60 protein-coding genes (1 of these 60 cut by a window edge) are annotated in these 54,502 nt (G+C 60.9%); 38 read left to right on the forward strand and 22 right to left on the reverse strand.

The annotated features are described in order from the left end of the window. From HCI85_RS16280 to HCI85_RS16315, 8 genes are all read left to right on the forward strand, one after another. Positions 1 to 58, forward strand: partial view of a Re/Si-specific NAD(P)(+) transhydrogenase subunit alpha gene (locus HCI85_RS16280; RefSeq protein WP_090254353.1) — the final stretch only. 1,064 nt of this gene lie to the left of the window's left edge; only the last 58 of its 1,122 coding nucleotides appear in the window; its start codon lies off the left edge, out of view; the stop codon is at positions 56 to 58. 14 nt (positions 59 to 72) lie between these two features. Next, on the forward strand, positions 73 to 387 hold the full coding sequence (locus HCI85_RS16285; RefSeq protein ID WP_090254355.1) for an NAD(P) transhydrogenase subunit alpha: 315 nt from the start codon (positions 73 to 75) through the stop codon (positions 385 to 387). Then, entirely contained in the window at positions 387 to 1,823 is a 1,437-nt protein-coding gene (locus HCI85_RS16290) for an NAD(P)(+) transhydrogenase (Re/Si-specific) subunit beta (protein WP_090254357.1), read from the forward strand. The genes HCI85_RS16285 and HCI85_RS16290 overlap by 1 nt, the downstream gene beginning before the upstream one ends. Positions 1,824 to 2,204: 381 nt before the next feature. Continuing rightward, on the forward strand, positions 2,205 to 2,420 hold the full coding sequence (locus HCI85_RS16295; RefSeq protein WP_090254359.1) for a DUF1127 domain-containing protein: 216 nt from the start codon (positions 2,205 to 2,207) through the stop codon (positions 2,418 to 2,420). Between the two features lie 265 nt (positions 2,421 to 2,685). Then, the gene (locus HCI85_RS16300; RefSeq protein WP_167146065.1) at positions 2,686 to 2,892 is read left to right on the forward strand and encodes a DUF1127 domain-containing protein; all 207 of its coding nucleotides are present in this window, start codon (positions 2,686 to 2,688) and stop codon (positions 2,890 to 2,892) included. Between the two features lie 79 nt (positions 2,893 to 2,971). After that, positions 2,972 to 3,289 carry a DUF2388 domain-containing protein gene (locus HCI85_RS16305; protein WP_090254363.1) on the forward strand — a complete coding sequence of 106 codons (318 nt, stop codon included), beginning with the start codon at positions 2,972 to 2,974 and terminating at the stop codon, positions 3,287 to 3,289. Between the two features lie 104 nt (positions 3,290 to 3,393). Continuing rightward, entirely contained in the window at positions 3,394 to 3,714 is a 321-nt protein-coding gene (locus HCI85_RS16310; RefSeq protein WP_167146067.1) for a DUF2388 domain-containing protein, read from the forward strand. Further along, positions 3,711 to 5,663 carry a DUF7844 domain-containing protein gene (locus HCI85_RS16315; RefSeq protein ID WP_167146069.1) on the forward strand — a complete coding sequence of 651 codons (1,953 nt, stop codon included), beginning with the start codon at positions 3,711 to 3,713 and terminating at the stop codon, positions 5,661 to 5,663. Before HCI85_RS16310 ends, HCI85_RS16315 begins: the two co-directional genes overlap by 4 nt. Here HCI85_RS16315 and HCI85_RS16320 read toward each other — a convergent pair. Continuing rightward, a complete protein-coding gene (locus tag HCI85_RS16320; protein ID WP_167146071.1) occupies positions 5,660 to 6,064 on the reverse strand; it encodes a GFA family protein in 405 nt (134 codons plus the stop codon). The genes HCI85_RS16315 and HCI85_RS16320 overlap by 4 nt on opposite strands. Positions 6,065 to 6,156: 92 nt before the next feature. Here HCI85_RS16320 and HCI85_RS16325 point away from each other — a divergent pair, with 92 nt between their 5' ends. From HCI85_RS16325 to HCI85_RS16335, 3 genes are all read left to right on the forward strand, one after another. Beyond that, positions 6,157 to 7,083, forward strand: a complete 927-nt coding sequence (locus tag HCI85_RS16325; protein ID WP_241693814.1) for an AEC family transporter — start codon at positions 6,157 to 6,159, stop codon at positions 7,081 to 7,083. Between the two features lie 92 nt (positions 7,084 to 7,175). After that, entirely contained in the window at positions 7,176 to 8,234 is a 1,059-nt protein-coding gene (locus tag HCI85_RS16330) for a PA0069 family radical SAM protein (RefSeq protein ID WP_167146076.1), read from the forward strand. 118 nt (positions 8,235 to 8,352) lie between these two features. Continuing rightward, positions 8,353 to 9,081 carry a carbonic anhydrase gene (locus HCI85_RS16335; RefSeq protein ID WP_167146078.1) on the forward strand — a complete coding sequence of 243 codons (729 nt, stop codon included), beginning with the start codon at positions 8,353 to 8,355 and terminating at the stop codon, positions 9,079 to 9,081. 54 nt (positions 9,082 to 9,135) lie between these two features. On the opposite strand, the gene HCI85_RS16340 is transcribed toward HCI85_RS16335, so the two are convergent. Next, positions 9,136 to 9,792 carry a hypothetical protein gene (locus HCI85_RS16340; protein WP_167146080.1) on the reverse strand — a complete coding sequence of 219 codons (657 nt, stop codon included), beginning with the start codon at positions 9,790 to 9,792 and terminating at the stop codon, positions 9,136 to 9,138. Positions 9,793 to 10,154: 362 nt separating this feature from the next. Here HCI85_RS16340 and coxB point away from each other — a divergent pair, with 362 nt between their 5' ends. Genes coxB through HCI85_RS16360 form a run of 4 tightly spaced genes read left to right on the forward strand, consistent with a single transcriptional unit; the run spans position 10,155 to position 14,375 of the window. After that, positions 10,155 to 11,279, forward strand: a complete 1,125-nt coding sequence (gene coxB, locus HCI85_RS16345) for a cytochrome c oxidase subunit II (protein WP_167146082.1) — start codon at positions 10,155 to 10,157, stop codon at positions 11,277 to 11,279. A 4-nt stretch (positions 11,280 to 11,283) separates the two neighbouring features. After that, the gene (ctaD, locus tag HCI85_RS16350; RefSeq protein ID WP_167146084.1) at positions 11,284 to 12,888 is read left to right on the forward strand and encodes a cytochrome c oxidase subunit I; all 1,605 of its coding nucleotides are present in this window, start codon (positions 11,284 to 11,286) and stop codon (positions 12,886 to 12,888) included. 11 nt (positions 12,889 to 12,899) lie between these two features. Continuing rightward, the gene (locus HCI85_RS16355) at positions 12,900 to 13,466 is read left to right on the forward strand and encodes a cytochrome c oxidase assembly protein (RefSeq protein WP_167146086.1); all 567 of its coding nucleotides are present in this window, start codon (positions 12,900 to 12,902) and stop codon (positions 13,464 to 13,466) included. 12 nt (positions 13,467 to 13,478) lie between these two features. Continuing rightward, entirely contained in the window at positions 13,479 to 14,375 is an 897-nt protein-coding gene (locus tag HCI85_RS16360) for a cytochrome c oxidase subunit 3 (RefSeq protein ID WP_090254383.1), read from the forward strand. A 6-nt stretch (positions 14,376 to 14,381) separates the two neighbouring features. Here HCI85_RS16360 and HCI85_RS16365 read toward each other — a convergent pair whose 3' ends face one another. Then, on the reverse strand, positions 14,382 to 14,585 hold the full coding sequence (locus tag HCI85_RS16365) for a twin transmembrane helix small protein (RefSeq protein WP_090254385.1): 204 nt from the start codon (positions 14,583 to 14,585) through the stop codon (positions 14,382 to 14,384). A gap of 88 nt (positions 14,586 to 14,673) precedes the next feature. Between HCI85_RS16365 and HCI85_RS16370 the strand changes: the two genes are divergently transcribed. From HCI85_RS16370 to HCI85_RS16390, 5 genes are read left to right on the forward strand one after another with little or no spacing between them, the layout of a single operon-like run. After that, positions 14,674 to 15,405 (forward strand): SURF1 family protein, encoded by a 732-nt coding sequence (locus HCI85_RS16370; protein WP_167146088.1) that lies wholly within the window; start codon positions 14,674 to 14,676, stop codon positions 15,403 to 15,405. Next, on the forward strand, positions 15,380 to 15,964 hold the full coding sequence (locus HCI85_RS16375) for a hypothetical protein (protein WP_167146090.1): 585 nt from the start codon (positions 15,380 to 15,382) through the stop codon (positions 15,962 to 15,964). The genes HCI85_RS16370 and HCI85_RS16375 overlap by 26 nt, the downstream gene beginning before the upstream one ends. A 25-nt stretch (positions 15,965 to 15,989) precedes the next feature. Then, positions 15,990 to 17,030 (forward strand): COX15/CtaA family protein, encoded by a 1,041-nt coding sequence (locus HCI85_RS16380; protein WP_167146092.1) that lies wholly within the window; start codon positions 15,990 to 15,992, stop codon positions 17,028 to 17,030. Between the two features lie 24 nt (positions 17,031 to 17,054). Next, the gene (gene cyoE, locus HCI85_RS16385; protein ID WP_167146094.1) at positions 17,055 to 17,954 is read left to right on the forward strand and encodes a heme o synthase; all 900 of its coding nucleotides are present in this window, start codon (positions 17,055 to 17,057) and stop codon (positions 17,952 to 17,954) included. Between the two features lie 11 nt (positions 17,955 to 17,965). Beyond that, positions 17,966 to 18,598: an SCO family protein gene (locus HCI85_RS16390; protein WP_167146097.1), complete on the forward strand. Its 633-nt coding sequence runs from the start codon at positions 17,966 to 17,968 to the stop codon at positions 18,596 to 18,598. 4 nt (positions 18,599 to 18,602) lie between these two features. Here HCI85_RS16390 and HCI85_RS16395 read toward each other — a convergent pair whose 3' ends face one another. Further along, positions 18,603 to 19,028: a VOC family protein gene (locus HCI85_RS16395; RefSeq protein ID WP_167146099.1), complete on the reverse strand. Its 426-nt coding sequence runs from the start codon at positions 19,026 to 19,028 to the stop codon at positions 18,603 to 18,605. A gap of 110 nt (positions 19,029 to 19,138) precedes the next feature. On the opposite strand from HCI85_RS16395, the gene HCI85_RS16400 reads away from it, so the two are divergent. Continuing rightward, positions 19,139 to 20,059: a LysR substrate-binding domain-containing protein gene (locus HCI85_RS16400; RefSeq protein WP_167146101.1), complete on the forward strand. Its 921-nt coding sequence runs from the start codon at positions 19,139 to 19,141 to the stop codon at positions 20,057 to 20,059. Here the strand turns inward: HCI85_RS16400 and HCI85_RS16405 are convergent. The 7 genes from HCI85_RS16405 to HCI85_RS16435 all read right to left on the reverse strand — a co-directional run bounded on the left by HCI85_RS16405 (position 20,056) and on the right by HCI85_RS16435 (position 25,781). Beyond that, entirely contained in the window at positions 20,056 to 20,826 is a 771-nt protein-coding gene (locus HCI85_RS16405; protein ID WP_090254402.1) for a MetQ/NlpA family ABC transporter substrate-binding protein, read from the reverse strand. The two genes, HCI85_RS16400 and HCI85_RS16405, sit on opposite strands and share 4 nt — an antisense overlap. A 79-nt stretch (positions 20,827 to 20,905) precedes the next feature. Continuing rightward, positions 20,906 to 21,583, reverse strand: a complete 678-nt coding sequence (locus HCI85_RS16410) for a methionine ABC transporter permease (RefSeq protein WP_090254404.1) — start codon at positions 21,581 to 21,583, stop codon at positions 20,906 to 20,908. Next, positions 21,583 to 22,590: a methionine ABC transporter ATP-binding protein gene (locus tag HCI85_RS16415; protein WP_167146103.1), complete on the reverse strand. Its 1,008-nt coding sequence runs from the start codon at positions 22,588 to 22,590 to the stop codon at positions 21,583 to 21,585. Before HCI85_RS16415 ends, HCI85_RS16410 begins: the two co-directional genes overlap by 1 nt. Positions 22,591 to 22,791: 201 nt before the next feature. Next, entirely contained in the window at positions 22,792 to 23,643 is an 852-nt protein-coding gene (locus HCI85_RS16420) for a PA5502 family lipoprotein (protein WP_167146105.1), read from the reverse strand. A 68-nt stretch (positions 23,644 to 23,711) separates the two neighbouring features. Next, the gene (gene znuB, locus HCI85_RS16425; RefSeq protein ID WP_167146107.1) at positions 23,712 to 24,500 is read right to left on the reverse strand and encodes a zinc ABC transporter permease subunit ZnuB; all 789 of its coding nucleotides are present in this window, start codon (positions 24,498 to 24,500) and stop codon (positions 23,712 to 23,714) included. Then, a complete protein-coding gene (gene znuC, locus HCI85_RS16430; RefSeq protein WP_167146109.1) occupies positions 24,493 to 25,299 on the reverse strand; it encodes a zinc ABC transporter ATP-binding protein ZnuC in 807 nt (268 codons plus the stop codon). Before znuC ends, znuB begins: the two co-directional genes overlap by 8 nt. Continuing rightward, on the reverse strand, positions 25,296 to 25,781 hold the full coding sequence (locus HCI85_RS16435) for a Fur family transcriptional regulator (RefSeq protein WP_167146111.1): 486 nt from the start codon (positions 25,779 to 25,781) through the stop codon (positions 25,296 to 25,298). Before HCI85_RS16435 ends, znuC begins: the two co-directional genes overlap by 4 nt. A 66-nt stretch (positions 25,782 to 25,847) precedes the next feature. Between HCI85_RS16435 and znuA the strand changes: the two genes are divergently transcribed. Further along, positions 25,848 to 26,852: a zinc ABC transporter substrate-binding protein ZnuA gene (znuA, locus tag HCI85_RS16440; RefSeq protein ID WP_167146114.1), complete on the forward strand. Its 1,005-nt coding sequence runs from the start codon at positions 25,848 to 25,850 to the stop codon at positions 26,850 to 26,852. Between the two features lie 14 nt (positions 26,853 to 26,866). On the opposite strand, the gene HCI85_RS16445 is transcribed toward znuA, so the two are convergent. Together HCI85_RS16445 and HCI85_RS16450 are read right to left on the reverse strand one after the other, a co-directional pair. Next, positions 26,867 to 27,817 (reverse strand): homoserine kinase, encoded by a 951-nt coding sequence (locus tag HCI85_RS16445; protein WP_167146116.1) that lies wholly within the window; start codon positions 27,815 to 27,817, stop codon positions 26,867 to 26,869. Positions 27,818 to 27,832: 15 nt separating this feature from the next. Beyond that, complete coding sequence (locus HCI85_RS16450; RefSeq protein WP_090254419.1) at positions 27,833 to 28,117, reverse strand: DUF2782 domain-containing protein; 285 nt, start codon at positions 28,115 to 28,117, stop codon at positions 27,833 to 27,835. A 74-nt stretch (positions 28,118 to 28,191) separates the two neighbouring features. Between HCI85_RS16450 and polA the strand changes: the two genes are divergently transcribed. Continuing rightward, on the forward strand, positions 28,192 to 31,047 hold the full coding sequence (gene polA, locus HCI85_RS16455) for a DNA polymerase I (protein WP_167146118.1): 2,856 nt from the start codon (positions 28,192 to 28,194) through the stop codon (positions 31,045 to 31,047). Positions 31,048 to 31,353: 306 nt separating this feature from the next. Here the strand turns inward: polA and yihA are convergent, their stop codons facing one another. Next, complete coding sequence (gene yihA / locus HCI85_RS16460) at positions 31,354 to 32,007, reverse strand: ribosome biogenesis GTP-binding protein YihA/YsxC (protein ID WP_160086518.1); 654 nt, start codon at positions 32,005 to 32,007, stop codon at positions 31,354 to 31,356. Between the two features lie 246 nt (positions 32,008 to 32,253). On the opposite strand from yihA, the gene HCI85_RS16465 reads away from it, so the two are divergent. The 5 genes from HCI85_RS16465 to HCI85_RS16485 all read left to right on the forward strand — a co-directional run bounded on the left by HCI85_RS16465 (position 32,254) and on the right by HCI85_RS16485 (position 36,743). Then, positions 32,254 to 32,544: a c-type cytochrome gene (locus tag HCI85_RS16465; protein ID WP_090254425.1), complete on the forward strand. Its 291-nt coding sequence runs from the start codon at positions 32,254 to 32,256 to the stop codon at positions 32,542 to 32,544. Positions 32,545 to 32,589: 45 nt separating this feature from the next. Beyond that, entirely contained in the window at positions 32,590 to 33,195 is a 606-nt protein-coding gene (locus tag HCI85_RS16470; RefSeq protein WP_167146120.1) for a c-type cytochrome, read from the forward strand. 153 nt (positions 33,196 to 33,348) lie between these two features. Further along, positions 33,349 to 33,978 (forward strand): thiol:disulfide interchange protein DsbA/DsbL, encoded by a 630-nt coding sequence (locus HCI85_RS16475; RefSeq protein WP_090254429.1) that lies wholly within the window; start codon positions 33,349 to 33,351, stop codon positions 33,976 to 33,978. Positions 33,979 to 34,001: 23 nt separating this feature from the next. Then, entirely contained in the window at positions 34,002 to 34,865 is an 864-nt protein-coding gene (locus HCI85_RS16480) for an endonuclease/exonuclease/phosphatase family protein (protein ID WP_167146122.1), read from the forward strand. Between the two features lie 15 nt (positions 34,866 to 34,880). After that, a complete protein-coding gene (locus tag HCI85_RS16485) occupies positions 34,881 to 36,743 on the forward strand; it encodes a sensor domain-containing diguanylate cyclase (RefSeq protein WP_167146124.1) in 1,863 nt (620 codons plus the stop codon). A 6-nt stretch (positions 36,744 to 36,749) separates the two neighbouring features. Here HCI85_RS16485 and HCI85_RS16490 read toward each other — a convergent pair whose 3' ends face one another. Beyond that, positions 36,750 to 38,168, reverse strand: a complete 1,419-nt coding sequence (locus tag HCI85_RS16490; RefSeq protein ID WP_167146126.1) for a DASH family cryptochrome — start codon at positions 38,166 to 38,168, stop codon at positions 36,750 to 36,752. Between the two features lie 310 nt (positions 38,169 to 38,478). On the opposite strand from HCI85_RS16490, the gene HCI85_RS16495 reads away from it, so the two are divergent. From HCI85_RS16495 to HCI85_RS16505, 3 genes are all read left to right on the forward strand, one after another. Continuing rightward, complete coding sequence (locus HCI85_RS16495) at positions 38,479 to 39,072, forward strand: MarC family protein (RefSeq protein ID WP_090254436.1); 594 nt, start codon at positions 38,479 to 38,481, stop codon at positions 39,070 to 39,072. Then, positions 39,069 to 39,845 carry an N-acetylmuramoyl-L-alanine amidase gene (locus HCI85_RS16500; RefSeq protein WP_167146128.1) on the forward strand — a complete coding sequence of 259 codons (777 nt, stop codon included), beginning with the start codon at positions 39,069 to 39,071 and terminating at the stop codon, positions 39,843 to 39,845. The genes HCI85_RS16495 and HCI85_RS16500 overlap by 4 nt, the downstream gene beginning before the upstream one ends. Positions 39,846 to 40,052: 207 nt before the next feature. Beyond that, complete coding sequence (locus HCI85_RS16505; protein WP_160086532.1) at positions 40,053 to 41,537, forward strand: nucleobase:cation symporter-2 family protein; 1,485 nt, start codon at positions 40,053 to 40,055, stop codon at positions 41,535 to 41,537. 20 nt (positions 41,538 to 41,557) lie between these two features. On the opposite strand, the gene HCI85_RS16510 is transcribed toward HCI85_RS16505, so the two are convergent. The 3 genes from HCI85_RS16510 to algB form a co-directional block, all read right to left on the reverse strand. Further along, entirely contained in the window at positions 41,558 to 41,962 is a 405-nt protein-coding gene (locus HCI85_RS16510) for a DUF1330 domain-containing protein (protein WP_167146130.1), read from the reverse strand. A 94-nt stretch (positions 41,963 to 42,056) separates the two neighbouring features. Next, the gene (locus HCI85_RS16515; RefSeq protein ID WP_167146132.1) at positions 42,057 to 43,832 is read right to left on the reverse strand and encodes a KinB sensor domain-containing domain; all 1,776 of its coding nucleotides are present in this window, start codon (positions 43,830 to 43,832) and stop codon (positions 42,057 to 42,059) included. After that, positions 43,829 to 45,181 (reverse strand): sigma-54-dependent response regulator transcription factor AlgB, encoded by a 1,353-nt coding sequence (algB, locus tag HCI85_RS16520; protein WP_160086536.1) that lies wholly within the window; start codon positions 45,179 to 45,181, stop codon positions 43,829 to 43,831. The genes HCI85_RS16515 and algB overlap by 4 nt, the downstream gene beginning before the upstream one ends. Positions 45,182 to 45,433: 252 nt before the next feature. Between algB and HCI85_RS16525 the strand changes: the two genes are divergently transcribed. The 5 genes from HCI85_RS16525 (at position 45,434) to HCI85_RS16545 (ending at position 48,977) form a co-directional block, all read left to right on the forward strand. Continuing rightward, positions 45,434 to 46,270, forward strand: coding sequence for a BON domain-containing protein (locus HCI85_RS16525; protein WP_090254445.1), 837 nt, complete (start codon positions 45,434 to 45,436; stop codon positions 46,268 to 46,270). Between the two features lie 83 nt (positions 46,271 to 46,353). Beyond that, complete coding sequence (locus HCI85_RS16530) at positions 46,354 to 46,788, forward strand: ferritin-like domain-containing protein (protein WP_090254447.1); 435 nt, start codon at positions 46,354 to 46,356, stop codon at positions 46,786 to 46,788. Between the two features lie 77 nt (positions 46,789 to 46,865). Beyond that, complete coding sequence (locus HCI85_RS16535) at positions 46,866 to 47,030, forward strand: DUF1328 domain-containing protein (protein ID WP_069521449.1); 165 nt, start codon at positions 46,866 to 46,868, stop codon at positions 47,028 to 47,030. A gap of 154 nt (positions 47,031 to 47,184) precedes the next feature. Next, positions 47,185 to 47,643, forward strand: coding sequence for an inhibitor of vertebrate lysozyme family protein (locus tag HCI85_RS16540; protein WP_167146134.1), 459 nt, complete (start codon positions 47,185 to 47,187; stop codon positions 47,641 to 47,643). A 104-nt stretch (positions 47,644 to 47,747) separates the two neighbouring features. Continuing rightward, positions 47,748 to 48,977: a nucleoside recognition domain-containing protein gene (locus HCI85_RS16545; protein ID WP_167146136.1), complete on the forward strand. Its 1,230-nt coding sequence runs from the start codon at positions 47,748 to 47,750 to the stop codon at positions 48,975 to 48,977. A gap of 126 nt (positions 48,978 to 49,103) precedes the next feature. On the opposite strand, the gene HCI85_RS16550 is transcribed toward HCI85_RS16545, so the two are convergent. Next, the gene (locus HCI85_RS16550; protein WP_090254454.1) at positions 49,104 to 50,117 is read right to left on the reverse strand and encodes a DUF5924 family protein; all 1,014 of its coding nucleotides are present in this window, start codon (positions 50,115 to 50,117) and stop codon (positions 49,104 to 49,106) included. An 11-nt stretch (positions 50,118 to 50,128) separates the two neighbouring features. Then, the gene (locus HCI85_RS16555) at positions 50,129 to 50,476 is read right to left on the reverse strand and encodes a VOC family protein (RefSeq protein ID WP_167146138.1); all 348 of its coding nucleotides are present in this window, start codon (positions 50,474 to 50,476) and stop codon (positions 50,129 to 50,131) included. Positions 50,477 to 50,681: 205 nt separating this feature from the next. Here HCI85_RS16555 and HCI85_RS16560 point away from each other — a divergent pair, with 205 nt between their 5' ends. Further along, positions 50,682 to 51,644, forward strand: coding sequence for an SDR family oxidoreductase (locus HCI85_RS16560; protein WP_167146141.1), 963 nt, complete (start codon positions 50,682 to 50,684; stop codon positions 51,642 to 51,644). A gap of 25 nt (positions 51,645 to 51,669) precedes the next feature. Here the strand turns inward: HCI85_RS16560 and HCI85_RS16565 are convergent, their stop codons facing one another. Further along, positions 51,670 to 52,152 (reverse strand): hypothetical protein, encoded by a 483-nt coding sequence (locus HCI85_RS16565; RefSeq protein WP_167146143.1) that lies wholly within the window; start codon positions 52,150 to 52,152, stop codon positions 51,670 to 51,672. 30 nt (positions 52,153 to 52,182) lie between these two features. Continuing rightward, positions 52,183 to 53,208 (reverse strand): AraC family transcriptional regulator, encoded by a 1,026-nt coding sequence (locus HCI85_RS16570; protein ID WP_167146145.1) that lies wholly within the window; start codon positions 53,206 to 53,208, stop codon positions 52,183 to 52,185. A gap of 227 nt (positions 53,209 to 53,435) precedes the next feature. Between HCI85_RS16570 and HCI85_RS16575 the strand changes: the two genes are divergently transcribed. Beyond that, positions 53,436 to 54,407 carry a TAXI family TRAP transporter solute-binding subunit gene (locus HCI85_RS16575; RefSeq protein WP_167146147.1) on the forward strand — a complete coding sequence of 324 codons (972 nt, stop codon included), beginning with the start codon at positions 53,436 to 53,438 and terminating at the stop codon, positions 54,405 to 54,407. Positions 54,408 to 54,502 lie beyond the last annotated feature (95 nt).

A 54,502-nucleotide genomic window follows, 5' to 3' on the forward strand; every position in this document is an offset into this window, starting at 1 on the left:
CATCGTCGCTGCGTGCCTGATGTGCCGTGACGGCAACGTCGTGCGCACTAACGGCTAAGGGGAGCACCGCTCATGGATATGATTTCTGACGGCATCTACAACCTGATCATCTTCGTGCTGGCCATTTACGTGGGCTACCACGTGGTGTGGAACGTGACTCCGGCCCTGCACACCCCGTTGATGGCAGTGACCAACGCAATTTCCGCCATCGTTATCGTCGGCGCCATGTTGGCTGCCGCGCTGACCGTGACTCCGCTGGGCAAGACCATGGGCACCCTGGCGGTGGCTCTGGCTGCGGTTAACGTGTTCGGTGGCTTCCTGGTAACCCGGCGCATGCTGGAAATGTTCAAGAAGAAAGCGCCTAAGGCGCAGGTGGAGAAGCACTGATGAGCATGAATCTGATCACTGTTCTCTACCTCGTCGCCTCGATCTGCTTTATCCAGGCGCTCAAAGGTCTGTCGCACCCGACCACGTCGCGTCGCGGCAACCTGTTCGGCATGATCGGTATGGGCATTGCTGTGCTCACCACCGTCGGCCTGATCTACAAGCTGGGTGCGGAAATCGCCACCCAGGGCATTGGCTACGTGATTGTTGGCCTGTTGGTCGGCGGCACTGCCGGTTCGATCATGGCCAAGCGCGTGGAAATGACCAAGATGCCGGAACTGGTCGCCTTCATGCACAGCATGATCGGCCTGGCCGCGGTGTTTATCGCCATTGCCGCTGTCGTTGAACCGCAGTCGCTGGGTATCGTTGCCGCTCTGGGCGATGCGATTCCGGCCGGTAACCGTCTGGAGCTGTTCCTCGGTGCGGCCATCGGTGCCATCACCTTCTCCGGTTCGGTGATCGCCTTCGGCAAGCTCTCGGGCAAGTACAAGTTCCGCCTGTTCCAGGGCGCACCGGTACAGTTCAAGGGCCAACACTGGGTGAACCTGGCCATCGGCCTGGCGATTCTGGGCTTGGGCTTGGTGTACACCTTCACCGGTGATATCACCGCCTTCGCCATCCTGCTGGCCCTTGCTTTCGTCATCGGCGTGCTGATCATCATCCCGATTGGCGGCGCGGATATGCCGGTCGTTGTCTCGATGCTCAACAGCTACTCGGGCTGGGCAGCGGCCGGTATCGGCTTCTCGCTGAACAACTCGATGCTGATCATTGCCGGTTCGCTGGTAGGTTCTTCGGGCGCGATCCTCTCGTACATCATGTGCAAGGCGATGAACCGTTCGTTCTTCAACGTGATCCTCGGTGGTTTCGGTGGCGCGGCTGAAGCCGCTGGCCCTGCCGGTGCTCAGGAAGCGCGTCCGGTTAAGTCTGGCTCGTCCGACGATGCGGCTTTCCTGCTGACCAACGCCGACACCGTGATCATCGTTCCGGGTTACGGCCTGGCAGTAGCCCGTGCCCAGCACGCGCTGATGGAGCTGGCTGAGAAGCTGACCCACCGTGGCGTGACCGTGAAGTACGCGATCCACCCGGTTGCCGGTCGTATGCCTGGCCACATGAACGTACTGCTGGCTGAGGCTGAAGTGCCTTACGAGCAGGTGTTCGAGATGGATGACATCAACTCCGAGTTCGGCCAGGCCGACGTGGTGCTGGTGCTCGGTGCCAACGACGTGGTCAACCCGGCGGCGAAGAACGATCCGAAGTCGCCGATCGCTGGCATGCCGATCCTCGAGGCTTATAAAGCCAAGACCGTGATCGTCAACAAGCGCTCGATGGCCAGCGGCTACGCCGGCCTGGACAACGAACTGTTCTACCTGGACAAGACCATGATGGTTTTCGGCGACGCCAAGAAAGTCATCGAAGACATGGTTAAAGCGGTCGACTAACCCTCGCTGCGACGCTGTAGAAAAAGCCCGGCTCAATAGCCGGGCTTTTTTCTGTCCACTCGATCAGAAAAGTGTTTTTCTCATGGCAAAATCTGAAAAACAGGTCAGCTGTCACATAAGTGCAATTTGAAACTGTACCTATATGGTTTCACTGAAATTAAGTGCTAAACGCAGGTCTTTCATCTGCTTTCGTACCGTTTTTAGGCTAAAGCACTTATGGCCAGTACAGCTAAGTGTAAAACAGGTCAAACAGTTACAAAGCAAACTATCTATTTGTGCTGCAATTTCATTCAGCTGTGGCTACAGCGAAGTGGGGGCAACGGCAATAATTCTCCCATCGCAACACACCACTGACCCGCCACAAGCGGAAGGATGACCACCATGGAACGTACCCTCAGTTCCGACCTGTTTTTTGATCACAGCCAATCCACCGGCTCCAGCGCTTTGCCGCTGCGTATGCTGGCTTCTGTTCTGCAATGGCAGCGCCGCGTTGTTAGCCGCCGCCAGCTGGCTCGTCTGGACTCCCGTCTGCTCGCAGACGCTGGTATCAGCGAAGCACAGCGTCACGCCGAACTGAGCAAGCCCTTCTGGCGTTAACTGCTGCCAGACACCGATTTCTGCTCCTCCCTTAATGGGATTTTTGAAAGCTCCAGCGCCCTGCGTGTTGGGGCTTTCTTTTTATGTGCCGTGGAAAGTGCTGAAGCAATTGCGCAGCTGCAACAGTCTGCTGTGCTGTTAAGCGGTACAGTTCCTATAAAAAGCTTACTGCGCCATAACAATTTTCAGGTGCTGTCTCTGACCCTGATGTCAGCTTGCGCGCACCATGGACTGCCCTCTTCTGTCTCTGACAAGGAATTGCGCCATGGAACGCACACTCAAACACCCATCCAACGCAACGGCTCAGGTAAACCAACCGCTCTGGTTGCGCGCCTATGCCGCGCTCTGTGGCTGGCAGCGTAATCTGCGGACGCGAAGCCAATTGGCGCGCCTCGATAGTCGTCAGCTGGCCGATGCAGGTATTACTGAGGCGCAACGACAGGTGGAGCTGGCAAAGCCGTTCTGGAGATAAATTGCCTGGCAACCAACCCGCATCGTCAAGGTCTACACTGAACCCAGCCTGTCTGTTGGGCCTTTTCAGGAGCGTGGATATGAATGCGATAAAGACCTTGAGCCTTGCGGCATTACTGGCGTTGACCGGCACGGCTAGCGCCACCAGCTTTGTGGTCACCACTGATGCGGTGGTGGGTGCGGTCGGGGCGACCTCGGAGGCGAGTTCCGATGTGTCGTCTTCCTTTACCGACGATAAGATCGTCTTGGCCGCGCGCGACGATGCCGCCGCGTTTGTTGCCAGCCAGGGCGACATCCGTGGGGCGCGCCTGGAGGCCGCTCTGCAACATATCCGTCAGCAGGTGCCGACGTTACAGGGCGACGATATGCAGTTGGCGACGGCCATCCTCAGCCTTTGAGCGCACACCGCCGGCGCTTAGCCAGAAGCGCTGGCGGAACTGTGTGGCACACTGCTCGTCTAAGCCAGTCCAAACGATGTGATGGCTGATTATTGGAGATGTATATGCGCCCTATCTTGCTCAGTGCCGTAGTTGCAGTTGTTCTGTTCAGTGCCACTGCACAGGCGCAAACCCTGGTGGCGACCAGCAATATCATCGTACGCGCGCTGGATCGCACCTTCGACTTCACCTCGGATACCACCACCTCGGTGCGCGACTCGAAAGTCGTGCTCGCGGCGCGTGACGATGCGGCCAGTTTCGTCGCCAGCCAAGGGCAGATTCGTGGTGCGCAGCTGGAAGCTGCCATCGGCACCATTCGCAGCCAAGTGCCTGAGGCGCAAGGCGCTTCCGACCTGGTATTGGCCGAAGCCATCCTGGCACTGTGAGTTGGCCGCGTACCTGGCTGCTCGGGCTGGCGCTACTGGCCAGCACCTGCAGCCAGGCCGAGTTGCGCCTGCAGCTAGCGGGCGCCGAGCTCAGCCCTGCTGAGCGCCAGGCCAGCCAGCAACTGCTGCAAGACGCCTTGGCTGCTTTGCCACCACAGCTCAAACAGCAACTAGACCGCAGCGTCAGTGTGCGCTGGCGTAGCTTGCCTGCGGAGGTGTATGGCCGCGCAGGGCGGTTCAGCGGCATCGAACTGAATGCCGCGTTGCTCCAAGGGTTAAGCGATGGCAGTAGCGCTACCAGCCTAACCAATCGACCCCATGGCAGCGTGCGCCAAGAGTTGCTGGCGACCGTGCTGCATGAAATCACTCATCTATATGACCGTGCCCAGCTCTGGCCGCCGGAGGATCGGCAGTTGCAGCGCCAGTGTCGCCAACGCGAACAGAGTCTTGGAGCCGTTGGCTTGCCGGATCACTGCCGCGGGCAGACGGCGCGGCGCTTTACCCTGAGCGATGATCCGCTGCTGCTAGATCTGGCCGGCTGGCCACAGCAGGTCGGGCGCCGTGGTGCGCGCGAGCCGGACAATCATCAGGTCGCGCGCAGCCCGGATAGCTATGAGCTGAGCAACTCGCGCGAGTTTCTTGCGGTGAATATGGAGTACTTCCTCCTCGACCCCAGCTACGCCTGTCGCCGGCCCTCGCTGGCGCGTTACCTGAGCGCGCATTTCGCCTGGACGCCGGCCAATCAGCAGCCCTGCGCCGAAGGTCTGGCTTACTTGAATGCCGGGCGCGACTTTGCCCGCCAACCGCTGGGCAGCATCGATCCGCAGCGGGTTTACCAGGTCGATTACCTTCTGGCCGAAGCCAACGATGCACTGGCCAGCCGCTGGGGCCACAGCATGTTGCGACTGGTGATTTGTGCGCCTGGTCGACCGCGTGGGCCGGATTGCCGGCTGGATCTGCAAGAGCATCTGGTGCTTTCCTACCGCGCCTTTGTCGGCGACGTGCAGCTATCGAGTTGGGATGGTCTGACTGGGGTTTATCCCTCGCGGCTGTTCGTTCTACCGCTGGAGCAGGTGATCGAGGAATACACCAAGGTCGAGCTTCGCAGCCTGGCCTCGGTGCCGCTCAAACTGGACCGTATGCAGCTGGAACAACTGGTGACCCGCGCTGCCGAGCAGCACTGGAGTTACGACGGCAACTACTGGTTTATCTCCAACAACTGCGCCGTGGAAACCCTCAAGCTGCTGCGCAGCGGCAGCCAGCACCCGCGTCTGCACGCGCTCGACAGCATCATGCCCAACGGCTTGCTCGACACTCTGGTGGCGCGCGATTTGGCCGACCGCAGCGTGCTTGACGATTCCGCCGAAGCCCTGCGTCTGGGTTATCGCTTCGACTCGTTCCGTGACCGTTACCAGGCCATGTTCAGCGTGCTGCAGACGCAGCTGCCGATTGAGCAAACGCAGGTTGAGGACTGGCTGACCCAGCCAGCCGAGAAGCGCCAACCCTGGTTCGACCGCGCCGATCTGCGCACCAGCGCGGCGCTGTTGTTGCTCGAACAGGCGGCACTGCGTCGGCAACTGTTATTGGCTCAGGATGAACTCAAGCGCCGCTACCTCAGCGGCCGTGATGGCGTTGATCCCACGGTGAACAAGGCCGGCGGCGCGCTGCAGCAGATCCTCGCCAACAGCGGTTTCCTCAGTCGCCCGGCCGAGTTACTCGAAGGTGGCTACGGTCTGCCACAGCGCGCCGAATGGCAGCGCCTGGAAACCGAAAGCCAGGCGCGCCAGCAGCAACTGCGCCAGCTCAGCGACAACCTCGACCAGGAAGTGCGCACCTTGTTGGAGCCGACGCGACTGGCCGAATTACAGGCCACTGAAGCCAACCTGACGCAACTGGGCAAGCATCTGCGCACGCTGCACAAAGCCGGCGGTGGCCTGCAGTTGCCCTAGTCCATGAGTTCCTGATCTTCCTCGGGCAACTGCGGGTCGAGGTGCAGCCACGGCAGACGGCTTTGCACCCAGATATGTCGATCCGCCGGGGCCTGCTCCGGCTCGTCCAGCGTAGCGACGGTCACATCCAGGGTCTCCGGGCTGAGCTGGGTGAACAACGCCAGATGCGCGCCGCACTGCCCACAGAAATAACGCGTACAACTGGCTGACGAGGCGTACTCACGCGGTGTGCCGGCCAGCCAGCGAAAGCTTGCTAGTGGCACGGTAACCCAGGTGGTAACGATGCCTCCTGTACTGCGTCGGCAGATCGAGCAATGGCAGTGGGCAATGTCCTGCAGTGGCGCCGCGAACTGATAGCGCAATGCGCCGCACTGGCAGCCACCTTGATAAATAGCAGGCATGGCGTGTCCTCATCGCAAAGGGCAGGTAAGCCAGCCTAATCCCGACATCATCCTTGCGTCACCCCTGTTGGCTGCTCAAGATGGCGGCTTAGCTGTGGCTGGAGGTTGCCGTGCTGGAGTTGCTGTTGGCCTTGTGGCCGTTGTTTGCCTTAATCGTCGCTGGGTATTACCTACGACGCTGGGCGTTCCCCAATGAGGCGTTCTGGCCGGGTGCTGAGCGACTGAACTATTTCATGCTGTTCCCGGCGCTGCTGTTCAGCAGCCTGGCGACGGCGCCACTGGATAATCCAGCGTTGCCGCGCCTGGGTTTGGCCGTGCTGCTGGCGCTGGGCATCGCCTGGCTGGCGCTGTTGCTGGTGCGACGTTTGCGTGGCTGGCCGGCGGGGCGCTTTGGGGCATTTAGCCAGGGCATTCTGCGGTTCAACACTTATCTCGGCCTGGCAGCGGTGGGCAGCCTGTTTGGCCAGGAAGGCCTGACCCTGGCGGCCATCATGCTCGCCCTGATGGTGCCGACGGTGAATGTGCTGTCCGTCTGGTCGCTGACCGCCGAACGTGGCGTCAGTGCGCGCAGTCTGTTGCTGCCGATTCTGAAGAATCCGTTGATCCTCGCCTGCCTGGGCGGCGCGCTGGTCAACCTCAGCGGTCTCGGCCTGCCGGGCGGCAGTGATCGGCTGCTCAGTCTGTTGGCTGCCGCCAGTCTACCGCTGGGCCTGCTTTGCGTTGGTGCGGCGCTGAAACCTGAACAGTTGGGTGGTGAGATTCCGGCCCTGGGGTGGAACAGCCTGCTGCGTCTGCTGGGCATGCCGATGCTGGCCTGGTCGGTGGCCTACGGTCTGCAGTTGCCGGCGATGGAAAGCACCGTATTGGTGCTGTTCTTTGCTCTGCCAACTGCACCTACAGCCTATGTATTAACCCGACAGCTGGGCGGTGACAGCCAATTGATGGCCGGCATTATCACCCTGCAAACCCTGCTGGCAGCGGCCAGTTTGCCGCTGCTGTTGCTACTGGTGGTTGGCTGATTCATATCCCAGGAAAGGTCGGGCGGATGGTCGGTGCTTGGTGGTACATATAAATTACTGTATTTATATACAGTAATTTATGGAGTCAGCCCATGTCCGTCTCTCTGCCACCGCGCGGTCGCGGTACCGCCAGTAATCCGCATAGCCGTTTTGCGCCGTTGCGCATTATTGCCAGCGATGACGGCTGGTTTCAGGAGGTGCCGGCGAGCCGGGCGACCGAGGTGCGCAGCGAAACTGCAAAAAGCATCATCACCCGCAACCAGTCGCCAGACCTACCGTTTGATCGCTCGCTCAATCCCTACCGTGGCTGCGAACATGGCTGCATTTATTGCTACGCCAGGCCCAGCCACGCTTACTGGGATCTGTCGCCGGGGCTGGATTTTGAAACCAAGCTGATCGCCAAGACCAATGCCGTGGCCCTGCTCGAACAGCAGCTGAGCAAGCCTGGCTATGTCTGTGCGCCGATCAACCTGGGCTCCAATACCGATCCCTATCAACCGATCGAACGCCAGCACCTGCTGACCCGCAACAGCCTCAAGGTGCTGCTCGACTACCGTCACCCCGTGACCATCATCACCAAGGGTGCCTTGATTCTGCGTGACCTTGATCTGCTTACTGAGCTGGCGCAGCAGCGGCTGGTGGCGGTGATGATCAGCCTGACCACCCTGGATGACGAACTCAAACGCATTATGGAGCCGCGCACCGCTGCGCCGGCAGCGCGCCTGCGGGCGATCCGTGTGTTGCGTGAAAACCGTATTCCGGTCGGCGTGCTGTGCTCACCTATGATCCCGATGATCAACGATATGGAGCTGGAGCACTTGCTGGCAGCGGCCAAGGACGCTGGTGCGCAGAGCGCCAATTACATGCTGCTGCGTCTGCCGCGCGAAGTGGCACCGTTATTCGAGGAGTGGTTGCAGGCGCACTACCCGCAGCGCGCTGAGCATGTGCTCAGCCTGATCCGGCAGAGCCGTGGCGGTGCGCTGTATGACAGCCGCTTCGGTCTGCGTTTTCGGGGTGAAGGGGCGTTTGCTGAACTGCTCGCGCAACGCTTTGCCCTGGCCAGCAAGCGCCTGGGTCTGAATCGACGTGAGGGGTTCAACTTGGACTGCACGCGCTTCTGTCCGCCGGGTGGTCAGCTGGCGCTGCTCTAAGGGGAAGGTACCGTTAAAGATTGCCGTGAGGGTCCAGGGCAGTAACACTTGGCATGTGACTTGCCAGCCTGCTTGGCTGTCGCTTTAGCAGGTTTTTTCAGGTTCAGAGGTCGCAAACATGCCATACAAGCATCAGTTGATTCCGCTGCAGGGTCGCACAGGCACTGAGAGTGCCGAGGAAGCCCTGCAGACCATCGTTGATGGTTTCAAGCGCTTTCGCAGCGAAATCTTTCCGCAGCAGGAAGACCTGTTCAAAAAGCTCGCCACTGCGCAGAACCCGCGTGCGATGTTTATCACCTGCGCCGACTCGCGGGTGGTGCCGGAGTTGATCACCCAGAGCTCGCCGGGCGACCTGTTCGTCAACCGCAACGTTGGTAACGTGGTGCCGGCTTACGGCCAGATGATGGGTGGGGTGTCCACCGCCATCGAGTACGCGGTGCTTGCGCTGGGCGTGCAACATATCATCGTCTGTGGCCACTCTGACTGCGGTGCGATGAAGGCCGTGTTGGCCCCCGAGACCCTGGAGAGCATGCCGACGGTGAAGGCCTGGCTGCGTCACAGCGAAGTGGCGCTCAAGGTGGTCGAGGCGAACTGCGGCTGTGAAGGCCATGACAGGCTGGGCATTCTCACCGAGGAGAACGTGGTGGCTCAGCTCAATCACCTGTGCACCCACCCGTCTGTGGCGGCGCGGGTGGCCAGCGGCCAATTGTTTATTCACGGCTGGGTGTACGACATCGAGACCAGCGAGATCAAAGCGTACGACGCGGTGAAAGGTGAGTTTCGCTTGATTGGCGACGGTCCGCTGCCGATGGCCACCCCCCGTGCGCGCTATCTGCCGGACAGCTAACAGGCTGTTGAATAACCACCTGCCTAGGCAAACGCGCGCTGGGTTTAAGGCCAGTCAACCCGTCGCGCGGGTTTCATTCAGCTGCAGCTCCACACCGAGCTGCCGAGATAGGCATGGCCAGCGCTTCCAGGCCGCATCTGTCTGCGGGTTGTTCAAGCGTTCGCGGTAGGCTTGCACTGAGTCCTGAGCAAAGCTGGCCTCGTCGAGCATGCCGTCGACCGCATGGTGCACGGCCTCGTCCAATTGGTTGGCAAAGGCCTCGCCAATCAATTGGTGGGCGATCAGATTGGCCACTGTGGTATCCAGCGGAATCAACGGCGCGCCCAGGTGGGCGATGTAGCGATCATTCACTTCCTCGACCAAGCGATGGGCCAGATAGGCCTCGTCGAGTAATCCCTCCAGCCCCTCATGGCCGGCCATCAGTGCAGGCGGTTGCAGAAAAAACTGCTCAGCCACCTTGAGCACCGGTTTGATCTGCGCCTCGATTCCTGCTTCCAGCGATACCTCATGGGCCGCCTGCAACAGTTCTGGCACCTGTTCGATATACGCGCTGACAAAACGCTGCAACACGCCGTGCGTGTCTTCATTGGGCAGGCGAATGGAGGGGTGCAATTGACCCAGGTGGGCTTGCATCTGACTGGCCAGCTGACCCGTGCTGGCTTCGTGTTGGTGCGCACGCTGAATCAGTACGTGCAAAGCGGCGATGTTCATGACTGCTCCTGAAATGAGGACATGGGCGAGAACCTTAGCTGGCTGAGCGTCTTGGCTAAGACCCGATTGTCATAATTATTAAACAGTTATGCGAGTCGGCTATATGTCGCAGCGCCAACCTCCGCCGATCCCGCGCCAGCCGTGGTCTTTAGCGTGTGGTCTGCAGTGGATGGCTCATTTCGGCTTTCGCGTTGCCAGGTGTAAGTCCGTGTCTATACTCGAATTCGAAAGGCAGTACCTGATAACTCCGAATCAGCTCTGGCATGGACAGTCCTCGCAGGCATTTTCACCGTAAAGATCTGCGCTTGCTGAGCCACTGACCGATTCGGCGGGATAACAAGAACAATTAAGGGGAACCCGCAATGATGCGACATCCACGAGTCTGGATGGGCCTCCTGTTGTGGTTGGTATTCAGCTCGGCACACGCCAGCTGGGGCATCAATATGACGCCCGGTGCCACCGAGGTCAGCCGCTCAGTATTTGATTTGCACATGACCATCTTCTGGATCTGCGTCGTCATCGGCGTGATCGTGTTCGGCGCGATGTTCTGGTCGATGCTCGTCCACCGTCGCTCAACAGGCCAGCAGCCCGCGCACTTCCATGAAAGCACCACGGTCGAGATTCTCTGGACGGTCGTGCCGTTGGTGATTCTGGTGCTGATGGCGATACCGGCGACCAAGACCCTGATCGAGATCTATGACTCCAGCGAGTCCGAGCTGGATATTCAGGTCACGGGTTATCAATGGAAATGGCATTACAAATACCTGGGTGAAGATGTCGAGTTCTTCAGCAACCTGACCACGCCCAAGGATCAAATCAACAACAAGGCCACCAAGGGCGAGCACTACCTGCTCGAGGTGGACGAGCCGCTGGTGGTGCCGGTCGGCACCAAAGTGCGCTTTCTGATCACCGCCGCCGACGTGATTCACTCCTGGTGGGTGCCGGCACTTGCGGTGAAGAAGGACGCCATCCCTGGTTTTATCAACGAATCCTGGACACGTATCGACGAGCCGGGCATCTACCGTGGCCAGTGCACCGAGTTGTGCGGCAAGGATCACGGTTTTATGCCCGTGGTGGTAGAAGCCAAGTCGAAAGAGGACTACGCCACCTGGCTCGCCGAGCGCAAGGTTGCAGCGGCTGCCGAACGTGAGCTGACCACTAAAGAGTGGACCATGGACGAGTTGATGGCGCGTGGCGAGAAGTCCTACCAGACCAACTGCGCCTCCTGCCACCAGCCAACCGGTGAAGGCCTGCCGCCGATGTTCCCTGCACTCAAAGGCTCGGCGATTGCCATGGGACCTGCGGCCGGTCATATCGGCATCGTGGTCAACGGCAAGTCGGGTACTTCGATGGCCGCTTTTGGCAAGCAACTCTCTGAAGTCGATATCGCCGCGATCATTACCTACGAGCGCAATGCCTGGGGCAATGCGGTAGGCGACATGGTTACGCCGAAAGACATCCTCGCGTTCAAACAGGCTCAGGAGTAAGGACATGAGTGCAGTGATCGATCCGGGCCACGCTGGCCACGGTCATGCCGGACATGACCATCACCACGGCCCTGCCAAAGGCCTGATGCGCTGGGTGTTGACCACCAACCATAAAGACATCGGCACCATGTACCTGTGGTTCAGCTTCGCCATGTTCCTGCTGGGTGGCAGCATGGCCATGGTGATTCGTGCCGAGCTGTTTCAGCCGGGCCTGCAGATCGTGCAGCCGGAATTCTTCAACCAGATGACCACCATGCACGGCCTGATCATGGTCTTCGGTGCAGTGATGCCGGCGTTTGTGGGCCTGGCTAACTGGATGATTCCGCTGATGATCGGCGCGCCGGACATGGCCCTGCCACGGATGAACAACTTCAGCTTCTGGCTGCTGCCTGCTGCGTTCGGCATGTTGATCAGCACATTATTTATGGAGGGCGGCGGACCGAACTTCGGCTGGACCTTCTATGCACCGCTGTCGACCACCTACGCGCCGGAGTCGGTGACCTTCTTTATCTTCGCCGTGCACCTGATGGGTATCAGTTCGATCATGGGCGCGATCAACGTGGTCGCCACCATCCTCAACCTGCGCGCCCCCGGCATGACCCTGATGAAGATGCCGCTGTTCGTCTGGACCTGGCTGATCACGGCCTTCCTGCTGATCGCGGTAATGCCGGTACTGGCCGGCTGCGTAACTATGATGTTGATGGACATCCACTTCGGCACCAGCTTCTTCAGTGCCGCCGGTGGCGGTGACCCAGTGCTGTTCCAGCACGTGTTCTGGTTCTTCGGTCACCCCGAGGTGTACATCATGATCCTGCCGGCGTTCGGCGCGGTCAGTGCGATCATTCCTGCCTTCGCCCGTAAGCCGCTGTTTGGCTACACCTCGATGGTCTATGCAACAGCGAGCATCGCCTTCCTGTCGTTTATCGTCTGGGCGCACCACATGTTCACCGTCGGCATCCCGCTGACCGGTGAGCTGTTTTTTATGTACGCGACCATGCTGATCGCCGTGCCGACTGGGGTGAAGGTGTTCAACTGGGCCAGCACCATGTGGCGAGGCTCGATGACCTTCGAAACGCCGATGCTGTTCTCCGTGGCCTTCGTCATCCTATTCACCATCGGTGGCTTCTCCGGGCTGATGTTGGCCATCGCCCCGGCGGACTTCCAGTACCACGACACCTACTTTGTGGTGGCGCATTTCCACTATGTGCTGGTGCCTGGGGCGATCTTCGGCATCTTCGCCTCGGCCTACTACTGGCTGCCGAAGTGGACCGGTCATATGTATGACGAAACCCTCGGCAAGCTGCATTTCTGGATGAGCTTTATCGGCATGAACATGGCGTTCTTCCCGATGCATTTTGTTGGCCTGGCCGGCATGCCGCGACGTATCCCGGACTACAACATGATGTTCGCCAACTTCAACATGGTCTCGAGCATCGGCGCCTTTATGTTCGGCGCCACTCAGTTGCTGTTCCTGTTTATCGTCATCAAGTGCATCCGTGGCGGCAAACCCGCTGCGGCCAAGCCTTGGGACGGTGCCGAAGGGTTGGAATGGACAGTGCCGTCGCCAGCGCCTTACCACACCTTCTCCACACCTCCTGAAGTGAAATAGGGAGCCGACCGATGAGTGAAGCCCTGTCGACTCGTCGTCTAGTTATCCGCCTGTCACTGGTGGTGGTCGGCATGTTCGGCTTCGGCTTCGCTCTGGTGCCGATCTATGACGTGATGTGCCAGGCCTTTGGCATCAACGGTAAAACCGCCGGTGCCTATGAGGCTGGGTTGCAAAGCACCGATGAGTCGCGCCAGGTGCGGGTGCAGTTTCTCGCCACCAATGCCGCTGAGATGGTCTGGGAGTTCGGTCCTCAGGCCGACGAGGTTCTGGTGCATCCGGGTGACAGCACGCAGATGCTGTTTGTCGCCTACAACCCCACCGACAAGCCGATGACCGCGCAGGCGATCCCCAGTGTGGCGCCGTCCAAAGCCGCTGCCTACTTCCACAAGACCGAGTGTTTTTGCTTTACCCAGCAGGTCCTGCAACCCGGTGAGCGTATCGAAATGCCGGTGCGGTTTATCGTCGATAGAGACTTACCGGCAGATGTTCGCCACCTGACCCTGGCCTACACCTTGTTTGATATCACCGTGCGCAAACCGCCGGTGGCACAAGCGACCCTTACCCGGGCGGCTCCATAAGGAGAACAATAAATGTCGAGTCACGAAACTCACGAAAGCTATTACGTCCCGGCCCAGAGCAAGTGGCCGATCATCGCCACCCTGGGCATGCTGTTCTCGGTGTACGGCGTAGGCACCTGGTTCAACGATATGAAGGCCGATCGCGCCGATTCCAACGGCCCGCTGATCTTCTTTATCGGCGGCCTGTTTCTCGCATATATGTTGTTCGGCTGGTTCGGCAATGTGATCAAGGAAAGCCGCTCCGGCATGTACAGCCCACAGATGGATCGCTCGTTTCGCTGGGGCATGAGCTGGTTTATTTTCTCCGAGGTGATGTTCTTTGCCGCCTTCTTCGGCGTGCTGTTTTACGTGCGTACCTGGGCTGGTCCCTGGCTCGGCGGTGAGGGCGACAAAGGGGTGAGCAATATGCTCTGGCCGGGCTTCGAATACACCTGGCCGCTGCTCAATACGCCTGACCCGAAACTCTATCCGGCGCCGAGTGGCACCATCAGCGCTTGGGGCTTGCCGCTGATCAACACCATTCTGCTGGTCACTTCCAGTTTTACCCTGACCTTCGCCCACCACGCGCTGCGCAAGAACCACCGCAAGCCGCTGACCCTGTGGCTGGCGCTAACAGTGATTCTCGGCATCGCCTTTCTGGTGTTGCAGGTCGAGGAATATATCCACGCTTACACCGAACTGGGCCTGACCCTGGGTTCGGGCATCTACGGCGCGACCTTCTTTATGCTCACCGGCTTTCACGGCGCTCACGTAACGCTGGGCGCGCTGATGCTGAGCATTATGTTGATTCGGGTTATTCGCGGCCATTTCAGCCCCGAGCAGCACTTCGGCTTCGAAGCGGCGGCCTGGTATTGGCACTTTGTGGATGTGGTGTGGATTGGTTTGTTCGTCTTCGTTTATGTGCTGTGACGAGCCTTACCAGGTGACATGCGAGACCAGTTGGCCACTGTAGAAACCCCAGGCAATAAGGGCGACGGTCAAGGCAGTGAGGCTCACGCGTACTGTCAGCGCGTTGACCACACGGGAGGTTCTACCTTCGTCCTTGACCAGAAAGAACAGGCCACTGAATAGGCTGACCAGAGTAGCCAGTAGTAACAGGACGATCGCGGCTTTGAGCATGCGTGACTCCCAAGCGGAACTTCGGGGGAAGGGAAATGCGCTTCAGCTGCAGTATAGCCAGCTTGTTCAGGTCTTCAGGAAGGTCACTATGAGCGCCTTCCGTCCTGGCTGGCTGCCCAGCGTACTGGTGCTGCTGCTATTTCCCTGCCTGGTCGCTCTAGGCTTCTGGCAGCTGGCGCGGGCCGAAGAAAAGCGCGAGCTGTTGGCCGCACATCAGGCTCAGCAACTGGCCGCACCGATCAGCATCGATGAGCTGGAGCGCCAGCCCAATCCGGCTTACCAGCGCGTACAGTTGCAGGGTTTCTTCGACGCGCGGCATACCTTGCTGCTCGACAACCGCACCCGCGACGGCAAGATTGGCGTGGAAGTGCTGCAACCCTTCTATGACCAAACCAGCGGTCTCTGGCTGTTGCTCAATCGCGGCTGGCTGCCCTGGCCGGACCGGCGCATCAGCCCAACCTTTGCCACCCCGGATACACCGCTGCGTCTGCAGGCCACGGTGTATGTGCCGCTGGGCGAAGCGTTTCAGCTGCAGGATGCGCAACCGACTGCAGGCTGGCCGCAGGTGATCAGCGAGGTCAAGCCGGATGACCTCTGGCAGCAACTGGGGCGTGGTGGCCTGAGCTATGAGGTGCGCCTCGAGCCTGGCCCCGCTTCATTTCAAAGCGATTGGCCGGTTATCGCCATGAGCCCCGACAAACATCTCGGTTATGCCGTGCAATGGTTCGCCCTGGCCGCGGCCTTGCTCTGCCTGTTTATCTATTTAGGTCTATCTAACGCGCGGGAGACTCGCCATGAACCCAGCCATCGCCCTGCCTGAAGTGTCGCCCAGCCAGCGTCGCCGTGGGCGGCTGCAGCTGATCCTGATTCTGGCCGTGGTTATCGGCCCGATGATCCTCGCCAGTGCCATGTATCAGTGGCGTTTCTGGGTGCCGGAAACCCGCAGCTACCACGGCGAACTGATTGGCACCGGACAGACCCGCGCCGACCTCGGCGTAGTCGGTGCCGATGAGCAGCGCTGGCAACTGCTGGTGACCGTGCCGGACGCCTGCGATGCCGCCTGCAAGGAACTGGTGTTTCTCGCCCGCCAGGTGCATATCGGCCTAAACCGTGATATCGGCCGTGCTGCCCATGGTTTGGCCAGTGCCCAGCCCATCGTCGGCGACTACGACGCCCAGCTACGCCGCGAATACCCGCAGCTGACGCGCTATCAGCTGCAGCTGGATGCTTACGGCAAAACCGCCGGCGCCGCCTCCGGCGCGCAGCTGTGGATCGTTGATCCACACGGCAATCTGGTGCTGCGTTATGACGCCACCAGCAAGGGCAAGGCGATTCTCAACGACCTGCGGCACCTGCTGAAAATTTCGCAAATTGGTTAATGCTGCCCACTGCTAAGGACTGATGATGAGCAAGCCCGGTTACCGTTTTGCCCTGTTCGCCACGCTGTTGGCGGTCGTGGTGGTGCTGCTCGGTGCCTATACCCGCTTGACCCACGCCGGCCTCGGTTGCCCGGACTGGCCGGGCTGCTACGGCTTTATCGGCGTGCCGATGAGCGAGCATAAACAGACCCTGGCCGAGGCGCGTTTCCCCGAAGCGCCGGTCGAAGTCGCCAAGGGCTGGTACGAGATGATCCACCGCTATTTTGCCGGCGCCCTGGGCTTGGTGATTCTCGGTCTGGCGGTACAGGCGCTGCGCCGCCGTGGCGAAGTAGATCAGCCACTCAAACTGCCCCTGTTTTTGCTGGGCTTGGTGACGCTGCAAGCAGCCTTCGGCATGTGGACGGTGACCCTGAAACTCTGGCCGCAAGTCGTTACCGCGCACCTGCTCGGTGGTTTCGCCACCCTTAGCCTGTTGTTTCTTCTAACGCTACGTCTATCCGGTAAGGCGGCCGCCTTGGCCAATCTTCCCGCACGACTGCGCAGCCTGGCGGCGCTTGGTTTGCTGCTGGTTGTCGGGCAGATCGCCCTCGGTGGCTGGGTCAGCAGCAACTATGCGGCGGTCGCCTGCGTCGATCTGCCGACCTGTCACGGCGAATGGTGGCCAGCGATGGACTTCGCCAATGGCTTTCACCTGACCCAGCATATCGGCCCTAATTATCTCGGTGGCCAGCTCGACAGCGACGCGCGCACCGCCATTCATATGACCCACCGCATTGGCGCGCTGCTGGTGACCCTGGTGCTGCTGCTGTTGGCCTGGCAACTCAAACGCCATGGCCTGGCGCGGTTGGCCGGGTTGCTGGTGCTGGCGCTGACTGTGCAGATCAGCCTGGGCATCAGCAACGTGGTGTTTCACCTGCCGTTGCTGGTGGCGGTGGCGCACAACCTCGGCGGCGCTGCGCTGCTGCTGACCCTGGTACTGATCAATTACCGGTTGCGCAGCCCTGCACGGCTGGCATCCCCCGCGACAGATACGCCCGTCGGCTTCACTGCGCTGCCCGGCAAATAACCAGAACAATCGAGGAGAGACCTTATGGCTACTCTAGTGCGCGAACAGCAAGCCCACGCCACGTGGCGCGATTATCTGGAGCTGACCAAACCCCGCGTGGTGGTGCTGATGCTGATCACCTCCTTGGTCGGCATGTTTCTCGCCACCCGCGCAGGCGTCGCTTGGCAGGTGTTGATCTTCGGCAACCTCGGTATCGGTCTGTGTGCAGGCGCGGCGGCGGCGGTCAACCATGTGGTCGACCGGCGTATTGATTCGATCATGGCGCGCACCCATAAACGACCCGTAACGGCTGGGCGTTTGTCGCCGACCGCGGCGCTGGGCTTTGCCCTGCTGCTGGCGGTGGCCGGGATGGCGCTGCTGCTGACCTTTACCAACGAGCTGGCCGCCTGGCTGACCCTGGCCTCGTTGCTCGGTTATGCGGTGCTCTACACCGGCTTTCTCAAGCGTGCCACGCCGCAGAACATCGTCATCGGCGGCCTGGCCGGCGCTGCGCCGCCGTTGCTCGGCTGGGTCGCGGTTACCGGGCACGTCAGCGCCGAACCGCTGCTGCTGGTGCTGATCATCTTCGCCTGGACGCCGCCGCACTTCTGGGCCCTGGCCATCCACCGCAAAGAGGAATATGCCAAGGCCGATATCCCCATGCTGCCGGTGACCCATGGCGAGCACTACACCAAGGTGCATATCCTGCTCTACACCCTGGTCATGTTTGCTGTGACTCTGTTGCCTTACGCCATTCATATGAGCGGGCTGCTCTATCTGGCCTGTGCGGTGGTGCTGGGTGGGCGCTTCCTGCATTGGGCGGTGGTGCTGTACCGTGACAGCAAACCGCATGCGGCGATCAACACCTTCAAATACAGCATCTGGTATCTTTTCGCGCTGTTTATCGCCCTGCTGGTCGACCACTATCTGCTGTTAAACCTGTAATCGTTGGTGCCATGACCCGAACCCAGATCACCGTTTTTGTTCTCGTTGCCATCGTTGCCCTGGTGCTGGGCCTGACCGTCAACAAGGTGCTGACCAGCAAGGGCCAGGGTGATCCCACGGTGCTGCTGGATGCCGGCATCGTGCTGCTGCCACAAAGCCGCAACCTGCCAGAGCTGAGCCTGACCAATCAGGATGGGCAGACCGTGGCGGTTGATCAGCTCAAGGACCAGTGGAGCCTGCTGTTCTTCGGTTACACCTTCTGCCCGGACATTTGCCCGGCCACCCTCGCCCAGCTGCGCCAGCTGCAGGGCCAGCTACCGCCGGAAACCCTGGCCAAGCTGCGCATCGTGCTGGTCACAGTGGATCCGCACCGCGACACCCCGGAGCAGTTGAAGAAGTACCTGGAGTATTTCGATGCCGGTTTTATCGGCCTGACCGGCGAAGAGGCGATCATCCAGAAGCTGGCCAACGGTGTCAGCATTCCGTTTATCCCGGCCGATACCAGCAAGGAAAACTACACCGTCGATCACAGCGGCAACCTGGTGCTGATCGGCCCCGACGGCAAGCAGCGTGGCTTTATCCGCGCGCCGATCAACAACACCAAGCTGGCCGCGCAGCTGCCCGGCCTGCTTGATCGCCCGTAACCCCCTATTTGGCAAATAGCTGGCTGATGTCCTTGAACGCCTTGAACTCAAGGGCGTTACCGCACGGGTCGAGCAGGAACAACGTGGCCTGCTCGCCAACCTGGCCGGCGAAGCGCACATAGGGTTCGATCACAAATGGCGTGCCCTTGGCCTGTAGCCGCGCCGCCAGTATCTGCCAATCATCCCAGCCCAGCACCACACCGAAATGCGGCACCGGCACGTCGTGGCCGTCCACCGGGTTGCTGTGCGCGGCCTCCTGATAGGCCATCTTCGGCGCCTGGTGGATCACCAGCTGGTGGCCGAAGAAGTCGAAATCCACCCAGTGGTCGCTACTACGGCCCTCGGCACAGCCGAACACCTTGCCGTAGAAGTGCCGTGCAGCGGCCAGGTCGTAAACGGGAATTGCCAGGTGAAAGGGTGCGAGCGCCATGCTGGAGTTCCTTGAAAGGGCGGTCTGCTGATTCTCAGCAACAGCGATTCTGATTAAAAGCGAATATCCTTGCTCGCAAGCACAAACGAAATTGATCAGTCGAGGCGTCGATGCTGCGCGAATTGAAAACCTTTGTGGCGGTGGCGCGGCATGGCACCTTCGCGGCGGCGGGTCAGCAGGTTGGCCTGACTCAGTCGGCGGTGAGCGCGCAGATGCGTGTGCTGGAGCAGGGGCTGGGCGTCCGCCTGTTCGAGCGCAGTGGACGCTCGGCGGTGCTCAATGCGGCCGGTCGGCATGCCTTGCCGCTGGCGGAGCAGATGCTTGGGCTCTATGCGCAGATGGCCCTGCCGACCAGCGCGGCCGAGTGGCAGGGCGAGCTCAAGGTTGGGGCGATTGCCACGCTGCAGACGGGGCTGCTGCCCGAAGCCTTGCCGCGATTTCGTGCAGCCGCGCCACGCGTCGAGCTGAAGCTGGTGCCGGGGGTGTCGTTGAACCTGCTGAGCCAGATCGATGCCGGCGAACTGGACCTGGCGCTGCTGATCAAGCCGCCGTTTGAGCTGCCCAAGGAGCTGCTGCAGATCAGCTTGGCGCGCGAGCCGTTTGTGCTGATCACTCCGCTCGGCGTAACGGCGGATGATCCGTTGCAGATCCTCGCCGAGCAGCCGTTCGTGCGTTACGACCGACGCTCGTTTGGCGGGCGACGGGTCAACCAGTTCCTCCGCGAGCAGCGTCTGGTGGTGCAGGAAGCGCTAGAACTGGATGAGCTGGAGGCCATCGTACGGATGGTCGAGTGCGGGCTTGGTGTGTCACTGATTCCGCGCGCGGGTCTGTGGCTGCAGCGGCCAACACAGTTACGGGTGATTGAGCTGGGCGAGCTGACCTTCCACCGCGAACTGGTGGCGATATTGCGCCGCGCTCAGCGTCAGCCCGCTCTGGACTGCCTGCTGGACTGTTTGCGCGAGGCCGCCTTAAACGACAAACCCCGCACGGGGCGGGGTTTGGCAGAGGGTGCAGCTAACGCGGCGTCTTAGAACGCCGGAACTACAGCGCCCTGATACTTCTCAGCGATAAAGGCTTTCACTTCGGCGCTGTTCAGCGCCTTGGCCAGTTTCTGCAGGGCGGCGTTGTCCTTGTTGTCGGCACGCGCAACCAGGATGTTGACGTACGGCGAGTCGTTACCTTCGATGATCAGCGCATCCTTGGTTGGGTTGAGCTTGGCTTCCAGGGCGTAGTTGGTGTTGATCAGCGCCAGGTCGACCTGGGTCAGCACGCGCGGCAGAGTAGCCGCTTCCAGCTCACGCACCTTGATGGTTTTCGGGTTCTCGACGATGTCTTTTGGCGTGGCGAGGATGCCGGCTTCCGGCTTCAGGGTGATAAGCCCGGCCTTTTGCAGCAGCAACAGGGCACGGCCGCCATTGGTGGCGTCGTTCGGGATCACTACGTTGGCGCCTTGCGGCAGGTCGGCGAGGGTTTTGTGCTGGCTGGAGTAGGCGCCGAAGGGCTCGACGTGCACGCCGGCGACGCTGACCAGCTCGGTGCCACGGCTCTTGTTGAATTCATCCAGGTACGGCTGGTGCTGGAAGAAGTTGGCATCCAGGCGCTGCTCGGCGACCTGCACGTTCGGCTGCACGTAGTCGGTGAAGACCTTGATGTTCAGCTCAACGCCTTCTTTGGCCAGCGCCGGCTTAACGAACTCGAGGATTTCCGCGTGCGGTACGGCAGTGGCCGCGACGCTCAGGCTTTCGGCCTGGGCGGAGAAGGCTGCCAGGGCAGCGAATGCAGCGATCAGTTTTTTCATCGTAAAGCTCCTTGTGGGATGTGTGCGGAGTCCGGCAGGTAACCGGTATTCCGCTATTTTGTGTGCCCCGTGGGGCACCTTATTTTCTGGAAAAGTGCACCACCAGCTTGTCGCCGACGGTTTGTAGAATCTGTACCAGCACCAGCAGCAGGATCACCGTCACCGCCATCACGTCCGGCTGATAACGCTGATAGCCATAACGCACGGCCAGGTCGCCGAGGCCTCCGCCGCCAATCAGGCCGCTCATGGCGGTGTAGGACACCAAGGTGATCGCCGTTACGGTGATGGCCGCGATAATGCCGGGCAGCGCCTCGGGCAGCAGCGCGTTGACCACGATCTGCCGGGTGGTCGCGCCCATGGCCTGGGTCGCTTCGATAATGCCGCGGTCGACTTCACGCAGCGCGGTTTCCACCAGGCGCGCGAAGAACGGCGTGGCCCCAACTACCAGCGGCGGGATGGCCCCGGCGACGCCCAGCGAGGTGCCGGTGACGATTACCGTGAAGGGGATCATCACGATCAGCAGGATCACGAACGGCACCGAGCGCAGGATATTCACCAGCAGCGACAGGAAGCCGTAGAAGGCCTTCTGCTCGAACATCTGCCGCGGGCTGGTAAGGAATAGCAGCACGCCCAGAGGCAAGCCGAGCAGCACGGTAAATAGCATGGAGCCGCCGAGCATGCTCAGGGTGTCCAGGCTGGCGTAGCCGATTTCCGCCCAATCAACGTTGGGTAGCAGGCGAGTCAGTAAGGCTTCCATTAGCGCAGCACCTCCAGATGAACGTCGGCGGCTTCGAAACGCGCCAGCGCGGCGTCGAGATCACCGCCGGTCAGGGCCAGGGTCAGCTGGCCGTAGGGGGTGTCCTTGATGCGGTCGATACGCCCAGCGAGGATGCTGTAATCCACCCCGGTCTCACGTGCCACGGTGCCCAGCAGCGGTGCGTAGGTAGCCTCGCCCTGGAAGGTCAGGCGCAGGATGCGCCCGGCGACATGGGCAAAATCGTCACGCTGTTCGTTCTCGTCGATTTGCTCGGCTTCCTGCACGAAGCGCTTGGTGGTTGCGTGCTGCGGGTGCAGAAACACTTCGGCCACCGGGCCGGATTCGACAATCACCCCGGCATCCATAACCGCCACGCGGTCACACACGCGGCGGATCACATCCATTTCGTGGGTGATCAGCACGATGGTCAGGTTCAGCTCGCGGTTGATCTCGGCCAGCAGCTGCAACACCGAGGCGGTGGTCTGCGGGTCGAGGGCGCTGGTGGCCTCGTCGCAGAGCAGAATCTTCGGTTCGGTGGCCAGAGCGCGGGCAATGCCGACGCGCTGTTTCTGTCCACCGGAGAGCTGCGCCGGGTATTTGTTGGCGTGATCCTGCAGACCGACGCGGGCCAGCAACTCCGTCACGCGGGCATTGATCGCACTGCGCGGCAGCTCACCGGCCAGTTTCAGCGGCAGAGCGACGTTATCGGCAACGGTCTTCGATGACAGCAGATTGAAGTGCTGGAAGATCATTCCGACCTGCTGACGAAAGCGCCGCAGACCTGTGGCATCGAGCGCGGTGACGTCTTCGCCGTCGATCTCGATACGCCCGCCGGAAGGCTGCTCCAGACGGTTGATCAGGCGCAGCAGGGTGCTTTTGCCAGCGCCGGAATGGCCGATGATGCCGAACACTTCGCCCCGGGCAATCTGCAGATCGCTCGGTTGCAACGCGGGGATGTCCTGACCACTGACGCGATACGCCTTGTGGACCTGGTGAAAATTGATCACGGAATAAACCTTTTGGGTTTTTCGGGCTGCCGGGTAGGCCGAAACGGCGGCTAGTCTACCCGGCGCTGTTTAGGTCGCAAAAATCTTTGTAGACCTATGGTTATAGCTAAATTGCATTAGATGGCTGGCTGCTATGGGCAGTGTAGCCAGCGCCAATGCAAACGACCGGGCAAGCCCGGTCGTGATCGCAGCGCAACGTGGTTAGCGCTGCGGGCTAAGCACCAGCTGCGGCACTTGAGCGGGCTTGATAACCTGACTCATGCGCGGGCTGAAACTCGGGTCCAGGCGCTTGATCCGCGCATTGAGCAGGGAGGCGACCCAGGGGAAATCTTTGGCCTGGCGCACTTCGATGCGCACCGCGCAGTTGAACGCGACCATATCTGCCGCCACACCGTCGAGCAGGCTGCGCAGGCGCTCGTTGTCCTGGTTATCCAACATCGGCATGCCAATCACGCTGCTGGCGGCAGCGGGGTTGATCAGCCTCGCCTGCGGCTTGGCTGGTGCGGGCTCTTCGGCTGGCGGGGTATTCGGCAGCTGAGTGGCCTGAATCGCGGCGGCCTGCCGTTCGGCCGCCAGGCGCAACTGGCGCGCTTGCTCCAGACGGGCGGCTTCGGCCTGGGCAGCCGCTTGCTCGGCGGCACGGCGACGTTGTTCGGCAGCGGCCAGTTCGGCTTCACGGGCCTTGGCGATGGCGCCATCCAGGCCGGTGGTCAGTGCCGGTGCCTGCGGCATCAGGCTGCGAGCGCGGCTCAGGGCTTTGGTGGCGTTATCCAGATCACCGGCCTGCAGGGCTTTCTGACCCTGTTGCAGATGGGCTTCGGCGAGTTGGCGCTGGTATTGCTCCAGGCGGGTATCGCCGGCGGCGCGTTGCTGCAGGCTGCCAAGCCGGCTCTCGGCGCTGCTCAGGTCGCCGCTGGCCAGGCTCTGATCGAGCTGGCGAAAGGCGCTGACCAGATCATCCACTGGCAGATTGGCCGGTTGCGGCGCGCTCTGGCAGCCGGCCAGCAGCAGAACCAGGCTCAGGGAAAAACCACGGAAAACGAACGATTTCATGACTGCGCGTCTCGAATTGTGCAAAAAACGCGCAAGTTTACACTGCGCCGCCTGACACAACCAATTTTTCAGGCGGTGCGTCTGGGAAGGGCAAAACTCAGTAGAAACAATGCTGCGGCGCTGACCACGATGGACGGCCCGGCCGGCGTGTCCTGAAACCAGGACAGGCTCAGCCCACCGCATACAGCGACGATGCCCAGTAGGCTGGCGCCGAACGCCATCTGTTCCGGGGTGCGCGCATGGCGCTGGGCGGCAGCGGCCGGAATGATCAGCAGGGAGGTGATCAGCAGCACGCCGACGATCTTCATCGCCACGGCGATCACCACCGCAATCAACAACATCAGGCTCAGGCGAATTGCCGCCACCGGCAGGCCTTCGACCTTGGCCAGCTCTTCATGCACGGTAATCGCCAGCAACGGCCGCCACAGCAGCGCCAGCAGCACCAGCACCAGGGCGCTGCCGCCGATGATCCAGGCGAGATCAGTGGGGCCGACCGCCAGCAGGTCGCCGAATAGATAGCCCATCAGGTCGATGCGCACATCCTGCATAAAGCTCAGCACCACCAGGCCCAGCGACAAGGTGCTGTGGGCGAGGATCCCGAGCAGGGTGTCTGAGGCCAGCGGCTGGTGGCTTTGCAGGGTCACCAGCAATACCGCCAGGAGCACGCAGCCAACGGTCACCGCCAGGGTCGGGCTGACATCCAGCATCAGGCCCAGGGCTACGCCGAGCAACGCGGCATGCGACAGGGTGTCGCCGAAATAAGCCATGCGCCGCCACACCACAAAGGAACCCAGCGGGCCGGCGACCAGCGCCAGGGCGAGGCCGGCGAGCAGGGCGTTTAGCAGAAAATCAGCCATGCTTGCAGCCATCTCCGTGAATATGCGGTTTTACCGGGCCTTTGATGCTCAGGCCCGCAGGTGCCTCGGTAACTACCGCGCCATGCAGATCGTGCTCATGGTCATGGTGGTGGGTGTAGACGGCCAGGCTCTTGGCGTCCTCGCCGAACAGCTCGACAAAGGCCGGATCGAAGCTGACCTGTTCCGGATGGCCGGAACAGCAGACGTGACGGTTGAGGCAGACCACCTGATCGGTGGTGCTCATCACCAGATGCAGGTCATGCGAGACCATCAGCACGCCGCAGCCATGACGGTCACGCAGCTGGGTGATCAGGCGGTACAACTCGGCCTGGCCGGCCACATCGACGCCTTGAACCGGTTCATCCAGCACCAGTAGTTCCGGCTTGCGCAGCAGGGCGCGGGCCAGCAGCACGCGCTGCAGTTCGCCGCCGGAGATGCTTTGCAGCGGGCTGTCGATTACCTGTTCCGCGCCCACTTCGGCCAACGCATCCTGCACATCCGCGCGGCTGACGCCCGGCACCAGGCGTAGAAAGCGCAGCACCGAGAGCGGCAGGGTGGCATCGACATGCAGCCTCTGCGGCATATAGCCGACGCGCAGTTTGGGCTTGCGCCAGACGCTGCCGCTGTCCGGCTTGAGCAGGCCGAGTACAGCGCGCACCAGCGTGGTTTTACCGGCGCCGTTGGGGCCGATCAGGGTGACGATTTCACCCGGCTTTACGCTGAGCTCTACATCCTGCAGCACATTCTGCCCGGCGAAGGTCACACCCACCCCGGCGAGGCGGATCAGGGCATCGCTCATGCGGGCTCCTGGCAGCCTGCGCACAGGCCGACAACTTCTACTGTCTGGCTTTCCACGGCAAAGCCGACACCGGCCGCGCTGCTGATAATGGCGTTGCTGATCGTGGCCTGTTCCAGCTCGATGGCCGCATTGCAGCTTCGGCAAATCAGGAATTGGCCTTGATGAGCGTGTTCCGGGTGGCTGCAGCCGACAAAGGCGTTGAGCGAGGCAATGCGGTGCACCAGGCCGTTTTCCAGCAGGAAATCCAGGGCGCGGTACACCGTCGGCGGCGCGGCGCGGCGGCCGTCTTCGTCGCTCAACACGCCAAGAATGTCGTAGGCGCCCAGCGGTTTGTGGCTGGCCCAGACCAGTTCCAGCACGCGTTTACGCAAGGTGGTCAGGCGCAGCCCCTGGCGCGCGCAGATGCTTTCCGCCTCGGCCAGGGCATGGCTGACGCAATGAGAATGGTCGTGTGGGCGTGAAGCCAGCGGAGCTTGAGTCATGGGCAACGACGAATAAGGTGAGAGACGTTATTATATTACCCGTTCCTTTCCGCTTGAGTGCTCCCCGTGTTGCGTCTTTTTCCGGCTTTTGTCCTGCTGTTGATCAATTTTCCCCTGAGTTTCGCGGTTCACGCCGATGTGCGCGTGCTGACCAGCATCAAGCCGCTGCAGCTGATTGCCGCTGCTGTGCAGGATGGCGTCGGCCAGCCTGATGTACTGCTGCCGCCGGGTGCTTCACCGCACCACTATGCGCTGCGTCCCTCCGATGTGCGCAGCGTGCGCGAAGCCGACCTGCTGTACTGGATCGGCCCGGATCTGGAAAGCTTTCTGCCGCGCGTGCTGGCTGGCCGCGATAAGCCGAGTGTGGCGGTGCAGGATGTTCCAGGTATGTCCTTGCGTCATTTTGGTGACAGCGACGCGCAACACGCCGAGCATGAGGATGATCACGCAGATCACGCAGATCACGCAGATCACGCAGATCACGCAGATCACGCAGATCACGCAGATCACGCGCATGCCGCTGACCAGCATGACCACGCCCACCGCCCCGGCAGCCTGGACGCGCACCTCTGGTTGCTGCCGGCCAATGCCCGGGTGATTGCCGGCAAGATCGCCACCGACCTGGCGCAAGCCGACCCGGCCAATGCCGCGCGTTACCAGGCCAATGCCAAGGCATTCGGCGAGCGTCTGGATGATCTGGATCAGCGCCTGAAAAGTCGCCTGAATGGTCTGGCGGGCAAGCCCTACTTCGTTTTCCACGAAGCCTACGACTACTTCGAGGCCGCCTATGGCCTCAAGCATGCCGGCGTATTCAGTGTGCTGGGCGAAGTGCAGCCGGGTGCCCAACACGTGACCGCCATGCGCGAGCGCTTGCAGCAAGCCGGGCCGAGTTGTGTGTTCAGCGAGCCGCCGTTTCGCCCGCGCCTGGCGCAAACCCTGACCGCCGGCCTGCCGGTCACCCTGGCTGAGTTGGACGCTATGGGCGGCGCCTTGCCAGTGGGTGCTGGCGGCTACGAAGCCCTGCTGGAAAACATGGCGGGCGAATTGGCACGGTGTCTCGAAGCGCTGTAATCAGCGCCCGGACTTTAGAAGGCGAACGGTAGCGCCAACTCAACCTGCTGACGCTGTGCCAGGCGGCGCTGGAATTCTGCCGGGTCGTGGATCAGCACTTCCTGGCCGGCGAAGGATTCGGCGGCGATCAGGCGTGACAGCCAGAAGCGTACACAGGCGATGCGCAGCATGGCCGGCCACAGTTCAGCTTCGGCCGCAGTAAAGGGTCGCAAGCCGGCGTAGGCGCCTAGCAGTGCCTGCGCGCGCTTGCTGTCGAGGCTGCCGTCATCCCGCGAGCACCAGTCGTTCATGGCAATCGCCAAGTCATAGAGCATCGGCCCCGAACAGGCGTTGTAGAAGTCGATCACCCCGGCCAGGTGGTTGCCGTCGAACAGTACGTTGTCGCGGAACAGGTCAGCATGCAGATTGGCCTGCGGCAAGGCGAGGATGCGCGGCTTGAGCGTGTGGATCTCCGCCAGTGCATCACGCAGCAGTGGCACCTGTTCATCAGGCAACTTCAGGGCCAGGCTTGGGCCTTCGGCGAGCATCCAGTCCAGCCCCCGATCACTCTTGCGCGGCAGCGGCTGATTGCGCGTGGCCAGGTGGATGCGCGCCAGCAGCGCACCGACTTCCTGGCAGTGATGCGGATTGGCCTCATGCACATGCTTGCCGGCCAGGCGCGGCTGCAGCAGCGCCGGTTTTTCTGCCAGGCTGCGCAGCGCTTCGCCGCTGGTCGTACGCAGGGCGTAGGGTACCGGCAGGCCGGCGTCGTGCAGCACGTCCAGCAGTTCTATAAAGAAGGGCAAGTCGGCGCTTGGGCCGCGCTCGATCAGGGTCAGAACGAATTCGCCCTGCTCCAGGCTGACGAAGAAATTGCTGTTCTCGCTGCCCGCAGCAATGCCCTGGAAGTCGCGCAAGCGACCCAGGCCATAGGGGGCGAGAAACACCTCGAGCTCATGGCGCTCAAGCGGGGTAAACACCGACATTGCAGAACTGCCTTCTTACCAGCTGAAAATTTCCCAGGCCGGAATCAACATATCCGGGCTGTCCGAGCGGACGAAGTTGCCATCGCTGCCATCGGCGCGTACCAGGAAGTACGGTTTTCCGCCTTTGGGGATGACCTTGACCGCGTAGAGAAAACCGTTGACCCGGTATTCATGGATGGTGCGGTCGCCGTCCTGGCGAATGGTTACATCCGGGTCGGCCGAAACCGGATCTTCGGCGTGGGCGACCAGGGTGGTGAATGCCAGCAGGCTGGCGAGCAACAGGCGATTGAGTGCGCGCATGATAACCTTGTCCCTTTGATTCCAATGGTGCGGCCATTCTACCGCCGCCCCCGCCGAAAAGGTTGATCCTGCTCATGAGCCAAGCCCCTCTCGTTCTGGTTGACGGTTCGTCTTACCTTTACCGTGCCTTCCATGCCCTGCCGCCGCTGACCACCTCCAAGGGCTTGCCCACCGGTGCGGTGAAGGGCGTGCTGAACATGCTCAAGAGCCTGCGCAAGCAGTACCCGAAAAGCCCGTTTGCCGTGGTGTTCGACGCCAAGGGCGGGACCTTCCGCGATGAAATGTTCGCCGAGTACAAGGCCAATCGCCCGTCGATGCCCGATGAGCTGCGTGTGCAGGTCGAGCCGCTGCACGCCAGCGTCAGGGCCATGGGTTATCCGCTGCTGTGCGTCGAAGGCGTTGAGGCCGATGACGTAATCGGCACCCTGGCCCGCCAGTGCGCGGCCGAGGGTCGCGACGTGGTGATCTCCACCGGCGACAAGGACATGGCCCAGCTGGTTTGCCCGCACGTTACGCTGGTCAATACCATGACTGGTAGCGTCTATGACATCGATGGCGTGAAAGCGAAATTCGGTGTCGGTCCTGAGCTGATCATCGATTACCTGGCGCTGATGGGCGACAAGGTCGACAACATTCCCGGCGTGCCGGGCGTGGGCGAGAAGACCGCGCTGGGCTTGCTGGTCGGTGTCGGCGGCGGTCTGGATGTGCTCTACGCCAATCTCGACAAGGTGCCGGAATTGCCGATTCGTGGGGCCAAGACCCTGCCGGCCAAGCTCGCTGAGCACAAGGACATGGCCTACCTGTCCTACGCCCTGGCGACCATCAAACTGGATGTGCCGCTGAATATCGCCATCGACTCGCTGCACCCCGGCGAGATGGATGTACCTGCACTGGTCGAGTTGTACGCCGAGCTGGAATTCAAAACCTGGCGTGATGAACTGCTGCGTAGCAATCCGGCCCCGGCGGTCCAGGCCCCGGTCGCAGCGCCGGCCGATGACCTGTTTGCTCTTGCGCCCAGCGCCAGTGCCGCTGCTGTCCTTACGCCGGCCAATTCGGCCGCTGATGCTCCGACTGTCGAGGCTGAGGTTGCCGAGTTGCCCGCAGCGGCTGCGTTGGGCGATTACCAGTGCGTTCTGACGCAGGCGCAGTTCGACGAATGGCTGGAAAAACTGCGCAACGCTGAGTTGATTGCCTTTGACACCGAAACCACTGGCCTGGATGCACAAAAGGCTCAGTTGGTTGGCCTGTCCTTTGCGGTCAAGGCCGGCGAAGCAGCCTATATACCGGTCGCGCATTCCTATATGGGCGTGCCGACTCAGCTGGATCGCGATGCGGTGCTCAAGGCGCTGAAGCCGATTCTCGAAGACCCGAACAAGGCCAAGGTCGGCCAGAACGCCAAGTACGACATCAATATCCTCGCCAATGCCAGCACGCCCATCGCGGTGCAGGGCGTGGCATTCGACACCATGCTCGAATCCTATGTGCTGGATTCCACTGCCACCCGTCACGATATGGACAGCCTGGCGCTCAAGTACCTGGATCACAGCAATATCCGCTTCGAGGACATCGCCGGCAAAGGCGCCAAGCAGCTGACCTTCGACCAGATCGACCTGGCCCAGGCTGCACCCTATGCCGCCGAAGATGCTGACGTGACCCTGCGTCTGCACCAGCACCTGTGGAGCAAACTGTCGGCCGAGCCGAGCTTGGCCAAGGTGCTGCAGGAAATCGAAATGCCACTGGTGCCGGTGCTGGCGCGTATCGAACGCCAGGGGGCGCTGGTGGATGCCAACCTGCTGGGCCTGCAAAGCAACGAATTGGGCGAAAAGCTGGTGGCTCTGGAGCGTCAGGCCTTCGAAATTGCTGGTGAGGAATTCAACCTTGCGTCACCCAAGCAGCTGGGCGTAATTCTCTACGAGAAACTGGGTTTGCCGGTGCTTAGCAAAACCGCCAAGGGTCAGGCCTCCACCGCTGAAGCGGTGCTCGCCGAACTGGCCGAGCAGGATTTCGAATTGCCCAAGGTGCTGATGCAGTACCGTTCCTTAAGCAAGCTGAAAAGCACTTACACCGACCGTTTGCCGGAGCAGATCAACCCGCGCACCGGGCGCATCCACACCAGCTATCACCAGGCGGTGGCGGCGACCGGACGCTTGTCGTCCACCGACCCAAACCTGCAGAACATCCCGATCCGCACTGCTGAAGGTCGGCGTATTCGCCAGGCCTTTGTCGCGCCGAAGGGCTACAAGCTGCTGGCGGCGGACTATTCGCAGATCGAGCTACGCATCATGGCCCACCTGGCCAAGGACGAAAGCCTGCTGGATGCCTTCCGCCACGGTCGTGACGTGCACAAGGCCACCGCCGCCGAAGTGTTCGGCGTGCCGTTGGAGGAGGTCACCAGTGATCAGCGCCGCAGCGCCAAGGCGATCAACTTCGGTCTGATCTACGGTATGAGCGCGTTCGGCCTGGCTAAGCAGATCGGCTGCGACCGCAAACAGGCGCAGGCCTATATCGACGTCTACTTCGCCCGTTATCCCGGCGTGCTGGCCTATATGGAGCGTACCCGCGAGCAGGCTTCCGAGCAGGGTTTTGTCGAAACCCTGTTCGGCCGTCGCCTGTACCTGCCGGATATCCACGCGAAGAACCAGGCGCTGCGTAAAGGCGCCGAGCGCACCGCGATCAACGCGCCGATGCAGGGCACTGCGGCGGACATCATCAAGCGTGCGATGGTCACCGTGGACAACTGGCTGAGCGAATCCGGCCTGGATGCCAAAGTCATCCTGCAGGTGCACGACGAACTGGTGCTGGAGGTGCGCGAGGATCTGGTCGAGCATGTACGCGAGCAGATCAAGCCGCTGATGGGCAATGCCGCCGCGCTGGATGTACCGTTGCTGGTGGAAGTGGGTGTGGGCGATAACTGGGATGAAGCCCATTGATTCGCGCGACGCAATTTGGCTGCAGCGCCCGCATGGCGGGCGCTAAAGGCGTATGAGTATCAATACGGGCGCGCTTATAACTAATTAATTACGCCGCGATCCTGAACTTTGCCTCGGCTTAACCACTCAGAGTTTATGAATGGCCTAGACAACCATTCGATGCTCCTTTGTTGTGTTAAGTGTTGGCAGATTCTGGACCCCGCCCTAGCGGTTCGGATGTTGAACCCCGAAACTTCCCTCCCCCATAAGAAGTTTCGGGGTTTTTTTTGCCTGCTATCCGGGGTGGCTACCCTTCGGCCGTCTGGATCAGGCTTCGGTTTCTTCGTCATCCGGCAGGGCGAACTCGCCCAGTTGCATCCATTGCGCCAGTACTTCCTGAGCGTCTTCTATGCCAATGCGCTTGGGCGCCGAGAACAATTGGATGCTGACGCGATCACCCCAGCCCTTTTGAATATCCTGGCGAACCTTGAGCAAGGTGTTCTTAGCTGCACCAAAAGCCAGCTTATCGGCCTTGGTCAGCAGGATGTGCATGGGCATTTCGCTGGCAACCGACCAATCCAGCATGAGGATATCGAACTCTGTCAGCGGTTTGCGGATGTCCATCATTAGCATCAACCCGCGCAAGCATTCGCGGCTGCCCAGGTAGGCTTCCAAGTGTTTCTGCCAGTGCAGTTTCAACGGGATCGGCACCTTGGCATACCCGTAACCCGGCAAGTCGACCAGGCGGCGCTCTTCGTCAAGTTTGAAGAAGTTGAGCAGCTGGGTTCGCCCCGGCGTCTTCGAGGTACGTGCCAGGCTGGCGTGAGTAAGGGTGTTCAGCGCGCTGGATTTACCGGCGTTGGAGCGCCCGGCGAAGGCCACTTCATGGCCGAAATCTTCAGGGCACTGGTCAACTTTGGCCGCGCTGATAAGGAAAGTAGCCTGTTGGCACAGACCGATAATGGGGTTCTTGGCTTGCATCTGGGTATCCGTGAGGGCGGGCATAGAGTGGCGTTACAGGCGCGATGCCCTTGCGACATTTGCGCGCAGCCTGCCTGTTGCCGCATAGCGGGCAAGCTGCGTCGTTTCCGTTTCAATGACGCCAGTATATAATGGCGCAGATTTTGTGTGCGCTTTCTCCCGCTTTTGGATAAGTGTTCACGGGAACGATTTAGATCATCTGCCCATAGAAAGCAGTACGTTCCCCTCCCTGATGAGGTTGATCTGATGAAAAAATTGCTGATTGCAGCCAGTGCGTTGATGCTGTCGTTGAGTGCTCAAGCTGCACAGGACCCGGAAGCTGTCTACGCCCGTGCGTGCGGTGTGTGCCATAGCGGCGCCATCCCAACTGCGCCCAAGCGTGGTGATAAAGCTGCCTGGGAGCCGCGTCTGGCCAAGGGCATGGATGCGCTGGTACTGAGCGTCACCAATGGTCTAAATGCCATGCCGCCTCGCGGCCTGTGCATGGATTGCTCGGCCGAGGATTACCAAGCGGTCATCAAACTGATGTCCGAGTAGGCCTGGGCACAAACTCTTTTTCTTAGTCGCAAATTGGATTAGCTGATGAACAAAGTACTCGTGAGTCTGCTGTTGACCCTGGGCCTCACTGGCTTCGCACATGCTGCAGGCAATGCTGAAGCTGGCCAGGGTAAGGTGGTTGTGTGTGGTGCGTGCCATGGTGCCGATGGCAACAGTGCTGCGCCGAACTTCCCGAAACTGGCTGGGCAAGGCGAGCGCTACTTGCTCAAGCAGCTGAAGGACATCAAATCGGGTGCCCGTCCAATTGTGGAAATGACCGGTTTGCTGGATAACCTGAGTGATCAGGACCTGCAGGACATCTCGGCTTACTTTGCTAGCCAGCAAATGAGCGTGGGCGCCGCTGACCCGAAATTGGTCGTGCGGGGCGGCGAGCTGTTCCGGGGCGGCAAATTGGATGAAGGCATGCCGGCCTGCACCGGCTGCCATTCGCCGAACGGTGCTGGCCTGGATGCCGCCGGTTACCCGCAACTGGGTGGTCAGCATGCAACCTATATCGCCAAGCAGCTGACGGATTTCCGCGAAGGCAACCGCACCAACGATGGTGACACCATGATCATGCGCTCCATCGCGGCCAAGCTGAGCAACAAGGATATTGAAGCGGTTTCCAGCTTTATCCAAGGTCTGCATTGATTCGCTAACACCGCGACATGTCGTAATGAAATAGGGTGGCCCAGGCCACCCTATTTCATTGTGGGCATCGCTACAATGCACGGAACCCCAGTTTGCTTCGCAGGTCGAACTCCGGTTCGCCATCACGCGCCGTTTATAGCCAAGGAGTAACGCATGCGTAACCTGATCCTCAGTGCCACTCTCGTCACCGCCAGCCTGTTTGGCTTGAGCGCTCATGCCGAGCCAATTGAAGCGGGCAAGCAGTATGTTGAGCTAAGCAATCCAGTACCGGTTGCCAAGCCTGGCAAGATCGAAGTGGTTGAGCTGTTCTGGTACGGCTGTGGCCATTGCTACAAATTCGAAGAAACCATCAACCCATGGATCGACACCCTGCCGGATGACGTCAACTTCGTCCGCATTCCGGCCATGTTCGGTGGCATGTGGAACGTACACGGTCAGATGTTTATCACCTTGGAAGCGATGAAAGCCGAGCACAAGGTGCATGCCGCAGTGTTTGACGCCATCCACGTACAGGGCAAGAAGCTCGCCACCCCGGAAGAAATGGCCGACTTCCTGGCTGCCGAAGGCATCGACAAGGACGCCTTCCTCAAAACCTACAATTCGTTTGGCGTGAAGAGCCAGCTGGAAAAGGCCAAGAAACTCGCTATGGCTTACCAGATCACTGGTGTGCCGGTGATGATCGTCAACGGCAAATACCGTTTTGACATCAGCAGTTCGGGCGGCCCGCAGCAAACCCTGCAAGTGGCGGATCATCTGATCGCCAAAGAACGCGCCGCGCAGTAATCGGCGTGCGCGGATAACGCGTAATGCTCAGGCGCTGGCCGGCCAGACGGGCGATTGACCTGTGCGATCCACAGGTCAATCCACGTTGCGCGCCAGCCGACGACTGGCCGCAAAATGGCAGCCTGCGCTTGCTCAGTTTCAACATTCAGGTCGGCATCAGCACCCAGCGTTATCACCACTACCTGACACGCAGCTGGCAGCATCTGTTGCCGCATGCCGGGCGCAGCGGCAATCTGCAACGGATTGGCGATCTGCTTGGTGATTTCGACTTGGTCGCACTTCAGGAGGTCGATGGCGGCAGCCTGCGCTCGGGCTACGTCAATCAGGTCGAGCATCTCGCGCATCTCGGCGCCTTCCCTTATTGGTACCAGCAACTCAACCGTAACCTTGGCCGTTTCGCGCAGCATAGCAACGGTGTGCTCAGTCGTTTGCGTCCTAGTTTGCTGGAAGACCACCCGCTGCCCGGCCCGCCCGGCCGCGGCGCGATGTTGCTGCGCATTGGTGAAGGACCGGACGCGATTGTTGTGGTGATGATGCACCTGTCCCTTGGCGCGCGTACTCGTACCCGTCAGCTGGCTTATATCCGCGAACTGCTCAGTGACTATCGGCATATGGTGCTGATGGGCGATATGAACACCCATGCCAATGATTTGCTGCTGCATTCGCCGCTGCGCGACCTTGGTCTGGTTGCTCCGCAGATCGAGGCGACCTTTCCAAGCTGGCGGCCGCAGCGCTGCCTGGACCACATTCTGCTCAGCCCGGAGTTACCCCTGGAACGTTGTGAAGTGCTGTCGCAGCCTATTTCCGATCACTTGCCCGTGGCCGTGCAAATTCGTTTGCCCACTTCACTCTATGGGCCGGCAACGCCTATGCTGAGTGAGCCTTAAACGTGGACTGCAACCATGACTGACGATGCCCAGCGCTGGAAAAGCAAGTACCTGGAAAGCCTGGAACAACAAGAAAAGCTAGAGCGCCGCTGGGATGCTCGGCTCGACCTGCTACGACGTGGACTGGTGCGCAGTTCGCTGGCCGCCGAAGGCAGTGACAAGTCGGTTGACCAGTGCATGCAGGAGCTGCGCGACATTCTGCGTCGCGATGATATTGACGCCGGTCTGTCGGGGCTGATTCCTCGGCTGGAAAAAGCCGTGCTGGATTCGGAAAAGCGCCGCCAAGATCGCGTCGAACAGAACATCTCCGGCGTCACCAGCCTGACCGATCAATTGCTTGCCCTGGAGCCTCCGCGCGAAGTGCGCAAAGCGCTCAAGCAGTTTGCCAAGCGCATTGAAGAGCGTGCCAGCCAACCGCGTGAGCTGCCGGCACTGCTGAGTGAGTTGAGCAGCCTGCAGCAGCAAGCCTTGGCCGCGCTTGATGACGAGGCTACCCAGGCCCGTCCGGGGTTCCTCCAGCGCTTGTTTGGGGGCAAGGACGCTGCACCCGTTAGCTCCGCCGATAGCGAGCCGGCAACCGCTGATGATGCGCCGCCCGTTGCCCCTGCTCCAAACGCTGTCGCACAGCCTGAGCCTCTTGCGCAGGCGGTTGAACCAATGCTGAAGGCGAGCAGTGAAGCGGCTGCGGTTGTGGCGCCGGTCACGCCAAATCCCGCCCCTACGCCATCACTTGCTGCCGTAACGTCCATCGCCGCCGTGACGCCCATGTCAGCTATGCCTGCCCAGGCCTCTGGGGACCCGGCGTATGCGCTGCCAGAAATTCCCGAGCCGGGTTACAGCGCTGTAGCGCCGCATATTGGCGATAGCCTGATGGGCTTGCTCGATGAGTTGGACTTGCCGGAGCGTCATCGGCCGCAGGGTGAGGTGTTGCGTCAGCGCGTGCAGGGTGGTTTGAACTGGTATGAGCTGGTGTCGGTGCTGGACGATCTGGCTGTGCTGGTCTTGGCCGTTACTGACAGCGGTCAGCGTGAGTTTGCCAGCTACCTCAAGCAGCTCAATGAGCGTCTGGCATCGTTTCTCAGCACCCTCAGCGAGGCTCACGAGGGCTACAGCGAGTCGGCGGAGAGTGCGCGCACGTTCAATCAGGAGCTGCGCGATCAGGTCAGCGGTTTGCAGGCTAGTGTGCAGGATGCGGTTGATCTACCGACGCTCAAGCAATCTCTGGAAGCCCGTCTGGATGGCTTACTCAGCACGGTCAGCGAGCACCAGAAGCAACGTGATGGCCATGAAGAGGCCGTGGCGCAGCGGTTGCAAAGCCTGACCCAGAAGGTTGCCGATATGGAGCAGGAAGCGCAGAGCTTCCGCGATCACCTCGAAGAGCAGCGGCAGAAAGCCCTGATCGACCCGCTCACCGGCCTGCCCAACCGTGCCGGCTGGAGTGAGCGCCTTGAGCTGGAGATGGCGCGCTGGAAACGCTATGGCGGCGAGTTGCTACTGGCGGTACTGGATATTGACCACTTCAAGCGGATCAACGATGGCTACGGTCATCTGGCGGGCGACAAAGTATTGAAGATCATCGCCGGTGAGTTGGCCAAACGTTTGCGCAAGACAGACTTTATTGCCCGTTTTGGCGGTGAGGAGTTTGTTCTGCTGATTCCTTCCACCCCGTTAGAGGGCGGTCACCAGCTGCTACAAACCCTGCTGGATGGCGTGGAGCAGTGCCCCTTTCACTTTCGGGGAGAGCGCGTGACCATCACCCTGTCGGCCGGTCTGACGGCCTTTGCCAGTGGAGAGGACAGCGACAAGGTCTTCGAGCGGGCCGATCAGGCGCTGTATCGCGCCAAGAGCGGCGGGCGCAATCGGGTTGAACTGAACTGAGCCGATTCAGGCCACTGCGTGCAGGTAAGGCTTCCAGCTCTCCGGAATGCTGTCCAACTGCGGGTAGCCAAGGCTGCGCAGGTGTCCGCCCGCAAGTAAGAAAGGCGTATGGCGCAGCGCTTGCGGCACGTCACGCAGTTCCGGTAGCCAGAGGCTGACGTACTGCGCTTCAGGGTCATATTCACGGGCCTGGCGCAGGGCATTGAAGACACGGTTGTGGCGTGGGTCGTTGCCCACGCCGGCCAGGTAGGCCCAGTTACCCCAGTTGCTGGCCGGGTCGTAATCGATCAGATGCTCTTCAAACCAGGCCGCGCCGTGGCGCCAGTCCTGCTGTAAATCATTGATCAGGTAGCTGGCGACCACCTGACGACCGCGATTGGACATAAAGCCGGTGGCGGCCAGTTCGCGCATATTGGCATCCACCAGCGGCATGCCCGTGCGACCGCGTGACCAGTCCTGAAAGCGTTGGTCCAGCTGCTGCGGTGCCCGTTCAGTGGCTTTCAGGCCGCCTGCTTTGAACAGTGCGCTGCCATGGCGAATCAGGGTCCAGCGAAAGAAGTCGCGCCAGAGCATTTCGACCCATAGCCAATAGGTCGAATCATTGCGTTTGAACTGCGCTTCATGCCGACGCAGTTCGGCCACCACGCGGCGTGCCGAGAGGCTGCCGTTGGCCAACCAGGGTGAGAATTTTGAGGAGTACTCACTGCCGATCATGCCGTTGCGGGTGTCTTTGTATTGCCGTACCGCCTGGGTTTTCCACAAGTAGTCGCGTAACCGGCCCAGCGCCGCGGGTTCGCCGCCGGCGAATGGAAACGCACTGGCGGCCACGCTGAGCGGTTCGCCGAGGCCCAGCTGCGACAAGGTCGGCAGAGGCTGCATCAGCGCCAGTGCACCATCTGGTAGCACCGGTAAGCGGTCGGGCGCATGGCGCGGTTGGAATACCTGCAGGCGTTCTTCCACTAGGCTGCGGAAACGGCTGAACACATGTGGCAGCTGATCGACACTGAAGGGCAGTTCATCTGGGCGCAACAGATTGTTGGCGGGCGCCTGTTGCAACGTGACATCGCCGAGTTGTCGGGCTACGCGGGCCACCTGGGCACGTTCATCGGGCGCGATTTCCTCCAGGGTCAGCACCTGATCCAGATTAAACTGGGCCACCAGTTGCGGGATCACCTGCTCCGCCTCGCCGATTACCAGCAGCAGATGTGAGCCGCGTTGGCGCAATTCACCTTCCAGCGCCACCAGGCTTTCCAGCAGAAAGCGCGCACGATGGACGCCCATGCGGCGCATGCCAAACGCGTTGAGTTGCAGCAGTGCTGGGTCCAGCACATACACCGGTAACAGGCATTCAGCCGTTAGGCCCGCCTGTAAGGCGGGGTGGTCATCAAGGCGTAGATCCTGTTTGAACCACAGCAGTGCGCGCATGGTGCTGGCCTCCTAAGCAATACAAAAACTGTACAAGATATCCATATTTGTACAGCTTCCAGTCTAGCAGCGCCAATTGTGTCTTGCCCGGGCAATAGACCAGCGCGGCAAATCTGCCGGATCAAAGGTCTTTTCTACACCGACGGCTAACCGCAGAGCGCTGGTTGAGCGTGTTGCTGTAGTGCTCGGTGGCGAATGTAACTCAGCACGACCGTCATGCTTGCTAGGCCCCATGCCTGCGCACACTAAGGCGCGTTCGCATTGCAACGGTAACAGGCCCTAAACTCTGCCGATCTGTTGAGGAGTCACTATGGATATTTTCGGCATCGCTGCGTTGATCTTTCTGGTCACCGATCCCTTCGGCAATATCGCCATCTTTATCGCCGCATTGAAAAACGTACCGGCCAAACGTCGCCTGTGGGTTGCAGCACGTGAGTTGCTGTTTGCGCTGGCGTTGTTGCTGCTGTTTCTTACCTTTGGTGACAAAGTGCTCAGCGCGCTGGGGCTGTCGCGGGAGGCAACGGCGATTGCCGGCGGTATCATCCTGTTTGTGATCGCCATGCGCCTGATCTTCCCTGGCCCGCAAGGGGTATTGGGTGATGTGCCGGATGGCGAGCCCATGCTGGTGCCGCTGGCCACTCCGGCGGTTGCCGGGCCGTCCGCCCTGGCGGTGTTGATGACCCTGCGCAATACCCACGAGGGTGAGCTTTGGGAGCTCTATGCCGCCGTCGTGTTGGCCTGGGCGGCCACTGCATTCATTTTGCTGCAGGCTTCATGGCTGCAGCGGTTTCTCGGACCTCGCGGGTTGACCGCAGTGGAGCGGTTGATGGGCATGCTGTTGATCATGCTCAGCGTCGATATGCTGCTGGATAACCTGCAAAGCGTGTTGCATATCAGCCCATGAAAACTCTGTGTTTAAGTATTCTGGTGCTATGGCTGGCCGGCTGTAGCAGCGGCCTGCGCATCGATGATAGCTATACCGCCACCGGGCAGAACAGCCGCGTGCAGTACATCGTGCTGCACTACACCTCTACCGACATGGCGCGCTCGCTGCAATTGCTGACCGAGACCGACGTCAGCAGTCATTACCTGATCGGCGAAGCCCCGCCGACCATCTACCGCCTGGTCGACGAGAACCGCCGTGCCTGGCATGCCGGTGACAGCCAGTGGCAGGGGCGGACCTGGCTCAATGGCACCACGATTGGCATCGAGCTGGTTAACCAGGGGTTTTATGACACGCCCAGCGGCCGTTACTGGCAGCCCTTTGCTCCGGCGCAGATCGACGCGCTGATCGAGCTGCTTAAAGACATCATGCAACGCCACCAACTGCCGCCTGGCAGCATCCTGGCGCACAGTGATGTCGCGCCGCAGCGCAAGGTTGACCCCGGTCCGCTGTTCCCCTGGAAACGCTTGGCCGATGCCGGTCTGATGCCTTGGCCGGATGCCAAGGCTGTGGCGCGTCAGCAGGCGCTGTTCAGCGCCAGTCTGCCAAGCGTGCAATGGTTTCAAGAGCAATTGATGCGGCAGGGCTACGCGGTGCCGCTGAATGGTGAGCTGGATCAAGCCACGCGCAATGTCATCGCGGCCTTTCAGATGAAATACCGCCCGGCACGTTATGACGGCGAGCCGGATGCCCAGACGGCAGCGCTGCTGGTGGTACTGGCCGCAATGCTCTAAACCGAGGCCCGCAGCGTTGGTGATAAACGACCGCCGAAACAACGTGTGTTTCGGCGGTTTTTTATGTGTGCATGTTCTTTTCTAGACTGTGTATTCGATAATCGTTCTGCCGATGCTCTTTTGTCTAAAAATGTATACAAAGTTGTAGCCAAGAGCTTTTTGGTTTGTCTACATTAGCCGGACAAGAACAACAGCGAGTAACTCAGCATGACGACTTCACCTGTTACGCCGTCCTCCGCGCAGCGTCCGGAAGACGAAAACCTCGGTATCGGTGCCAACCTCGCCTATGGCCTGCAGCATGTGCTGACCATGTACGGCGGGATTGTCGCGGTTCCGTTGATTGTCGGTCAGGCGGCTGGACTGTCGCCGGCGGATATTGGTCTGCTGATTGCCGCCTCATTGTTTGCCGGTGGCCTGGCGACCCTGCTGCAAACCCTCGGCCTGCCGTTCTTCGGCTCGCAGCTGCCGCTGGTGCAGGGCGTGTCCTTTGCCGGTGTGGCGACCATGATCGCGATTATCGGTAGCGATGGTGCCGGCGGTCTCCCGGCAGTGTTCGGCGCGGTAATTGCGGCGTCGCTGATCGGCTTGCTGATCACGCCCGTGTTCTCACGCATCACCAAATTCTTCCCGCCACTGGTCAATGGCATTGTCATCACCATCATTGGCCTGACGCTGATGCCGGTGGCGGCGCGCTGGGCCATGGGCGGCAACAGTGCCGCGGTGGATTTCGGTAGCATGGCCAATATCGGTCTGGCCGCGCTGACCCTGGTCACCGTGCTGCTGTTGAGCAAATTGGGTAGTTCGAGCATCTCGCGCCTGTCGATCCTGCTGGCCATGGTCATCGGCACTCTGGTGGCCGTGGCCCTGGGTATGGCGGATTTTTCCAAGGTGACTGAAGGGCCGATGGTGGCGCTGCCCAGTCCGTTCCATTTCGGCATGCCGACCTTCCATGTCGCGGCCATCATTTCGATGCTGATCGTGATCATCGTCACCCTGGTGGAAACTTCGGCGGACATCCTTGCGGTCGGTGACATCATCGAAACCAAGGTCGACTCCAAGCGCCTGGGCAACGGCCTGCGTGCGGACATGATCTCCAGCGTGTTTGCGCCGATCTTTGGCTCGTTCACCCAGAGTGCCTTTGCCCAGAACGTCGGCCTGGTGGCGGTGACCGGAGTGAAAAGCCGCTATGTAGTGGCCTCGGCCGGCTTGATTCTGGTGACCCTCGGCCTGCTGCCGGTGATGGGTCGTCTGGTCGCTGCCGTGCCCACGGCGGTGCTCGGCGGTGCCGGTGTGGTGCTGTTCGGCACCGTGGCGGCCAGCGGTATCCGTACCCTGTCCAAAGTTGATTACCGCAACAACATGAACCTGATCATTGTCGCCACTTCGATCGGTTTCGGCATGATCCCGATTGCTGCGCCGACCTTCTACCACCACTTCCCGGCCTGGTTCGAAACCATTTTCCATTCGGGCATCAGTTCGGCGGCGATCATGGCGATTGTGCTCAACCTGGCCTTCAACCACTTCAAAACCGGCAACTCGGACCAGCAATCGGTCTTCGTGGCCGGCCACGAGCGGACCCTGCGTTACCAGGACATTGCCGCACTGAACGATGGCGATTACTTCAAAGGCGGCAAGCTGTTCGATGCCGAGGGCAAGGAAGTGCCGCTGATCAAGGAAGCGTCAGGGCACTAGCCGGGCTTGCCACCACGCGTTTAACGCGGCGTGGTGGCGATCAGGCGTGAGTCGGCCAGAGCGGCCGTGCGGTGTTCGGTGGCCGCGCGGTACTCCGGGTCGGCAAGCATGCTGAGAAAGGCCGCCTTGGAGGGGTAGCGTACCAACAGCAGTTCATCCCACTGTTCACCCTCCGGGGCAATCAGGGCCGCTTGTGCGGCGGCCATGACCTGCACCTCACCCCCCACCCCGCGCACTTTGCGCAGCGCCGTTTGGCTGTAGCGTGCATAGGCTTCGCGCCCGCTGCAGGGAGTATGGCTGCTGCCGCTGGAGTAGCTGGCCTGGGACTGAAAGCGCAGCAGGTTGAGCATCAGCAATGGCGTATCGTCGGCTACTGCAGCGCTAAAGGCAGCCAGTTGGGCAGGGCTGGGGTTGATGCTGGGCATGACAGCGCTCCTCATGTGTGGAGCGCTAAGTGTCGGCATGCATCGGCTCACAGGCAATCTGCATCAGCCAGGCTGATTGCCTGTAATCGATGCCTTAAACCGGCAACGCCACATAAAACTGCGCACCCTGACCGGCGCGTGAATGCACGCCAATCTGTCCGCCATGCAGCTGGATGATTTCCTTGCACAGCGCCAGGCCGAGGCCGGCGCCGCCTTTCTTGCGGCTGACCTGCACGAAGGGCTCGAAGATTCGCGCCTGCTGGCGATAGGGAATGCCCTCGCCGTTGTCTTCCACACTGAGCACCACCCGATCATCCTGCTGCCGTGCCTGCAGGCGGATGTGCCCGCCGGGGTGGCTGTGGCGCAGGGCGTTGCCAATCAGGTTATCGAGCACCCGCTCGATCTGCAGCGGATCGATCTGCACGTCCGGCAGATCGCCGTGCACTTCACAGGCTAGGCTGATCTGCAGCTCGGCGGCCTGGGTGGTGAAGCGTTGCTGGGTCTGTTGCAGCAGCGTGCCTAAGGCACAGGTAGAAAGCTCCAGGGTCTGCAGGCCATTCTGGTAGCGCGAGAAATTCAGCAGATCGTTGATCAGGCGCAGCAGGCGGTGCATTTCCTCATCCACGGTATTCAGTAGGTCGGCTTCACGGGATTCTGCGGCAAACTGCAGGCGCTCCTGCAGCAGGCCGAACGCCATCAGCATGCCGGTCACCGGCGTACGCAGCTCATGCGAGGCGCGCAGTACAAACTCGCTGCGCACCCGTTCAAAGGCGCGCTGCTCGGTGACATCGCGCAGCACCATCACCGCGCACTTAAAGCGCCCTTCGCTGTGATGGACGCCAGACAGGCTGTAGGCCAACACACGTTGCTCGCCATCGACCTCGGTTTGCACATCGTCCAGCACCTCATCCAGGCTTTCGCCCTGCAGCACCTTGTGCAACTGTTCGGCCAGATCGGCGCGATTCAGGGCCACGTCGAGGGTCTGCCCGAGCTGCTCGGCACCCCAGCCCAACTGGCGCAGGGCCACCGGGTTGACGTGCTCGACCCGGCCGGCGCAATCGAAGATCAGCAGGCCGTCGTCGATGCTGTCGAGCACCGCTTGCAGGCGTTGTTGCTCGGCCTGCAGGGCGGCCACATCGCTGCTCTTGAACTCGCGCAGGGCCTCGGCCATCAGGCCGAAGCGCTGGCTCAGGGCGGACATTTCCGCCACCGGGGTCAGCGGCAGGGTGACCTGAAAGTCGCCCTGGCCGATCTGATCGGCGGCCCGCGCCAATGCCTCGATGGGCCGGCCGAAGCGCTGGGCGATGCTGTGCGCGGTGACAAAGCCGATCACCAACACGGCCAGGCCGATCAGCCCAAGCAGCCCGGCGATCAGCCAGGCGCGTTCACGGGCGCGTGCTTCTTCCTGTTCCACGGCGCTGACGTAACGCATCTGCACGGCATTGATCCGGTCGCGCAGGGCCTCAATGGCTCGGCCGAAGCTGTCATTGCTGAGCAACTCACGGCGCACGGTCAAGGGCTTGGCCAGCAGGTCATCAAAGCTGGCGTAGGCGCGCTCAATTTCGGCAACCGCCTGACGGTCGCTGTCATCGGTGGCGCTTTCGGCGGCGCGCTGTAGCCAGAGTTTGAACTGCTGATCGGAGGCTTTCAGTGCCTCGCGGTCGAGGTCCTCGGCGAGCAGCAGAATCACCTGTTTGCCCAGCTCCTGACGCAGGCCCAGGCTGGCATCGATGATCTGCAGGTTGCGGGTCATTGCCTGGCTCTGCACCTGGGTCAGCTGTAGCACGCTGAACATCCCCAATAACAACCCGACCAAGGCGACGGTGAGCAGCGCACTGCTGCTGATAAACAGCCGGCTGCGCAGGTTCACAGGCTGAGCTGCTTGCGTTTGCGGTATAGGGTCGAGGCATCGATGCCGAGGGTTTTTGCCGCCTGGTCGAGGCTTTCGCTGTTGGCCATCACGGCGCTGATGTGGGCTTTTTCCAGGGCTTCAAGGCTCAGCTGGTCACCGATTTGTGGTGCACATGGGTTGGCCTGGGCGTTGAGCCCGAGGTGGCTGACCTGCACCAGTTCTTCGCTGCAGATGATGCTGGCGCGCTCAATCACGTTGCGCAGCTCGCGGATATTGCCCGGCCAGGCGTAGGTGAGCAGCGCCTCGCGCGCTTCCTCGCTGAAGTTGCGTGCCGGCCGCGCGTACTCGACGACAAAGCGCGCCAGAAAACGCTCGGCCAGGTCGAGGATGTCCTCGCGGCGCTCGCGCAACGGCGGCAGGGTCAGGGTAATGACGTTGAGGCGATACAGCAGGTCTTCACGGAAGCGCCCTTGCTGGACCATTTCATCCAGGTTGAGGTTAGTGGCCGCGAGAATCCGCACATCGGCCTGACGGGTTACCGGGTCGCCGATGCGCTCGTATTGCTTGTCCTGAATAAAGCGCAGCAGCTTGGGCTGCAGCGCCAATGGGAAGTCACCGATCTCGTCAAGGAACAGGCTGCCGCCATCGGCCTGGTTGACCCGGCCCAGAGTACTCTCGCTGGCACCGGTAAAGGCGCCGCGGTTATGCCCGAATAGCTCGCTTTCCATCAGCTCGGCGCTCAGCGACGGGCAGTTGATGGTGATGCAGGATTTCTTCGCACGCTTGCTCCAGCGGTGAATGGCTTGCGCCAGCTCACCCTTGCCGGTGCCGGACTCGCCGAGAATCAGAATGTTGGCGTCGGTATCAGCCACCTGCTTAGCTGTTTGCAGCACCGCCATCAGCGCCGGGCTCTGCGAGTCGAGGCCATCGCCGGGCTTGCGCGCATAGCCTTCCAGACGCTCCAGGCGTTCAACCAGTTGGCGCGCTTCCAGCTGTTTGGCGGCGGCCAGGCGTAGCTGCTCCGGGCTGCAGGGCTTGACCAGATAATCCGCCGCGCCGGCTTGAATGGCATCCACCGCAGTGTCTACCGCCGAGTGCGCGGTGACGATCACTACACGCATCCAGGGCGCCTGCAGACGCATCTGCGCCAGCACCTCCAGGCCGTCGTCTGCGCCCAGGCGCAGATCGAGAAAGCACAGATCGAATACCTGCCGCAGCAGCAGGGCATCGGCCTGTGCCGCGCTGCTCGCGGTACTCACCTGATAACCCTGATCTTCCAGGCAGTAGCGGAAGGTGCGCAGGATGGCGGTCTCGTCATCCACCAGCAAAATGCGCCCCAGGCTGTGTTCTTCCGTGCTTGCGTGCATAGCCATCTCCTTCTTATCCCGCACGCAGTCATTGCGTGCACAGGGTTAGTCCGCGGCGCGTCGTGCAAGTTGCACGGCTGTTCTGTGGCGATCATGCAAGCTGCAAGCTTTGCGTGTGCGCTAATCAAGGTTAAGTAACTGATTTATATGGATTTATTAAGATTAAAAAAGCTGGCATGCGGCTTGCGATCTATCAGTAACGACGGCGACAAACGGCCGTCTGCTTGATCGTTATCCATTGGAGGAACTGCCATGCATCAATTGAAAACTCTGGCCCTGGCCACTGCGACCGCCGGCCTGATCGGTCTGGCGCCTTTCGCTGCCTATGCTGCCGAGGGCGATGCCAGCCGCGAGCTGAGCGAGGCGCGCCAGGAAGGCTCGATCTGGACCGCGTTTGCCCTTAACCGCCACCTCAACCCCTTCACCATCGATGTGGATGTGGAGAACGGCAGCGCCAAGCTGACCGGCAAGGTGGAAACCGATGTTGAGCGTGACCTGGCCGAGCAGATTGCCCTGGGTATCGAAGGGGTGAAGAAGGTCGACAACCAGCTGACCCTCGACCCGGCCTTTGAAGCCAAGGCCAGCGCCGAGCCGAACCTGTCGCAGCGTTTTGACGACGCGACCCTGGTCGCCACGGTGAAATCCAAGCTGCTGTGGAACAGCAATACCGAAGGTCTGGATATCAACGTTAATGCGGACAACGGCAAAGTCAGCCTGACCGGTAACGCGCAGACCGCTGAAGCCAAGGAGCTGGCTGGTCGTTTGGCGGCCAACACCGATGGCGTGCGTGCAGTGAACAATCAGCTCAGCGTCAGCGCCACTGACAGCACCGCTGCCAAGGCGCAGAACGCGGCCGATGACACCGCTGCGGTGATCAGCGATGCGTGGATCACCAGCAAGGTGAAATCCAGCTTTATCTACAGCCGTAACCTCGACGGTCTGGATATTTCCGTCGACACCCAGAAGGGCATGGTCAGCCTCAGCGGCACCGTGCTGAGCAACGCCGAGAAGCAACTGGCGATTGAAACCGCCCGCAATATTCGTGGCGTGCGCGGCGTTGACGCCGATGCTCTGCGCATCGATAGCTAATTCATCCGGGCGGCGGCCATACCGGTCGCGGCCTGTTGTCTGAGGCTGCCTTGGCAGCCAATACAACTCATAGGAGATCCACCATGACTGATAAAACAGAGCAACTTAACGAACTGATCGAAATCACCCGTGACGGCCAGCGCTTCTACCAGCACGCCCACGATGAAGTGAAGGACGTGCGCCTGCAGGTGCTGTTCCGCGACATGTCGCAGAGCAAGAGTGAGCTGATCCGCGCGCTGTCGGTAAAAGTTGCTGCCAACCAGGAAGTCCCGGCCAGCGGCGGCACCTTTGTCGGCAAGCTGCGTCAGGTTTACGCCGATACCAAAGCGACCCTGGTCAGCGACACCGAAGCCACCTACGTGTCGCAGCTGGAAGAAGCCGAAGACCGCATCCTGCATGCCTTCGAGGATGCGCTGGAAAGCGCCGAGCCCGATGTACAGGCTCTACTGACCGCAGAAATGCCGAAGGTGCGCGCTAACCATGACCGCATGCGTACCCTGAAACAGTCCATGCAGTAAGCCCGGTCCGGTGTGGTTTGCGCCACACCGGGTCTTACCGCGCCACGGCGCACACTGAGTAATCAAGGAGTATCGCCATGCTGAGTTGGGCCATTACCTTTCTGATTATCGCCATCATCGCTGCAGTCCTGGGCTTCGGTGGTATCGCCGGCACCGCCACGGGTATCGCGAAAATTCTCTTCGTGGTGTTCCTGGTGATGTTTGTTGTCTCGTTCATTATGGGCCGCCGCCCACGTGGATAGCCGGTCGTTGAAAAACTACCTGCGTTGGCAATACCGCGTTAAAAGCGCCCTAGAAATGCTCATTTACAGCCGTAAACTCCGCTTTCTAGGTCGCTTTTGCCTTGTCTTGCCTGCCTCGCCTACGTTTTTCCAACGACCTTCTAGAGGAGCAACCATGACCATCAAGACGCTGCTTGCCGCCCTGTTGCTGGGCGGCAGTGCGGCGGCTTTGGCCGCGGATACCGATGGCCAATTCCGCCTCAATGAACTGCTCGCCAGTGACCCTGCCTACCAGGAGACCTGGCAAGAGCTGGTGGAAGACGAAAGCCGTTTGCCGGAGTGGGTGATGAACCTCAGCGGCATCGCCAGCCCCATGCAGGGCCTGGATGACGACGGTGACAAGTACCTGGTCGGCCAGCTGTGTGAGGCGCATAACTGCTTCAACCAGCGCCTCTACGTGGCCTTCAGCTGGGACAAGGAGGACGCCTACGCGCTCTATGTGCAACTGCCCGACGGCCTGCCGACGGACAAGGCACCCAGCCAGCACGCCACCCTGCGCTGGCTCGGCGAACCGGATGAAGCGACTCAGCAGTTGCTTCAAGAGCAACTGAAAAGCGACCCGAATTGGTACTAGTGGTTGTATGGCTCGCGGCTCAAGCGAGCCATACCCGTTAACCCCCACCCCAGCTTCACTAAGCCGCGCTATCATCCCGCCCATTGATCTGGGGGAGAGACGGCATGCTCAATTGGCTGTGGCTGGGGTTTTTCGTGGTGGCGGCCATTGCCGGCCTGTCGCGCTGGTTGCTCGGTGACGACCCGGCGGTGTTCGCTGCCATGGTCGAAAGCCTGTTTGCCATGGCCAAGCTGTCGGTCGAGGTCATGGTGCTGCTATTCGGCACCCTGACCCTCTGGCTCGGCCTGTTGCGGATCGCCGAGAAAGCCGGCCTGGTCGATGCCCTCGCGCGCATGCTTGGCCCGCTGTTTGCGCGACTGATGCCGGAAGTGCCGCGTGGTCACCCGGCCCTCGGCCTGATCACTATGAACTTCGCCGCCAATGGCCTGGGCCTGGACAATGCCGCCACGCCGATTGGCCTGAAAGCTATGCGTTCGCTGCAAACCCTCAACCCCAGCAGCACCACGGCGAGTAATGCGCAGATTCTCTTTCTGGTGCTTAACGCCTCGTCGCTGACCCTGCTGCCGGTGACCATCTTTATGTACCGCGCCCAGCAGGGTGCGCCTGATCCCACTCTGGTCTTTCTGCCGATTCTGCTGGCCACCAGTGCGTCGACCCTGGTCGGTTTACTGTCGGTGGCGCTGATGCAGCGCCTGCGCCTGTGGGACCCGGTGGTGTTGGCCTACCTGGTCCCCGGTGCGCTGCTGCTGGGTAGCTTTATGGCCGTGCTGGCGACCATGTCCGCCACAGCGTTGGCGGCGCTGTCGTCGCTTGCTGGCAACCTCACCCTGTTCGGCATCGTGCTGCTGTTTCTGCTGCTCGGCGCGCTGAAGAAGGTGGCGGTGTACGAGGAGTTTGTCGAAGGCGCGAAAGAAGGCTTCGACGTGGCCAAAAGCCTGCTGCCCTACTTGGTGGCGATGCTCTGTGCGATTGGCGTATTACGCGCATCTGGCGCCTTGGAATTCGGCCTCGACGGTATTCGCTGGCTGGTCGAGGTGTTCGGTTGGGATACGCGCTTTGTCGAAGCGCTGCCCACCGCGCTGGTCAAGCCGTTCTCCGGCAGCGCAGCGCGCGCCATGCTGATCGAAACCATGCAGACCCAGGGCGTCGACAGCTTTCCCGCGCTGGTCGCCGCGACCATTCAGGGCAGCACGGAAACCACCTTCTACGTGCTGGCGGTGTACTTCGGTGCGGTGGGTATCCAGCGTGTGCGCCATGCGGTGGGTTGCGCGCTGCTGGCTGAGTTTGCTGGCGTGGTGGCGGCGATCTTTGTCTGCTACTGGTTCTTCGGCTAAGCATTTAGCTCCCCTCTCCCACGTGTGGGAGAGGGGCTGGGGGAGAGGGTGAAAAAACACCAAGCCCTCTCCCTAACCCTCTCCCGTAAACGGGAGAGGGAATAAAAGGCACCCACAGCTAAGCCGCTACTCCACCACCTTAAACCGCAGCACCCCAATCATCTGCCCGGCTTCGGTCAGCACCTGCACCTGCCAGCGGCCTACGGCGTCGGCGGGGAAGTTCTGTTTGTGGGTCCAGGCGCGGTAGCCTTCCTTGCGCCCGCCGTGAATATCCAGGGCGATGCGCTCGACCTCGCCGCCATCGCGGCGCCAGACGTGATAAATCCGCTCATTCAGCCCGCGCGGTGCGTTGATCGCGGTGTAGGCGAACAGGCCCTGGCTGCGCAGCTGCGCCACGCTCAGTTCCTTGATGCTTTCGCCCGGCGCGCGGTTCTGGTTGTCGAATTCACTGGTGACCGCCACCTCAGTTAGCCACAAGGTCGCCGGTGGCACCCAGGTGCGCGCCAACCAGCCGCCTGCACCGATGGCCAGGGTCATGCCCACCAACAGCAGGCCACGCCACCAACGGCGCACGGTGATGATCGCGAACAGCGAGGGAAACGACAGCAATACCGCCGCCGCCAGTGCCAGCTGATAGCTCTGCGGGGTGGTCAGTTTGAAGATGATCGGCAGCGCGGTGAGCAGCACCGCGAACAGCGCCAGGGTGTGATAGGCGAGAAACAGCCAGCGCTTGGGCGCCAGCCACTTGTAGTACAGCGGATCAATGATCGAAATCAGCGCCGCGCAAGCCAGTAGGCCGCTGAACAGCAACTGGCCGCTGTTCCAGGTGGTGGTGATAAAGAAGAACGGCAGAACGAAGAACAGGCTCTCCTGGTGGATCATCTGCGTGGCATAGCGCAGCAGTGGCGGTGGTAACTCGAAACCGAACCACTGGGCAATGCGCTCGCGCAGGATGTTTTCCAGAATCAGCCACAACCAGCTGACCAGCATCACCAGCGCCAGCACCTGCGCCAGTCCGGCATGCCGCTCGACCAGCAGAAAGCTCGCCAACCCCGAGGCAAAGCCGAAGATCGCGACCATCCCCGGATTGCGCTGAATCAGGGCGATCAGTTTGAACACCTGTTGTTTCACTGCTTGCATGGGACGTCCGATTACTCCGACCACACGGCCAGACGATTACCACTGGGATCGCTGAACTCGAAGCGTCGCCCGCCGGGGAAGCTGAAAATTGCCTGAGTGATCTGCCCGCCAGCAGCGGCCACCTGGGCGCACACACCTTCCAGATCCGTGGCGTAAATCACTACCAGCGGCCCGGCACCCGCTGCGCTGTCGGTGGTAAAGCCGCCTGTCATGCGTCCGTCGGTAAAGCTGCTGTAGTGCGGGCCATAGTCGGTAAAGCGCCAGCCGAAGACCTGTTCATAGAACTGCTTGAGCGCCGGCAGGTCGACGGCGGCGAACTCGATGTAGTCGATACGCAGATTCTGTTCGGCTTGGCTCATGGCGGCATACCTGGGCAAATGGCGGGGCGCAGAGCATAGCGCGCCCAGCCGGCCAGGGCACACGCATCTGTCGCCTTTCGCCACGCTGTTTGGCCAGCCTTGCCACTGCCTCCGCGCAACCCGCTTGATAGCCTGCAATGGGGTATCACAGTCGTTAGAAATGCAGCGCTCGTACATTTGTGCGGTGCTGGGTACGGAGAGGGAAATGCGTGTCTTGATCACCGGCGCCGCTGGCTATATTGGCCAGCAGCTGCTTAACCAACTGGCTATTCAGCACCCGCAGTGGATGCTGATTGCCGCCGATATTCGCCCGCAGAACCGCGCGGGGATGAAGCTGAATATCGAGCCGGTGCTGCTCGATATCAGCCAGCCGGCCGCCGTGGAAGACTGCGTGGCCACCTGGCAGCCGCAAGCAATCGTCCACCTGGCCTCAGTCGTCACCCCGCCACCTGGGATGAGCGAAGCCCAGCTGCATGCCATTGATGTCGGCGGCACCCAGGCGCTGATCCAGGCGGCTGCGACCCATGGCGTCGAACAGTTGATCGTTACCAGCTCCGGCGCCGCCTATGGCTATGACCCGCAAAATGCCGAGTGGCTGGACGAAGACCAGCCGCTGCGCGGCCATGCGCAGTTCGCCTACGCCAAGCACAAACGTGAAGTCGAGTTGCTGCTGGCCGAAGCGCGCGCGCAGCATCCGCAACTCAAGCAACTGGTGCTGCGCCCCGGCACCATTCTCGGCAAACAGGTGAACAACCAGATCACCGAGCTGTTCAAAAAGCCGTCAGTGCTGGGTATTCGCGGCAGCGATAGCCGCTTTGTATTTATCTGGGATCAGGATGTGGTGGACATCATCTGCCGCGGCCTGCGCCAGCAGAGCGCCGGCATCTTCAACCTGGCCGGCGACGGCGCCCTGTCGCTCAAGGAAATCGCCGAGCTGCTGGGCAAACCCTACCGCTCCTTGCCAGCCTGGCTGATCCGCGCCGCGTTGCGCGTACTCAAGCCACTGGGCTTAAGCCCCTACGGTCCTGAGCAAGTGGATTTTCTGCGTTATCGCCCGGTGCTGAGTAACCGTCGGCTGAAACAGAACTTCGGCTTTAGCCCACGCTACAGCTCGCGCGAAGCGTTTCTGGCGTTTTTACGGGCGCAGGGGATTGAAGGGCAGGCTTGATTCTCGCTAGCGACTTGAACACACGTTAGGTTTCTTGAACACATTGGTTGGTATGCAGCGAGCTGTCTTTGCTTAAGCCACCGCCAACCACAAGGGCCGCGCTCAAGATCACGCAATTTTTAATTATGTATTGCCCTTCAAGAGTTAAGGCGTAAGGGAGTTTTATAAAGCAGATTTCAGGCAGTACAAATAACGGGAGGATAGTTCCGAACAACTGTAAGAACAGTAGGGTCAGGGCAATTCTCAGGAGTGGTCTAAAAAGCAGGCATATACCGATGGCCATCTCCCAGTACCCCAGAATAGGGATAAAGATGTCGGGAGGAAGCCAGGTTATTGTGTTGGTTATCAGATCATTTACTGGGCTCAAGCCAAGCGGTTTCAGCGCTCCAAGCCAAATAAATATGATTGATAAAGAATACTTCAGTAAAACTTGGCCGTGTTGATGCATCCATTCTGCAGCAATTTTGTCGCACCTTCCGAAGGTGAAGTTTCCTACTTTAAGTTCCATGTTGCTCCCTTGAAGATACTTAATAGATAGTTACTTGGCTTTCTGCCGCGCCCGATACTCGCCCGGCGTTAACCCCGTCCATTGGCGAAACGCGCGAAAGAACACGCTAGGTTCCGAATAGCCCAGCAGCAGGGCGATTTCTGCGGCGGGTAAGTCGCCGGTGCTTAGGTGTTGTTCGGCCAGTTGCTGGCGGGTGTCGTTCAGCAGTTGCTGGTAGTTGCAGCCTTCGTCCGCCAGGCGACGTTGCAGGGTGCGTTCACTCAGGTGCAGATGGCGCGCCAGTTCGCTGCGATCCGGCTCGCCGCGCGCCAGTTGTTCGCCGAGCAACGCCACCACGCGGGCGCTTAGCCCTTCGCTGGGCAGTCGTGCGAGCAGGGCTTCGGCATGCTGGCGCAGCAGGTTTTGCAGCGGCGGGTTGGCCTGGATAAGCGGCGCGCGGGCCAGGCTGCGCGGCAGGACGATGCCGTAATCACTGGCGGCAAATTGCAGCGGGCAGGCGAAAGTCTCGCGGTAGCTGTCCAACGTCGGCGGCTCGGGGTGAGCGAACTGCGCGCGCAGCAGCTGCCAGTTATCCAGCAGCGGATGCAGCATCTGTACCCAGCAGGCCATCAGTGCCAGTACGCGGGTGCGGGTGGCCGGCAGCTCGGGGTGCAGCGGGCGGTAGAGCAGTTGCAGCTCCTCGCCTTGCTCACGCAATTGCACCTCGCCGCCCTCACCCACTAGACGCTGATAGCGCAGCCCGGCGGCCAGCGCGTCGCCAAGGGTCGGGCTACTCTGCAACAGGTAACCGAGCACGCTGAACGGGCCAGGGGCGAGGTTGCAGCCCAGGGCCAGGCCGGGTTCGGCATGTTCGATACGGCTGAGGTGTTGCCACAGTTGTTCCTGAGTGGCGAAAGGCACGCGCGCATCGGGGTCGCTGAGTTGGCTGTCGTGCAGTTCGCAGGCGCTCATCAATTGAGCGCGATCAACGCCCAGGCGGCTGGCGGCATGCAGTACCGCCAGGGTGATGCTGGCGCTGACGGAGGTGTGTTGCGAGTCGAGTGTGTGCTTGGGCATGGCTCGATTCTGCCCAAAGCTGTGGCCTGAAGGTAGCGTTAAGACGTCTAGAATCTGTTCCATTCGCGCCGCCGCGAACGAAACGGCAACGACTCTCTCTAACACTTGGTTACCAGGAGCGTCGGTATTACTCCGTGCAACCTGTGGCTGAGCGGTTAGACTCTTGTCCTCCGGGCGCACTCAAAAGGTGCGGCCGGCTCAAAAATAAACAGAAAAGGAGAACTCCCATGAAAGGTAAATCCCTGGCATGGGCCCTGTCGGCTGCACTCGCAGGTATTACCCTGAGCAGCGCCGTACAGGCCGAAGAGAAATTCGTCACCATCGGCACCGGTGGTCAAACCGGCGTTTATTACGTTGCCGGCCAATCGATCTGCCGCTTCCTCAATCGCGGTGCGGCTGAGCACGGCATCAAGTGCAACGCGCCAGCCAGCGGCGGCGGCGTGGCCAACGTCAACGGCATCCGCAGTGGCGAATTCAATTTCGGCATCATGCAGTCGGACCACCAGTTCAAGGCCATGAAGGGCGTTGCGCCGTTCGAGAAAGAAGGCGCCATGGAGGACATCCGTGCCGTGTTCTCGCTGCAGAGTGAGGTGTTCACCATCCTCGCCCGCCGTGATGCCAACATCGCCAGTTTCGATGACCTCAAAGGCAAGCGCGTAAACATCGGCAACCCAGGTTCCGGTCAGCGCGACACCCTGGAAGAGATCATGCAGGTCAAGGGCTGGGATCGCTCCGCCTTCTCCCTGGCCGCCGAGTTGAAGCCAGCTGAGCAGGCGTCTGCCCTAGGCGACAACAATATCGACGCGATGACCTACTTCGTTGGCCACCCTAACGGTGCCATCCAGGAAGCCACCACCACCACCGACGCGGTGCTGGTGCCGGTGACCGGTGCGGAAATCGAGAAGCTGCTGGCTGAGAAGAGCTACTACACCAAGGCTGATATCCCAGGTGGCGTGTACAAGGGCAACGACGCGCCAACTCCATCGATTGGCGGCAAAGCGGTGCTTTCCACCTCGGCTAAGGCCAGTCCGGAAGTGGTTTACCAGCTGGTTAAATCGGTATTCGACAACATTGATCGCTTCAAGCGTCTGCACCCTGCATTTGCCGACCTGAAAGAAGAAGACATGATCAAAGTCGGCCTCAGCGCACCGCTGCACGAAGGTGCCGTGCGTTACTACAAAGAGCGCGGCTGGCTGTAAGCAGCCTACGCTGCCCGTCAAACGGGCTAGTGTCTCTAGATAAGCAAACCCGCAGCTGCAAGGCTGCGGGTTTTGCCGTTTTCCGTACTCTCGAA

It is taken from the genome of Pseudomonas sp. OTU750018 (assembly GCF_011636575.1).
GTDB lineage: Bacteria > Pseudomonadota > Gammaproteobacteria > Pseudomonadales > Pseudomonadaceae > Aquipseudomonas > Aquipseudomonas peli.

Coding starts and splice junctions, on each gene's coding strand:
- HCI85_RS16335 (WP_167146078.1), top strand. CDS start 8,353: ATGCCATACAAGCATCAGTTGATTCCGCTGCAGGGTCGCACAGGCACT.
- coxB (WP_167146082.1), top strand. CDS start 10,155: ATGATGCGACATCCACGAGTCTGGATGGGCCTCCTGTTGTGGTTGGTA.
- HCI85_RS16560 (WP_167146141.1), top strand. CDS start 50,682: ATGCGTGTCTTGATCACCGGCGCCGCTGGCTATATTGGCCAGCAGCTG.
- HCI85_RS16420 (WP_167146105.1), bottom strand. CDS start 23,643: ATGAAATCGTTCGTTTTCCGTGGTTTTTCCCTGAGCCTGGTTCTGCTG.
- HCI85_RS16395 (WP_167146099.1), bottom strand. CDS start 19,028: ATGGCGCTCGCACCCTTTCACCTGGCAATTCCCGTTTACGACCTGGCC.
- cyoE (WP_167146094.1), top strand. CDS start 17,055: ATGGCTACTCTAGTGCGCGAACAGCAAGCCCACGCCACGTGGCGCGAT.
- HCI85_RS16575 (WP_167146147.1), top strand. CDS start 53,436: ATGAAAGGTAAATCCCTGGCATGGGCCCTGTCGGCTGCACTCGCAGGT.
- HCI85_RS16310 (WP_167146067.1), top strand. CDS start 3,394: ATGCGCCCTATCTTGCTCAGTGCCGTAGTTGCAGTTGTTCTGTTCAGT.
- HCI85_RS16550 (WP_090254454.1), bottom strand. CDS start 50,117: ATGCAAGCAGTGAAACAACAGGTGTTCAAACTGATCGCCCTGATTCAG.
- ctaD (WP_167146084.1), top strand. CDS start 11,284: ATGAGTGCAGTGATCGATCCGGGCCACGCTGGCCACGGTCATGCCGGA.
- HCI85_RS16400 (WP_167146101.1), top strand. CDS start 19,139: ATGCTGCGCGAATTGAAAACCTTTGTGGCGGTGGCGCGGCATGGCACC.
- HCI85_RS16570 (WP_167146145.1), bottom strand. CDS start 53,208: ATGCCCAAGCACACACTCGACTCGCAACACACCTCCGTCAGCGCCAGC.
- HCI85_RS16505 (WP_160086532.1), top strand. CDS start 40,053: ATGACGACTTCACCTGTTACGCCGTCCTCCGCGCAGCGTCCGGAAGAC.
- HCI85_RS16320 (WP_167146071.1), bottom strand. CDS start 6,064: ATGCCTGCTATTTATCAAGGTGGCTGCCAGTGCGGCGCATTGCGCTAT.
- HCI85_RS16340 (WP_167146080.1), bottom strand. CDS start 9,792: ATGAACATCGCCGCTTTGCACGTACTGATTCAGCGTGCGCACCAACAC.
- HCI85_RS16535 (WP_069521449.1), top strand. CDS start 46,866: ATGCTGAGTTGGGCCATTACCTTTCTGATTATCGCCATCATCGCTGCA.
- polA (WP_167146118.1), top strand. CDS start 28,192: ATGAGCCAAGCCCCTCTCGTTCTGGTTGACGGTTCGTCTTACCTTTAC.
- HCI85_RS16390 (WP_167146097.1), top strand. CDS start 17,966: ATGACCCGAACCCAGATCACCGTTTTTGTTCTCGTTGCCATCGTTGCC.
- HCI85_RS16470 (WP_167146120.1), top strand. CDS start 32,590: ATGAACAAAGTACTCGTGAGTCTGCTGTTGACCCTGGGCCTCACTGGC.
- HCI85_RS16495 (WP_090254436.1), top strand. CDS start 38,479: ATGGATATTTTCGGCATCGCTGCGTTGATCTTTCTGGTCACCGATCCC.
- HCI85_RS16295 (WP_090254359.1), top strand. CDS start 2,205: ATGGAACGTACCCTCAGTTCCGACCTGTTTTTTGATCACAGCCAATCC.
- HCI85_RS16545 (WP_167146136.1), top strand. CDS start 47,748: ATGCTCAATTGGCTGTGGCTGGGGTTTTTCGTGGTGGCGGCCATTGCC.
- HCI85_RS16300 (WP_167146065.1), top strand. CDS start 2,686: ATGGAACGCACACTCAAACACCCATCCAACGCAACGGCTCAGGTAAAC.
- HCI85_RS16540 (WP_167146134.1), top strand. CDS start 47,185: ATGACCATCAAGACGCTGCTTGCCGCCCTGTTGCTGGGCGGCAGTGCG.
- znuC (WP_167146109.1), bottom strand. CDS start 25,299: ATGAGCGATGCCCTGATCCGCCTCGCCGGGGTGGGTGTGACCTTCGCC.
- HCI85_RS16365 (WP_090254385.1), bottom strand. CDS start 14,585: ATGCTCAAAGCCGCGATCGTCCTGTTACTACTGGCTACTCTGGTCAGC.
- HCI85_RS16525 (WP_090254445.1), top strand. CDS start 45,434: ATGCATCAATTGAAAACTCTGGCCCTGGCCACTGCGACCGCCGGCCTG.
- HCI85_RS16475 (WP_090254429.1), top strand. CDS start 33,349: ATGCGTAACCTGATCCTCAGTGCCACTCTCGTCACCGCCAGCCTGTTT.
- HCI85_RS16305 (WP_090254363.1), top strand. CDS start 2,972: ATGAATGCGATAAAGACCTTGAGCCTTGCGGCATTACTGGCGTTGACC.
- HCI85_RS16485 (WP_167146124.1), top strand. CDS start 34,881: ATGACTGACGATGCCCAGCGCTGGAAAAGCAAGTACCTGGAAAGCCTG.
- HCI85_RS16450 (WP_090254419.1), bottom strand. CDS start 28,117: ATGCGCGCACTCAATCGCCTGTTGCTCGCCAGCCTGCTGGCATTCACC.
- znuB (WP_167146107.1), bottom strand. CDS start 24,500: ATGGCTGATTTTCTGCTAAACGCCCTGCTCGCCGGCCTCGCCCTGGCG.
- HCI85_RS16555 (WP_167146138.1), bottom strand. CDS start 50,476: ATGAGCCAAGCCGAACAGAATCTGCGTATCGACTACATCGAGTTCGCC.
- HCI85_RS16405 (WP_090254402.1), bottom strand. CDS start 20,826: ATGAAAAAACTGATCGCTGCATTCGCTGCCCTGGCAGCCTTCTCCGCC.
- HCI85_RS16360 (WP_090254383.1), top strand. CDS start 13,479: ATGTCGAGTCACGAAACTCACGAAAGCTATTACGTCCCGGCCCAGAGC.
- HCI85_RS16410 (WP_090254404.1), bottom strand. CDS start 21,583: ATGGAAGCCTTACTGACTCGCCTGCTACCCAACGTTGATTGGGCGGAA.
- HCI85_RS16465 (WP_090254425.1), top strand. CDS start 32,254: ATGAAAAAATTGCTGATTGCAGCCAGTGCGTTGATGCTGTCGTTGAGT.
- HCI85_RS16530 (WP_090254447.1), top strand. CDS start 46,354: ATGACTGATAAAACAGAGCAACTTAACGAACTGATCGAAATCACCCGT.
- HCI85_RS16500 (WP_167146128.1), top strand. CDS start 39,069: ATGAAAACTCTGTGTTTAAGTATTCTGGTGCTATGGCTGGCCGGCTGT.
- HCI85_RS16510 (WP_167146130.1), bottom strand. CDS start 41,962: ATGCCCAGCATCAACCCCAGCCCTGCCCAACTGGCTGCCTTTAGCGCT.
- HCI85_RS16445 (WP_167146116.1), bottom strand. CDS start 27,817: ATGTCGGTGTTTACCCCGCTTGAGCGCCATGAGCTCGAGGTGTTTCTC.
- yihA (WP_160086518.1), bottom strand. CDS start 32,007: ATGCAAGCCAAGAACCCCATTATCGGTCTGTGCCAACAGGCTACTTTC.
- HCI85_RS16355 (WP_167146086.1), top strand. CDS start 12,900: ATGAGTGAAGCCCTGTCGACTCGTCGTCTAGTTATCCGCCTGTCACTG.
- HCI85_RS16435 (WP_167146111.1), bottom strand. CDS start 25,781: ATGACTCAAGCTCCGCTGGCTTCACGCCCACACGACCATTCTCATTGC.
- HCI85_RS16285 (WP_090254355.1), top strand. CDS start 73: ATGGATATGATTTCTGACGGCATCTACAACCTGATCATCTTCGTGCTG.
- algB (WP_160086536.1), bottom strand. CDS start 45,181: ATGCACGCAAGCACGGAAGAACACAGCCTGGGGCGCATTTTGCTGGTG.
- HCI85_RS16380 (WP_167146092.1), top strand. CDS start 15,990: ATGAGCAAGCCCGGTTACCGTTTTGCCCTGTTCGCCACGCTGTTGGCG.
- HCI85_RS16490 (WP_167146126.1), bottom strand. CDS start 38,168: ATGCGCGCACTGCTGTGGTTCAAACAGGATCTACGCCTTGATGACCAC.
- HCI85_RS16375 (WP_167146090.1), top strand. CDS start 15,380: ATGAACCCAGCCATCGCCCTGCCTGAAGTGTCGCCCAGCCAGCGTCGC.
- HCI85_RS16565 (WP_167146143.1), bottom strand. CDS start 52,152: ATGGAACTTAAAGTAGGAAACTTCACCTTCGGAAGGTGCGACAAAATT.
- HCI85_RS16480 (WP_167146122.1), top strand. CDS start 34,002: ATGCTCAGGCGCTGGCCGGCCAGACGGGCGATTGACCTGTGCGATCCA.
- HCI85_RS16290 (WP_090254357.1), top strand. CDS start 387: ATGAGCATGAATCTGATCACTGTTCTCTACCTCGTCGCCTCGATCTGC.
- HCI85_RS16330 (WP_167146076.1), top strand. CDS start 7,176: ATGTCCGTCTCTCTGCCACCGCGCGGTCGCGGTACCGCCAGTAATCCG.
- HCI85_RS16370 (WP_167146088.1), top strand. CDS start 14,674: ATGAGCGCCTTCCGTCCTGGCTGGCTGCCCAGCGTACTGGTGCTGCTG.